The following is a 57671-nucleotide window of genomic DNA, read 5'->3' on the forward strand; positions in this document are numbered from 1 at the left end:
AATTCGTTATATCAGCGCCACCTTTGGCAATGCCATTTATAAATATTACCGTTATCAATCAAAAGACGGAAGCGTTGATTATTATGATTCAGAAGGAAAAAGCTCTAAACCTTTCTTGCTCCGCAAACCCACTCCAAATGGCGTTTTTGGTTCCCCCTTTGGACCACGCAAGCATCCTATTTTAGGATATGTTCGCATGCACACAGGTGTTGATTGGGTTGCCCCAAAAGGATCGCCCATTATTGCGGTAGGAGATGGTATTGTCACAAAAATGGGCGTAACCGGTGGCTATGGGAACCATACAGAAATTCAACATAGCAATGGATATATCAGCAGTTATTCTCACCAAAGCCGTTATGCACCAGGTATCAAACCGGGTGTGAGAGTCCGACAAGGACAAGTCATTGGCTATGTTGGAGCAACAGGGATGGCAACCGGTCCCCACTGTCATTTTGAAATCATTGTCAATGGCGTAAAAGTTGACCCCATGCGCATCCGTATCCCAGACAGTAAAGCTTTAAGCAGTCAAGACCTAGAAGCATTTTTGCACGAAAAAAACAATATTGATTCTCTGTTAAAAAGCCCGATAAAACCATCAGACAACACGTCTTAAACGATACAGAACACCCCTTCTATCGATGGCTAAAACGCTGTATCTTTCATGTTTTTATCAAAAATCATTCCTTTGAGAAAACTTAACGAAAGCAACAAGAATACAGCGTATCCTTCTGCCGTTCTCTTAAATACTTTCTACAAACTTCAATTATGAATCATGAAGTTGAGCGTTTGTTGCCCGATATTTTTACATGTATTATCTTGTTTCAAAAAACAGTCACAAAAAAGACAATTTTATCATAAAAAAAAAGCAACTTTAATACCCTTACGAAGTAACGGCTGTCAAATATTTGCTGAAATCAATAATTTTAATTATAAGAGCACTAATTTTAATTATAAGAGCACTTTTATGAAATACAAATGTAGAATAATCATTGGGATTTTTCTTACCATTTTTGCATGTGTAAAACCTTCTTTTTTGCATGCGCAAACGCTTTCCGTGACACAGGAAACAAGACGAAGCTTCATTGAAAAATTACCAAAACCAAAACAAAGCGCCTTTGATGATCGTTCAACAGATGTCTACATCGTTAATGAACTTACCGATCCACTGACTTCTATGGTATTAATTGATAAAGGTATCGAACGTGGAGAATGGAAAACGGGTGAATACTGGGGAAAGACAGGACCTTCGGGTATCATTGCATCTGGCTTTGTAGGAAAAGCAGCAACAACATCGAATGCTTGGCTTTTTGGATCCGGTGGTTGGGCGAAATATAGAATACAAGATGACGGAGCTGTTTTAACATTCCGCTGGTATAATTCCTATAGTGGGGGCCCTGAATACTCTGCGATTTCCAGCAAAAAAAATTATTATTTTGAACGAAGAGAGGAAGGAGGGAAGAACGCCAGAGTCATTTGGTACGTAAAAAGAACGACTCCCCGAAATTATTCGATCGTTATAGCAGCAGATCCGCAACCATGGCGTTTAAAATCTGGTGACCCTAACGCAAAGAGCAATAGAGAACCTTGGTTGAAAGTAAATAAGAAAGTTGCCAATGCAATAGAATCGCATGCCCCAGCTTTTTCTATCATCAATGGCGACTTAACGGAATTTGGCCGACCACAAACCTATCAAGACTATGCAGATGTGTACAAAAGCAGTGCTTATCCTGTCTATGAAGGACTAGGGAATCACGACTACTATAATAATGTTGGTGATTGTACAATACCGCTATCAAATCTCTCAAAGAATGCATGCGCGATAAGTGCTGTTAAAAGAATGCTCAAAGAAATAGACGAATACAACAGTTCTTTACCTGAATTCAATAAACACATAACTTCTCGTTGGTTCATTCGTTTTGAAACAGCTTATAACATAATGATGGGCAGTTTAAGTTACTCATGGGATTATGGAGATATCCACTATGTGCAACTGCAAAATTATCCAACTTATACAGCCGACTTATCTGACGGTTATATGCAAATAAAAATAACAAAAGCTCTCAATTGGTTGAAAAAAGATTTAGCAGCTGCCGATAAAAGGGGAAAAGTAACAATTCTCAACTTCCACGATGCACGCCCCTATTATAGAGATAAGAATTCGCATTTTCTTCAACCCCAAAATATGAGAGATCTCGCGGCCTTTAAAGCGATCATTACCTCTCATAATGTCAAAGCGATCTTTGTAGGACACAACCATCATCCAAGATATTGCCGTGCACGAAATGATAAAGTTTTCGGCAATATCCCTGTATACACAGCAGGAGCACTGTTTAGAGGAGACTATTATCTTGTTGATGTGCAAGGAAAGAATATTCACGTTAAAGCCTATAATGGAAAAACCGGAAAAGCCATTTTGATCAATGATTTAAGTGTTAGTATCGTCAAGAAATGGTTTCAAAGAAGTTGTAGCAATTTATAAAGCAATTTATTGCTCTTAACCTTGATAAAAAAGGAATATCCGCTGCTCCTTTTACGATGGAGCTTGTGCTTCTTTTGCACCATTCGTGCTAAGCTTTGGCAAAGGGATGATAATCTTTGTCCCCCCCAAATGAGAGGTTTCAAAGAGAGGTTTTTCACCAAATTGCATACACAGCTGTTCAACAACCAAACGTCCAAGCCCTGCTTTTTGCGCTGAAGTTTGGCTCTTCATCCCCACCCCATCATCTTCGACAATCAGCATCAATTGTCCATCTGGCTGTGGACCAAAGGAGATATAAATATGACCATCTCTTTGGTTGGGAAAAGCATGTTTGAAAGAATTCGTCAGCAATTCACCAAGGATAATTCCAAGCGTTGTTGCATCTCTAGAAGGCAATCGGCACTCTTTAAAATTCGTATGCACGGTAATATTTCCACGCAATTCAAAGGGCACGGCCAATTCAACATCATGGACCACCGAACTGAGAAATTCTGCCAATAAAGTTGTTTCCATATCATCACTCAAACGCAAACGACGATGCGCTGTCGAGATAGTCTGAATGCGATCACGTGCGGCACCAAGAACGGAACGCACTTCTTCATTTTTGCTGCGATTTAATTGTAATCCAAGCAAAGAAGACACTGTCCCAAGAGAATTGCCAATACGATGGCTTGCATCTTGCAACAACATTTCAACCCGTTGGCGTTCCTTTTCGGCATGGTTGCGTGCTCTTTCCAACTCCTGTGTTCGTTCTTTTACGCGTGCTTCAAGGGCTAAATTTTCACTATGGAGCAGCAATTGATACATTTTCAAGGCGCGAACATCTCGATGAAAACGATTAATAACAAAATAAGCGGAAATAAAAGTACTGACGACAGAAAGTATTGCCGCCAATGTTAAAGCGGCACGCATAAGCGCAATACCCTCACGCTGTTTTTGTCGTACCACATCATCGCCATTGATAAAGCTTGTCATGAGTTGCGCTAGACCGGCCATTTGCACCTTTGGGGCTTCTAAAGCAACAGCCGGCTGAGAATCTTGATCAGGCGCCGCATCAACAGCACGCATGTGAGCATTCATAAAAGCCTTACGTGTTTCGACCTCCTTTTTAAAAGCATTAAACCATGCATACCATTGAGGATGAGCATAAACAAGAAGCGCCGTATAATTGAGAATATCATCGATTTCTCGCGCAGCATTTTCAAAATGTGCTTTATCCTCAGGCTTTCGGTTTTTTGCGTAACTACGGTCAGCGATAGCCATATCGATCAAACCAATCAGCACCAAATCAGCCTGTTCACGCAATTCAGAACTTGTATTCAACTGTGCCACTTCCCGATCAACAGCGTTTGAAAGCAACATTATAAAAACGGATGCCAAAAGGGCCATAACAAGAGAAATCACAATTGCCACCCAACGCCAGCTTGATATACCTGAATCAGAAGCGAGATTTTGAGAAAACAAATTCGTCTTTGTTGTCATAGAATTTCCATCGGAGAACCTGAAAATTGTCCTTTTTCAGCACAGAGGAAAACGCCCTTATCGAATATAAGACAAAAGCCCGTGGAATGCTTTCATACAGGCTTTCTTCTTTTCCTTAAAAGGACACACCAAACACTCTGAAACTCCTCAGATGCTGACTTTTACTTTAATAGCTATAACGGGAATAAAAAAAACAAGGCTATTGATCATAATTATTATGCTTTTTTAGCCGTTAAATGAACACAATGTGCTTCCAGCCGAATAAGCATCGGGACCATAATCGGATTCTCCATTAACTTTAAGCAGTTCCTGTAAACGATGACGTGCTCTGCTTACCCGACTTTTAATTGTTCCAACAGCACACCCACAAATAGCAGCCGCATCTTCATAAGAAAACCCCGATGCGCCAATGAGAATAATGGCTTCTCTTTGATCAACAGAGAGCATATTTAAGGCTTTTCTGAAATCTTGCAAATCAAGTGATCCATATTGCGCAGGATGAACCGCTACATTTTGGGTAATCACACCATCGCTGTCTTGCACTTCTCTTCCTCTTTTTCGCATTTGACTATAAAATTCATTGCGTAAAATCGTAAAAAGCCAAGCTTTAAGATTGGTCCCCATTTCAAAACTCTCTTGCTTAGCCCACGCTTTCATAATGGTATCTTGGACCAAGTCCTCAGCCTTATCGTACCTGCTGCTTAAAGAAAGTGCAAAAGCCCGCAAGGCCGGTAAAACCAAAAGGAGTTCCTGTTTAAAGTTTTTTACGCCCTCTACCATGGTGGATTTACACCTTTTCCACATTATTGAGGCGAAATTGCTCAGTGCGCTCCAACCTGTCTAACAGTTCGAGCAAACGCACCGGCAGTGCTTCTTCTTGAATTTCCATGTAAAACTGGCGTAACTTTCGTGCTATTTCGCAATTGACCCCAAGAAGATCTTCTCCCAATGTATAATGATTGTTGAGATTTTTTTCACCGCGGTCGTTCATTTTTTATCCCCCTAATCCATATAATATCAGTAGCACCGATAAAAATATTCGCCTTAAGGTTGTAAATATAGTTATATGCAAAAAGTTCCATATGGCAGAGGAACTTTTTCATCTCTTAAGAATTTCAACCAACAAAGTACTTCAAAGGCTAAAGGAGTTATAAATTATGTCATTATCCACGCGCATTGCACCACATCTTCCTTATCTTCGGCGTTTTGCCCGCTCCCTCACCGGCAGCCAATCCTCTGGTGATGCTTATGTCTCAGCGATGTTGGAAGCGCTTATTGCGGATATTTCAATTTTTCCCAAAGCATCGAGTGATCGCATTGGTACCTATTGGCTTTTTTGTCATCTTTTTGACCAAACCACCCCGAACATCCCAGAACCTCTGCCGCAATTTGATCTTGAACAAAAAACCAGTGCCAAATTATCCTATTTAACACCGCGTGCACGGCAAGCCTTTTTGCTCATTGCTGTTGAAGGATTCAATGAACAAGAAGCACGTGAAATTATGGATCTTGATGTGAAAGCGTTCCGTAAGCTTCTCAATCAAGCATCGACGGATATATCGCAACAAATTGCCACCGAAGTGATGATTATTGAAGACGAGCCTCTTATAGCGATGGATATTGAACAGATGGTAGAAAATCTTGGCCATAAGGTTATCGGGATAGCGCGCACCCGTGATGAGGCTGTCATCATGTATCATAAAGAAAAGCCGCGTTTAATTTTGGCTGATATTCAATTAGCCGATAACAGTTCTGGTATTGATGCGGTTAACGACATTTTGCAAAATGACCGTATACCGGTGATTTTTATCACCGCTTTTCCTGAGAGACTGTTGACGGGAGAACGCCCAGAGCCTACTTTTTTAGTGACCAAACCTTTTAATCCTGATATGGTAAAAGCACTTATTTCGCAGGCTTTATTTTTCCAAGAGAATGCTTCTAAAGCGGCGTAGAACAGATTAACATCCTGATCATGATGGTTATGCCTCTTCAAAAGCCTCCCATAGATACGTCGCATCTGAGCGCTCTTATGCAAGCGATCCGTGGAGCGGATATTTGTGTTCTCTATCAAACAACAAATCTCGACTATTTATGGGCCGAAAACTTACCGCAACATTTGCAAAACAAATGGCGAATGGGATGTCGTGACAGTGATTTTTTTTCGCTTGAACTTGCAGATAATATGGAAACAATTAAATTGCAGGTTTTAGCTACGGGCCAAATGCACACCATTGAAGCGCGGTTTGAAGATATTTCCAAACAAGCGACGTGGTATAAATTTTCTATTGATTGCCATCGCAATGATAATGGAGACATTATCGGTATTATCACCACTGGAGTTGATATTTCGGGATTACGTCGCCGTGAGCAAGTGCTAAAAGTATTGCTTCGAGAAGTGAGTCACCGTTCTAAAAATCTTCTTGCCATCATTCAAAGTATTGCCAGCCAGACGGCACGCTATACTGAATCGCTTCAAATTTTTTTACGCAAATTTCAAGGACGCCTTCATTCTCTTTCTCACTCTCAAGATTTAATCACCGATTCCGATTGGCGTGGAGCCCAATTTCGCGAATTGGTTCAATCCCAGACATTAGGTTATTTGATAAAGGGAACAGAACGTTTTTCCCTTGAAGGCGTCGACCCTTATCTTTTTCCCAATGCAGCTTTGCATATTGGTTTGGCTTTTCATGAACTTATTGTCAATTCGCTTTCTTTTGGTGCCTTATCACAAGAAAAGGGCAGTGTTTGTATACGCTGTGAAATCGACACAAAAGCAAATGGCAGCACGCAACTTCTCATCACTTGGGATGAAAATTTTGAAGTACCAACACCTCTTTCAAGCAATAACCAAGCCTGTTTTGGCAGTGCTGTTTTAGAAAAGATTGTTCCAGTTTCTGTCAACGGTTATGCTTCTTTAAAATTAACCGAAACAGGAATTGTTTATCACTTATATGTACCTGATACTTATTTTGATATTTTTGTTTAAAAAAAAGCGGATAAAATACTACAATAAGAAAAAGCACATCACGCGCCCCGTTGTTATCTAACGTCTATTACTCAATACCATATTGCTCGCTCCAAAGAGCTTTTTTCCCTACAACGAACTTTTGAGACTTGCCGGAACCTCTTGCCGGAACCTCTTGCCGGAACCTCTTGCCGGAACCTCTTGCCGGAACCTCTTGCCGGAACCTCTTGCCGGAACCTCTTGCCGGAACCTCTTGCCGGAACCTCTTGCCGGAACCTCTTGCCGGAACCTCTTGCCGGAACCTCTTGCCGGAACATCTTGCCGGAACCTCTTGCCGGAACCTCTTGCCGGAACCTCTTGCCGGAACCTCTTGCCGGAACCTCTTGCCGGAACCTCTTGCCGGAACCTCTTGCCGGAACCTCTTGCCGGAACCTCTTGCCGGAACCTCTTGCCGGAACCTCTTGCCGGAACCTCTTGCCGGAACCTCTTGCCGGAACCTCTTGCCGGAACCTCTTGCCGGAACCTCTTGCCGGAACCTCTTGCCGGAACCTCTTGCCGGAACCTCTTGCCGGAACCTCTTGCCGGAACCTCTTGCCGGAACCTCTTGCCGGAACCTCTTGCCGGAACCTCTTGCCGGAACCTCTTGCCGGAACCTCTTGCCGGAACCTCTTGCCGGAACCTCTTGCCGGAACCTCTTGCCGGAACCTCTTGCCGGAACCTCTTGCCGGAACCTCTTGCCGGAACCTCTTGCCGGAACCTCTTGCCGGAACCTCTTGCCGGAACCTAAAATCTTTAAAAACGTTTCTTCATAGAAAACGCCATAAGGCTGACAAATCAGAGTTCATGTTGTCAACCTTTTATTTGGCTTTTATTTTAATTTGGAAAATATTTTATGAATAGCCTTGTCTTTATTCTTTTATTGGTTTCATGCACAGATGATTTTAACAGCTGCTATTCTAACAAAACAATGGTCGAAACCTACAAAACAGCGCAAGAATGTGAACAAGCCATGATACCCTCCACAAAGAAATTTGCTTCTTATGGACAACAAATCTTTGCCCAATGCACAAGCATACAGGCAAACTTACAGCAACAAGAAGTCAAGTTAATCTGGTCTGTAACAAATCGAGGCAATTTTTTGCTTAAAAGCAAAAATATCGATGATAAAACGCCTGAAGAGTATGAAACGAATATTTTACCTTCATCCTTTCCTCTTAATCTTTCTTCCACCAACCTCTTGCACAAAACACCTTAAAAGCATAAACCCATCGGGCTTTAAGAAAATAACGGAAAAGAGTATAGCATGATGGATAAGAAACAGATTCAGACCTCAAAAAACCATCGCACAGAGCAAGATATCCATCCTCAAGACCAAGCTTTAGACCCAGCGGTAGAACGGGTGAGAAAAAAGCTTATGCGTTTAATGATTATTTCTATTTCAATAACGCTCATTCTTATTCTTGCGGTACTCTTTGGCGTTATCTATAAAATTATAGCGACAGATTCAACTTCCCAAAAAACAAAGCCTCTTTTTGCTCAAAGTACCCCTCAAGAAACGGTTCACCACACACTCTCCTTACCGGAAAAGGCGCAGATTTTATCGCAAAGTCTCTCAGGACACAATATTGTGCTGAAAATCTTAACACCAGAGGGACAAACAAAATTTATGATTTATAATTATTATACCGGTGCATTGATCGCTGTTCTTTCTGTTGAAACAACAGAAGGGGCATCCGCTTCTTTCTCTCGTTAAACAGGCAACAGTTTTCATAAACGCTTGAATGTAGCTCTTTGGCTTCAATATTTTCCTCTGCCAAAGCTGTTACCACCTGACACCAACGTGGTTTTTTCTGTATTTCTTCCGTTAAGAGAGAAAAAGAGGCAACTTTTTCTGTCGACGTATCACCATTTTGAGAACTGTCCAGCACTTCTCAGCAAAATTTCAAAATCGGAAAATGCAAGAGAGATTCCGTCTTGAACAACAGAACACCTTAAGGCAATAAGACCTTTCACAAACGCTTAAATATCGCTCTTCGGCTTAAACATTTTCCTTTGTTGAAGTTATAACCACTCAATGTCAAAATATTAATTTATAATGATAATTTATCTTTTTGCATGTCAAATGAGTCCCCCGAATATTGTAAGCTTCTCTCATTGCAAACCTGCTTATCTTGAATCAATCAAAAATATCCCCTTGCACATCACAAGTGAGATGAGCCTATGGGTAAAAAAGAGAGAAGAAAGGTATAAAAATACCTGTTATGAATTGTCTCAATACTAAGGTTTCTTGTAATAGGGCTCTTGCAACATTGGGGGCTGGTAACATTGGGGGGCGGTAAAGAATATGATGGGGACAGCTTGTACCGTCATAAGCGTGAAGATATAGTGGTGGTTAGTGGATTTTACGCTATACTATTCACGGGCGGCATTGTGAAATGGGCTTAGGTGCACTGAGAGATATCTCTTTAAAGGCAGCGTATGATACTGCCTTTTCTTTTTATCGATGAGTAAAGATAATTTCCTTAATGTCTCTCTTCAACAGAAGTGCCAAAAAATTAGCTCTTCTGTTTATAGGAGAGGAGATAAAACAAAGGATAGAAGATGCTTGTTTTTACAGCCCCATATTCAATTTACAGCTCTGTTTTAAGATTTACAGTCGGAGCCTGAATCACCAGAGCCTGAATCACCGGAACTTGCCCCACCGGAACCTGAGCCACTTTGTTTTAAGGTTTATAGCCTCATCTTAAGACTGATCGCCTTGGTTTAAAACTGATAGCGGATACCTCCTGAAAAACTTGCTCCGGATAGTCCGGTTTTTTGCAGCTTTTGTTGGTAACTAACATCACCATGAAGGGACAAATTGTGCAAGAGTTGCGCATTGATGCCAACGCCGCCTTCAATCGCAGCACCCATAGGATCAAGGTCAAATTTATCGCCAATTTTGATGTTTCCATCGTCACCAAAGGTTTTGATAAAGTTTACTTTTCCATAGAAAGACAGAGGATGGTTGTTTTCAGTGGCAATGTTTTTTGTCAAACGTCCCCCAACACGGATTAACCATTGCGAAGGGGTGTTCATATCAATGATCAGATTATTGGCATCTTCAATGGGTTTAAACATCAAATGTTGATAGGCAAGCTGTGCCTGCGGTTCGAATGTTAAACCTTCCATTCCGGTGGCAAATTGTTTGCCAAGGGTGGTGGAGAGACTTAACAGCTTGGCATTTTTTACTTTTGCGGTTTTGCCAATGATGGCATTGCCAATATCGCCTTTGAGAACGCCATAAGAGAACAGTGTATCAAGATAGAAACCATTGTTATGCTGTAGGCTGCCATAGGCTGTTAGCGACCATTTATCCAATGTACTCTTGCTTACATCTGCCATGTCCTTTGGAGTGAAAGACAGTTGTCCGTAAGTTCCAACCACACCGAAATATGTGGTGATATTCTGTCTCTCGATTGCTGCTAATGTTGCACCCGCTTGGAGAGCAGCATAACGCATATCAGCACCATAACCATATTTGAGAGGACCGCGCGCAGAGGATAGTGTTCCAGTGCTTCCATAGGTGGAGAGGAAAAAACCGGTGTTTTTCTCCTCTTCCTTTCCTAGGACGGATGTTCTGATATTGGCTAACAGTGCATTTTGCTTGGCCATATCGGTTAATCCACTATAGAAGAGAGCATTGGGCATGACCAAGTAGTTTGCCGTTTGTGCTACAGGGGCACCTATACTTCCACCAGAACCTGTACCAGAGTCAAGAGTTTCCTTGTGCAAACGGAAATCCCAGAAATTTTCATTTTTTTCATCAAACAGGTTTTGTTCAATATCGGCTTTACCATGACTTGATTCAGGTCCGTAGGCTGTTAGCGTATATTTATAGGGCAGCCCTCCTAATGTTATATAGCCATTGGCTAATTTAAAGGAGTCTTCTTGTGCTTTTCCTGAAACTTGGATGAGTGAAAGGCCTCCTCTACTTGAAGGATCAGCAGCATTTATGACACTATTTCTGTCTCCTAAATCGCTTTGGATATAAACGGCTGTTGTTCCTGATACATCGCCATGAATGAGCAATCTGTCGGTTTTTTGATCAGCACTTGCTGCACCATCACTCCAAGCCGTATTGAAGTAAATCTTTGCGTTACCTGTGGCATTATAGACTGCGGTATTTTCTGGTTTACCAGAACCTATGTGCAAGGTATGATAATGCTCTTCTATTGGTTCTTGAAAAACAATGGAGCTATCATCGAGATTAAGGGTAGAAACATCAGAACGTGTTCTTTGAGCAATATCAAGCAGATTGCCATCCTTATCTTTTTCTTTTGTACTGGTTTTTACGATCCATGTGGTATCGTTTTTAAGATCAAGAAGTGTTTTTGCATCCTTTTCAATTCCTGCTCTTCCTTCCAGAAGAGAGTGATCAGCGGTTAATGTCAACATGCTCTGGTCTTTGATTTCTGCATTGTCCATTCGTTCTGTTAATAAAACATCTGCGTGGATTTCTGAGTTATTGAGGTTGACGTTACTATTTGCTGCAAGACTTGCAAAAATACCGATACCATCTTCAACAGAGAGCTTTGTCTTGGTTAAATTGAGAGTGTGGTTGCATATCTCTCTTTCGTTAGGGCATGAGAGTGCTATAGCTTGGCTTTCTGTTTTTGTAGTCACATCTGTTGCATCAATTTTTCCGTTGCCATTTGCCATGATAAAAGCAACATTACCAGTCACTTTTCCGCCTGTCATCACGATTGAAGAAGATCCTACTAAGAGTCCATTCTTGGCATCAATTTGCACATCCTTTAAAAAAGCAGTGCTTTGGTAGGCAACCGATACTCCCATTGTGCCGCCTTTAAATGAGCTGCCGGATATTGTTACCTGAGATTTATAGTCTACAGTCATAGCGGTGGAGGTGCTCTCAACTGTTACATCTTCTAGAGTCAACGTACTTCCGTAGCTTATTATTCCACGATTTTTTGCATGAATATGAACGTTTTTCAATTTGTTGTCATGACTGTTGTTTACAGTGACAGCTGTTTGTGTGCTGCTCTTAATGGAACCGCCGGTCATATCGATTGTACCATTGTCTTCTATGTGTATAGCACCATTGGGTATGCTTATACCATAGGGTATGTGTCTAGTACCATTGCCTGGTTTTTGTGTAGATGTGTCTGATAATGAACTTATAGCAACATTGTTCAAGTGAACGATACTGTTTTTGCCTGTTATATACACTGCTCTGTCAGATGCATCAATGGATCCCCCGGTCATGCTGATCGCGCCACCCTCTTGTGCCTTTAGGCCGATTTTAACCTCTTTAATTGTGGTATTTTGCAAATTAATTATACTATTTGTGCCGAGAGATTGTGCCCCGATTCCGTTGCCATCCGTTTTCAGAGCAACATCTGTGACATCAATATGACCTTTTTCTGCGAACAAGGCAGCTTGTTTTCCCTGTACAGTTCCAGATGTCATTGTGATTTGCGAACCTAAATCGTTTGCATGGAGTGCATTACCATCAGAGGATATTACCGTAGTATTATCATTTAAAGTAACGGTACTAGCACTTTGGGCCTGTATACCGTGTGTTTTTCCACTAAAAGATCCTCCGGATATTATTACTTGGGAAGAATTCCCCAAGGATATACCTCTTGTTGCATTGGTAACAGTGACATCTTTCAGAGTAATTTTGCTTTTCTCGTCGACACTTACGCCTTTCTCCATAAGGGTATTATCTAGACCATTTGATATTTTTACATTTTCCAGTTTGTTTTCATTACTTTTGGTATTATGCAAAGCTACGCCTATTGAAGCCTCAATGGATCCACCGATCATTTTGATTGTAGCATTATCGTTTTTTGCTTTAATACCGACCGAAGAATTTTGAATTATTGTATCGTAGAGTTCAATTGTGCTATTAGAACCCATAGACAAGGCTCCAAACTCACTTTTATTTGTTTTGAGAACCACATCTGTGACAGTGATATGTCCACCTTTTTCTGCAAACAAGGCTGCTTTTTTCCCAGCGACTTCTCCTCCTGTCATTGTGATTTGAGACTTTTCACCATCTGCATGGAGTCCATAATCATCAGATGTCACTGTAACGTTATTGCTTAAAGTGACGGTACCTCCGGTACTATCTATCCTTCCACCGAATGATCCCCCAGATACTTTTACCTGGGCATTAGATTGTGCATGAACGGCGTAGTTTGCTTTAGAAACAGTGACATTGTTCAAATTAACAGTGCCGCTTTGAACACTTACACCTTTTATCGCTGGATTGTCCTTATCACCGGATATTTTTACGTTTTCCAGTGTGCTTTCGCCACTACCGTCGGTGTCAATAACAGCACCAACTCTAGCTGTAATAGAGCCTCCGTTCATTTTGATTATGCTTTCGTGCGATATATTAAGACCAGTATTCATCTCAGTATCGTTGGCACTTTTAATAGTTGTGTCCCATAACTCAATCGAACTCTTAGTTCTCGCATCTACAGCATCCAGATCTTGAGCGTTTATTGGATGCCCCCCTGTAAGTGTTAGGTTTTTACCAATGATTTTACCACCATTTACTGCTTGAAGATATTGATAGGTTTCGCCTGTTGTTGCTGTTTTTACTTCCCCTTTATCAGCTTTAAGGATTTCAGCTTGTACATTGAGATGCGTGCCAAACAGCACAATTGCTGCAACAGCTGTGCAGGATAAAAGGGTTTTTCTAGACATCATGCTTTCCTAACTTATAGTCCCTCAATGTTTTCCTCGCTTAAATAAATGCGTTAGAAGAATAACAATGGATATTTGAAATAAAATTAACTACAGTTAATGAATTTACTTTACTTTGTCAAACTGAGTATTAAGATTATATTATAAGAGTGGTATTTAATACATAAGATACATTAAGTATAAAGTATATTAAATAACTATTATAATTTTATAAATATGTGTTTATAATTTGTTAGCTTTAAAAGGTTTTTGTTGTAAGAATGAGAATGCATCTTCAGATAACATGGCATGGAATAATACTTAAATTGTATTTAATTTTTTTTGCAATTTGATATTTTATCAAATTGAGGGATAGAGAGTAGCTTCAGCACTGTTGCCTGTGTTGTTGTGTTATTATCACAAGGTTCTTAAATCTGTCTGGTTTTGCTCTTTTCAGGTGTTGGGGAGCAATAGAGCGCGTCACGCTTGTTTTCCTATCGGTGATCTTTTCAATAGACCAACATTTCCTCCGTTTCCCATAAGTGCCTGTTTTCTGATAAGTGGTTGAGGTTTTGATGGCATTTGTTTGTTGCATCTAGAGAGAGGATAGGCTTCATAAAGAGGTAGGAGCGTTCATTTCCCTATGAAGAGGAGAAGAGCTCTTTGGAAGATAAGGGGCTTCTGAGGATAAATTGTCGCTTTTAGAGGAAGGCGCTGTTGTAAAAAACAATGATCAATAAGATAATCATTCAAATATTTGCAGCTGTTTTTCTCAGGAAGGTGTTTTTGGGAAGAAAGAAAAATAGGTTTTATGAATAAAAAGGCAGCGTATGATGGGGTCGGTTTGTACCTTGATAAACGTAAAGATGGTGGTGTTCGTGGATTTTACGCTATACTATTCACGAGCGGTGTTGTGAAATGTCAACACGATTTCTCTGTATCTCTTCCGTTAAGAGAGGAAAAGAAGCAACCTTTTCTGTCGACGCATCACCATTTTGAGACGTTTTTAGCATTTCCCGGCAAAGTTTCAAAATCGGCAAGTGCAAGAGATTGTTCATCTTGAACAACAAATCACCTTAAGGCAATAAGACCTTCCATAAACGCTTGTGATATCGTTCTTCGGCTTAAACATTTTCCTCTGCCGAAGCTGTTACCACCCGACGTCGACGTGTTTTTTTCTGTATTTCTTCCGTTAAGAGAGGAAAAGAGGCAACTTTTTCTATCGACGCATCGCCATTTTGAGAACTGTCCAGCACTTCCCAGCAAAGTTTCAAAATCGGCAAATGCAAGAGATTTTTGATCTTGGACAACAGAACACCTTAAAGCAATAAGACCTTTCACAAACGCTTAAATATTGCTCTATCGCTCTTTGGCTTAAACATTTTCCTCTGCTGAAGTTATGACAACTCAATGTCAAGACATTGATTTATAATGATAATGTACTGTTTTGCCTATTGAATGAGAAACCCGAATATTGTAAGCTTCTCTCATTGCAAATCTGCTTATGTTGAATCAAATAAAATTATTTATTTGTATGTTATAAGCAGGGTTGGTGTGTGGGTAAAAAAGAGAGAAGAAAGGCGTAAAAATAGCTGTTATGAAACGTCTCAATACCAAAGGCTGTTGCAACATTGGGAGTCGGTAAAGAATATGATGGGGCCGGTTTGTAGCTTGATAAACGTAAAGATGGTGGTGTTCGTGGATTTTACGCTATACTATTCACGAGCGGTGTTGTGAAATGGGCTTGGGTACTTTAAGAGATGTCTCTTTAAAACAAGCCCGTGAATGTGCAACACAATGGCGTTTTGTTCTTCTGTCGACGCATCGCCATTTTGAGAACTGTCCAGTACTTCCCAGCAAAGTTTCAAAATCGGCAAGTGCAAGAGATTTTTGATCTTGGACAACAGAACACCTTAAAGCAATAAGACCTTTCACAAACGCTTAAATAGCGTTCTATCGCTCTTCGGCTTAAACATTTTCCTCTGCCGAAGCTGTTACCACCCGACGTCGACGTGTTTTTTTCTGTATTTCTTCCGTTAAGAGAGGAAAAGAGGCAACTTTTTCTGTCGACGCATCGCCATTTTGAGAACTGTCCAGCACTTCCTTGGAAGTTTCAAAATCGGAAAGTGCAAGAGATTTTTGATCTCGGGCACGCACAGTACGCCGACGTGAGGAACGACGTGTTTTTTTAACAGGTTCAGCACTTTCTCCTATCGCGCCTTTCTCTTGATCAATTTCCCCATGAGACAAAGCATTTGCCTCTAATGTCTCACCACGCGCATGCCCATTTTGCATTTTAGCGTGTTGCCCATTCTCATTTTCTTGAGACAGTGTTTGTGAAACCTCTGTATCGCAATTGACCGTCTCTCTTTTTTCACCTTCAGTGCTTATTTCACCATATTCTGGTTCATTATTTTCATCACGGCTTTCATCACGTCGTGGCGATTGCGACATTTGCCCAACGGCTGCCAAAATAATACGCAGATAGTGCTCTGCATGTTGGAGATAATTCTCGGACATCACACGATCACCCGCCCCTTGAGCATCCCGCGCGAGGCTTATATACCTATCGGCAATTTGCTGAGCATTCCCACGAATCTTAACATCTGGACCGCTACTTTCATAATTTCGAGATAATGGGTTAGGTCCGCGACGATTATTGTTATTGTTATTACCATTATTGTTATTATTGCGACCGCGTACCCGTCTATTTTGTTGTGGCCTCATCTTTGTCCCTTTTGGAGTATGTGTGTCTTAATTGACTCTTCTTCATGGCATTATTTTCCGATAATGCTAATCATGTTTAAAATACGGTTATGAAACTATCCGTGTTTTATCTTAATTAAACGATACCTACTGATATTTTATAAAAGCATATATTTTTTGAAAATCATAACAACAGCAGGGAAACATACGTTTAAAATTCCCTCTTTCTCTGTTAACTGGCAAAAACCTAATGATGTTCACATGAAATGCCAAGCATTTTTTTTAAAACAGACCATATTTCATAAAAAAAATAACCATCTTGTGGAAAAACAAAAAACGAGAACATGCATACAACACCTCTGGCAAACAAACAACCCCGTCAGAGAATAGAGAAAAACTCACTTTTTTGTTCTAAAATTTTTTCTAAAATCACGCACTGATCCTAAAAAATTGACATTCCCTACCCCCTTGCGCACTTAATTCACAAACACTCACTTCCCCACAAGTCACTGCATGAATCTGTTCACTGCTAGAACATAGCCTTTCTTCGGCGCTAAAGCAACCCCTTTGTAAGCAATAATCCACACTCGCTTCAAAAACCCCTTTAATTTATAGATAATGAACATCATACATTCTTCAAGTCTTATGATGCTTAAAAATCTATTTTATTGTCAAAATGATCCCTCTATACTATAACTTTGTAATTGCGTTTTTTAAATTGATAATTGTATTGGGTATAGATAACACGGGCAATAATATAAAGCCAACTATAAAAACAGCAAAACATAAGTTTACGAGAAAAAAACACTCCAGATGCCGTACAAACAATTAAGCTTGTATTAAAAAACAAGCTTGACCGATAAGAATAGGGTCCACGAATGAGAGGAGTATAATGCAATCTCCAACTTTTGTCATACCTCCTGATAAGGAATTTTTATTTGCAAAACGGGCACAACGTTTTGCACAATTAGCAGGCTTTGCACATTTAGCAGACAACACCTCTGACAAAGAAACACTCCTTTTTTGGTCTCATTTTTGTCATGCTCAACAACAAACAACGGAACAATTTAAAGATTTTGCCATTCCTCTTAACCGTTTTGCTGCCCCTACAGCACCTCCTTTTAATCGACAAATTAATCGACAAAAGTTATTAACTTTAGGTTTATATGACAGTATCATTGGAGATTTCTTGAAACGTCTCTTGACCTTACCACCCTTAAGTCAAACCTTTTCAGCAACAAAGCAGGAAACTCTTGTTCGCACACAACAACAAAAAGATCAATGGCGCCTATGGGGACAAAACCTTTTAAACCACACTCTCCCCCCACAGCAATTAACAGAACATCTTTTTATCATGGGGGCATTGCAAATCATCTCTTCCCTTACCGCTTCACAGCTTGATCCGCAAAGCTTAATCCCACAACAAAACAACCTTTGCCCTGCTTGCGGTGGCACTCATTCTGCCAATCTCATTATGGATGTAAAACCGTGCGAAACTCTCAAATTTTGTTCTTGCCTTTATTGTGGTACCCTTTGGTCTATCCCCCACAACCAATGTACCTCTTGTAAAACAACGCAGAATATCTCCCTTCACCCCATGGAAAATATGCTCAACGGCATTTTCCCCAAAGGCATTTTCTTTGAAACATGTAAAGCATGTGGAACTTATTGCAAACAACTCAATCAGCATGAAAATCCTAGCTTAGACGTTTTTGCTGATGACATTGCCACTCCCACACTTCATGTTTTACACAAAGGCGCTTTTCATTTTACGTATAAAAATTTTAATCCCGCTTTAGCAGAAAACGCACAATAACCATTTTTTTACAATAAAACAGCTAAACGAAAAAACGCTCATTTCCAAACTTCCAAGGTAAACAACGAGAGAGCTTTAGAAAGAAACGAGCAATTAAAAACCACGACTCTTCACCATAGACGAGATACGGCAAAGGGAAGCAGCAAAAACAAAAAGCCTTTTCCCATACTCCCCCTCACCATAGCAAGTGCCAAAGCGATCTATCATAGTGATATCATAGGGTATCTTTATTATTTTTCTGCAAGATCTTTCAGGTGAAGAAGATGTGCAATGCATTGATTTATAACAACAATTCATCATTTTTTCAACTTGTATCATACCCCCGAATATTATAAGATTCTCTCATCTCAAATCATTTCATTTTGAATCAATCAAAACTATCCCCTTGCACACCACAAGGGGGACTATCGTGTGGATAAAAAAGAGAGAAGAAAGGGGTACAAATGCCTGTTATGAATCGTCTAAAGACCAAGGGCTGTCGCAACATTGGGGGCTAGTAAAGAGTATGATGGCGCCGGCTTGTACCTCCATAAGCGTAAAGATGGTTGTGCAATGGATAACGTCACCAGAAAACAAAAGGCCTTTATACTTTCCAAGAACCAAAGTCAAAATGATGGCTTTTCCCGCCCTTATCTACCGCTTTCATCGCGTGATGCATGAAGCATACAAAGACTCCGCAAAGATTATTTTTTCATTTTTGCAATCATTTTCAAATTACTGGAGAATAAGAAAGCTTTTGTCGTGTTTTCACGGTTATTTTTTACAGGGCAATTTTGAGTATACGTTTAAAATGGCACAATTCCTAATAAATATGCTGTTTTTTGCAAGCAAAACATCTCTCTTTTTCAGCAAATTTTATATTTTTCAATTTATTACTTAAATTTGCTTGTAAAAACTTAAAAATGATTGCGCATTTTTCTTTTTTCACCCTCTTTTTCACTGAGAAAACAATCACGTAAGAGAAAATAATTTCCATCTCCAGGGCGCACCATTTTTATACATTGTTTTTTTGTAGCATCCGAGAGTTCATCCCACATTTCACGAATAGCAAAATAAGCCTGACTTTCCGAATTAAGACAACGTTGATAGACTTCTCTTTTCATATCGGGCATCACTGAAGCAGAAATTTCCTTACAATAGACGCGCAGATCAAAGACTGGAATCGTTAATTCCACGGGAGCGTGTTGGGCACTTTGTTTTTGAGAAGAAAAATAACCAATAACTTTGAAAGCACCAACACAAAACACCAAAAGACAAAAAAGCAATACGCTAACCAACATGACCTTGTAATATAATTTTTTGAAATAAGCATTTTGCCGTGCACGGATTCTTTTTTCCATAAAGAGCGTATCCTTTAACATCCCAAGATAAACTTGACAGCAAAAAATGAAAGAAGCATCAATGCACAAAACGCATATCATAGTGAAAAACGATCACTCTTCTTATCAAAGAACACCTTTTTCTCTATGCTGTATTTTTCTGGATCATGTTTCTCTGCGCTGTCGATATTTTATTCCCTTTGTTGTTTAAAATTCCTGTTGAAAACTTTTCCCCACACTGTGATAAAAGGAAAGAGAGAGCCTACCATAGGCTTTCTTGAAGAAATTCATAAACTTGCAGAAAGTCCTATCAAAGGAATAGAGTTCATTTTCGATGAGGATAAAGACGCGCTTTGCCATAAACACACGTATTTTTTGCGACCAAAAGTATGTTCTGTGGTGCAGAAAAAACTTTCGTCATCATTGCCTTCTCATTATGAACCGCATCACAACCACATCATAAGTATAACCAACAAGCACCACGAAAACGTCCCTCCTCCTTTTTGCGATAAAGTATCTATATCCCATTTGCCTTAACATTTGCTTTAAATGCTGAAGATTCCACGTTTTCCAACTTTTTTATCAAACTTCTCGCTAACGATCCCTTCAACCCTTCACAGGCTCAACCCATAAGCTCTCCTATGAAGATTTCACTCAAATTGATATTTTTACACTGAAGTGATGCAAAAGAAAACAGCAACGAGATTGAACGTCTTTCTATCGGTATTTTATATGGAGAATGGTCCAGACAATATCATCCTTAACAAGGTTTTTTTAAAACCGACCGAATAAAAAGAGATACCCATTGACCAATACAAGGGCATAGTCTCCTCCTTACGAAAGGATTCTGTCCCCACATTGTGATCAATTCCCATATTTTCTCTCATCCTAGCAAAACGACACAAGCGTTCTTCTTATGGGTTAAAGAGCAATTTCTCATCTGTAGACTCATTTTTCAAATTGGACCAAACCTCTTGGATGCCTATTTTTCGCTTTTCCCACTTTTCTTTTTGTGCATCCCACGTTTTTTTATCTCATTGCAAAATAATAGGCACTCCTTTTCTGACAATGGAACGTTCCCTTAGCACGCACCCTCTCCCTACACACTCACACAATTTTATGACAAGAATCCATTGATGAAGAAGCCCCATAAAAACCTTCTGATTGTTTTCACAAATGCAGACTTTCTTATAAAACTTTCCGTATTCTTTAACGCTTGATAAAATTCTTTAATAGACCATCACCACGCGCGATAAGAGTGTACACAACGAAATCAGGACGAAGAAAGACTTGCCAATCAACAGAGAGATTAAAACCAGAAATTTTACCAGCAGATAAACGGGTACCATTATTAATATCAAGGTTTTTACCGCTTATTTTGCAAGATCACCCCCCTGTTTCACGCTCTATTACAGCTTTGATTGCTTTATGGAGCCTTTTGTTCCCCCTCCTTAAGATGTTTTATGCTCTCTTTCAATTGCTGTTCTAAAGCACCCAATTGATGTTTCAAAACATCTAATTGCTGTTCCAAAACATCCACCTGCTGTATCAATTGCGTGATATTTTTGTTGAGTTTTTTGTCAAGAGACTCGATATCTTGGTCGTTTTTTTTCAGCAATGCATTGAGAGGGGCATGTCCCATTCGTCCACTTGCATAAAGCACCACGCGAATCTGTTCCGGCGCATCAATATCAGCGATAGAAAAGGGAAAAAGTGCCATACTACGACCTCATTCATAGGAGTTACAGAAGAAAGAGCGCATAATATCAACGATTTGACCTTTTTACACCAGCGCGCTTTTTAGAGGCATACATTGCTTATATGTTGAAAAATATCAAAAACACCAGCCAACAGCATCCTTTACTTCAACGATACTTGTTCTTCAACGATGTTTGAAGCAATTTTTCAGCGATGCCAAAAGAGTCCGTTTTCACGTTTTAATAGTATAAACAACTTCAAAATCAGGAAACATTTCTAAATAATCGTCCTTTGATATGAGAGGCAAGACAGACGGGTCAGCATATGGATTTGGAACACATAAATTACGAAAACAAGGTACCTTGAATGTTTCTGAATTTTCTGTATTTCCCCAATATGTACCAATTGCTTTGAAGAGATCTGGATATTCCTCTTGTAAATATTCTTTACCATCACAGACAAGCCAACCTTCGGGAATATTTTTCATAGCAAAAAGGGTGATAAAACCAGGCTGTAAAATTTGAGGAATGGGTGGAGTTTCAGGAAGGTTTACGGTGGGATTTGTTAAAAACCAACCATCGGCATTTTTTCCAGCAATGTCACAGGTATAGACCAATTCATAAAGGCCGCCCCTTTGAATTTCCCCTCCCCTTAGTGGTGCTATCCCCTCTGTTGTTATTTTATAAACGGGTCTTGTGGGTAATTTGTTTAACGCGATATTTGTTATACCTTTATTCACCCCTTGTGCTTTAAAGCGCACAACGATACCATTGACATAAGATTCGAAAGGCGATTTGGTTACTAAACAAATAGCAGTTCTGTTTGTGTGTTCATCGACAGTAAACTCTGTTTCAATTCCGCCTCCATTATCGAATAAATATTCTTTGATGCGTTGCATCATAACGCGCGCACTATCATTGACGGAACTTGGTAGTTGTCCTTCTGCCCAGTTTATATTGTCATCGGCATAGGCATTTTCGAATGCTTTAAGCGACCAATCATAAATTGAACTCATAGCACATATCCTTTTTGCAAAAAGCGCAGACGGGCAAAAAGAGCGGAAAAGAAAGCGGCTATTTTCTTTTTAAATGGTGTTATTTTTTCCATTTGAAAGCCAAGTTTATCATAATCGACATGCAAGAGTTTTGTCTTGGCGTTGATAAAAACAGCAGCGGGGTTTAAACGCAAGACATCTTGGGCAAGAACACCGCGATAGCGTTGTAGATCTCCCTTATAATTAAAGAGATAAAGTGGATAGCCATTTTTTTCACCAACAGGGATGATATTTTCTTTCGCTCTCACATCACAAAGGCCTAAAATTCCCCCCACAAGTCCTAGTACTTGCTGTGCATCACGCAATGGATCTTTTGTAACAGAAGGCATTGTTGTGGATTTTCCTGATTTTGTTCCGTAATTTCCAGCGGCTTGGGTTCCCACGCGGAGCAATTGTTCTAATCGGTTCCATCCTTGATTATCTTGTTCGATCCATTTTTGACGTTCAGCATCCAAAGCATTTTGACGGTTGAGATCTTGAATCATCCCGCCCTTCAATACATTGGCTTGTGCATTGCTTTGCCCTTGATAATAGTTATTAGCGGCATTAACCTGATCGCGCAATGAATGATCAATCATCTGATTAGCATTCATCATATTATTGATATCTTGATTATATTGTTGCGCAGTAGCGCTTGTCGCCAATGCACCAAGTTCATCGGCGAGCACACCCGTATGCGCACCAGAGCCGTAGCGTCCGGCGCCCGACATAGACTGATTAATGGCATCAGAAGTTTTACGCAAAGCATTTTGCAATGCAGCATTAAATTTACTATTGCCTCCAATCCAGTCTCCCTTTGCCATATTGAGGAGGTTTGTAGCACTTTGTGTTGGTCCATTAAACCACTGTGTTAATGCTGGATTGTTATATTGACGCGCAGCATTTTCCAAACCGGTCAGGGCATTTTTTGTCATATCGCTAAGACCAGCAACACGTTCTCCCTGATAAACGTTCCCACCCTGTCCTTTATTATAAAGATCTAGGGCTTGCGCACTGGCTTTTTTAAAGATATCGGCTGCCCACGCGGGTGGTGCATTTGTTTGTGTTGTTGTTTGCACTTGAGGTGTTGTTTTTTTTCTCATGGGACGAGAACCTTTCTATAATGAATAAGATCACGAGAATATCCGTAACGAGCAAGCATTTTAGCCCACCCAGATCTTCCCAAAATATGCATTTCCTTCGCATGAATTGACTGTGCCCATTGTTCAACTTTTTCAATCAATGGGACCAATTTTGTTCCTCCCTCTCCAGCAAGATCTGAGAGGACAACGCGTTTTTCCCCCTTAAGGGTTATTTCAACTTTGGTAATTGCAAAAGCACTAAACTGCGTTTTATTTTTTAAGATCAGCCATAATTGTGCTTGCCCTTTCGCCAGTTCGTGCGCAATTGTTTGCAAACAAACATCATCGGGAAAGCGTTTGGCATATTTTTTCAAAGCCGTATTCAGAACCTCTTGGTAGGGTGCTATTTTTTCCCATGACCATTGATCTGTCAGATGGACAGAATAAAGATTTTGGCTTTCCTGTTGCCGTGTCATGATTTTGAATTTTCCCACCTTTTTTAAAACAGAGCCCCCTGCCCCTTAATGAAGCAGGTAAACCTGCTGTTTTTATAAAACCACCTTAACGTGTTCTCAAAAGAAGCACACCACCGCCCCCTTCCATTAAAAAAGCCCGTACCCGCATGCTCTTTTCAAGTCCCCGTGCCCTAACCAAACGCTCCTTCTCCAGGAGCCCCTACGCTCTACAACACGGCTCCCTATTCAAATGCCCACGCTCTATCGCATACTTTTCTGTTTAAGCGCCATACTCTATCGCATGCTCCTTTATTTAAGTGGCATGCTCTATCGCATGCTCTTTATTTAAGCGGCATGCTCTATCGCATGCCGGCAGCCTTCAATTCCACATCAAATCCCGTGACATGCGTCCAATTCACGCCTTCAGGAATACGCAATTTAAAGCGATAAAAACGCGCCCTTGCCCGAGAATGAATTTGCCCTGTATTATAAGAAGGCTTTTTTTCCGGCAACCAAACAGTTTCTTCCTCAAGGGATTGCCGCAAACGCATTCCCACCGATAAAGTGAACTCTCCACTATTGACTTGAGGCATAATATTTTTCACCCGTGTGATCATACCATTTGTTTGCCCCATCTCCTGTGATGTCACCACACAAGCCATAGGCTTACCAGAAAAGGAACCAAGTCTTCCCTGATGATCAAAGGCACCAAGAATAGGTGCTTCATTTCTCCAAGCTTTACTGTCGAGAGAAAAGGAGAGATCATCAATATTTTTTGAAATGCGATCAAGAGCCTCGAGCGTTGTCCCAGCCAAGAAAATGGGCAAAACCATTTTGAGATCTACAGTTGCTTTGGTCCATTTTTGCAACCCCCAATCATAAATGAGTAAGATATGTTTTTGCACAGTATCATCGGTATTGATCATCCAATAAACGCGATTATACACCCCATCGATAGCGGCAGAAAGCGTGTAGAGATTATTACTATTCGATTTTGCTGTCATCGTTCTATCTACTTTTTCAAAGCCGATAGGTATAATCTGTCCCTCATTGGTCATCTGATAAAATCCGCCCTCATCAGCAAAGAAGGCAAGATCCCCTCGACAAACGATAGATTCGGCATTTTTTGCACCCCGTTTATCGTGTATTTTTTGGAAACTGAAGATAATCTTAGAGCCTGGGATAAAAGATCCGGCATAGATAGCGGAGCGCATAAAGATGATTGGATTTGTTGTTTCGGTAGCTCCTTGCACAAAACCGCCATCAGGAAAGTCTTGATAATCGCAGCTTTTTTTTCCGACGGTCCAAAATTCAGCATCATTCAACCCCGACCAATGAACGCGTCTTGGATGCTCTGTTAATTTCATCAGACAGACGAAATCCCCCCACACCCGCACGATACCTGCTTGCGGAGGATTCCCGCCCAAATTTCTAAATTTTTTGTCACGATTAAGATCGATCACTTGTGGTTTATCATTGGCATTAACAGCAATAACATAATCACCAAACAAAGCGAACGACCATGGAGCATCAATATTGGCAAAATAGGGCCTTTCCTTTCGGCTAATATCTTTCCACCGCATTGTTGTATTATCGAGAAGGTAGATTTTTTGTGGTGTCCCAACAATAATAGACACCCCATTTTTTGTTTTAACAGCAAGAGCGCCTAAAATACGATCAGGACAAGGTTCTGAAAGAGGTGTAAAGCTTGGCATAGGGATATAGGACCCATCGGCCGGCAACACATTAATAAGTTCATCAGTAAAGATGCCATTGATGTCAGCGACATCAGGTCGATAATCCGCGATTGGGAAAAAAGCCATTGAGACCCCCATGAATAGAATATTTCCAGCCCCTTTGCGACGTGATGTTTCAAATCACAAAGGCTGTTTTTTTTATCACCAAAAGAGCCAATTCACGAGGCTCTATCATAAAAGCATAACTCTTGAGAGAACAGCATAGAACTTTCCGCAAAGGAAATGCCCTCAACATCCCGCCATCAATACCCACAACCCTTCACCACCTACCGCCTCCTCAACACAAAGCAATGAAAAGCCTTTTAAAATTGCATTGGGAGAATATTTCCACCCCCTTTGCGGCGTGATGTTTCAAATCACCAAGGCTGTTTTTTTTATCACCAAAAGAGCCAATTCACGAGGCTCTATCATAAAAGCATAACTCTTGAGAGAACAGCATAGAACTTTCCGCAAAGGAAATGCCCTCAACATCCCGCCATCAATACCCACAACCCTTCACCACCTACCGCCTCCTCAACACAAAGCAATGAAAAGCCTTTTAAAATTGCGTTGGCAGAATATTTCCAGCCCCTTTGCGACGTGATGTTTCAAAGCGCAAAGTTTGCAACTGTTCTTGATAGTCTCTAAAAGAGACAGCCGCATATTCAGGATCTTTAAGGATATTTTTATAGAGTTCATATTTTGCACGCGCTTTAATAAGATCAAAGGCATGGATAAACCAAGGATTTTCTTCACGCACCCCTTCATCGCCAAAACGGAAAGATGCGTAAACAAGCCGTATGGTTTCAATCTGTTTTGGTGTTGGAAAGAGTCCTATTTTTTGATTACGGCAGGTGTAAAAAAGAGGATTTCCCTGTGGAGGTTGTTCTCCATATTGTTGTTGCAATGCCTCAACGGATTTAAAAAGCAACGGCATTTGTGTTGCAGCATCTCTTCCCAAAAAGACAGCTTCTAAATCTGCTGTTTTTTCAATAAAAACGCCCTCTTCTTTCCCATACCACATTTTACTACTTTGTGTTTTAAAGGTTGCTTCTCTTTTTTCATTAAAAAAAAGCGGTTCACGTTCACACAAACGCAAAGCGTTCACAATAGAATCCTGAATTTGCGTAGAATATTCAGCCGTTGTATCATCAATTTCATCTTGAATAAGAGCCACCATGTGAGAAAAAGTTTTAGAATGGCTCAAATATGTGTGATTAAGATCATTGGCATCAGTGGATGGAATGGGCATAAGCAATTATAATCCTTTTATCATGTAGCCTTTTTAATATTATGCTTTTAATTTTCCCCCAACAAAAAGATGTTGGGGGAAAATTTTTACACACACGCAGCAACTTTAAGGCAACGTCTTTAAGCAGGTGTTCCATAGGTTGGGATAACGATAGTACCGAAATCCTGAATACCTTGCTTACTTCCTGGCAAATTGTAGCAGGTTTTTTTCATCCCTATAATGGTTTTAGCGGCCACCCCGAACTCACGTTCATAGTCAAACAGCTCTTCGACCAATTTATAGCGTGTCTCCCCCCGGTCTTTCCCGAAAGCGATGACAGCACTTTGCGCTCCCAAGAGGACAGCACGGCGCACATTTGGCACAGCCTTGTTTGTCGTACCAGATTCCACACCTTCGGTGACATGTTCGGCTTCACGCAAGACGACACCGTTATACATGCCAAGCGATCCATCATAGAGTGGATTTTTAAGACGGCTTCCACTATAGATTGCTTTGGTAATATCCAGCCATTGTCCGTCGTCTGTATTGGTCCGCAATTGGGTTACTTGCGTTGGGTGCAGATAAAGCACATAGACATTTTCCCCCTCAATACGTACGGGTCTAATTTTGGGATTTGCCAACTTAGCGCGTTCAACAGCTTTATCAATCAAACTGAGATCAAAAAAATCATCCTCTTTCAAATCTTCATCTTTTGTTTTTCCATTAGGGCGTATAATGCGTTTATCGGTTGGTGCAGTTGGCGCATTAAATCCATAATGCACAGGTTTGAGTGTAATAGAGCGTCCCTCAAAGTTAAGAGTTTTTGCTGTATAACCACAGACCTGAATAAAGAACATCATACTCAAACGATCAGCATACCAATCGACCAAGCCATTTTTGGCTTCGGTACGCAAATCATGGAGAATGCGTTGCTGATCGATTGTTCCTTCATTTTTGACACGCACAGCATGAACGAGTTCATTAATCGCCAAACGGTCATTGAGAAATTGGAGGGCTTCTTCATTGCCTTCAAGAGCCTGTCCTTCACTCACTCCATCTCCAAGTAACTGTACGCGCAAACCAAAGCTAATAGCATCTCCACTTGCTTTGGTTGTTTCATCTTTTAATTGAACGATACTATTGGAATCATTGCCAATCAATGGTGCAATAGGAATTGCTTTTGAAACTTCCTGGTTCAATAGTTTAGACCATGTACGCACTGCCATTGGGTCATTAATTCCGATATAAGTTACGGTCATTTTATCCTCTAAAAGTTTGTTGACATAAAAAAAGCCGGGCATTTACCGGCTATTGAAATTCCACATTTCTGATTTTCAGAGGGTGGATTTTTTGTTGCATATTTTGTGTGCTATTTGTTGAAAGTCTACTTCTCCCCCTTTGCGAGATCTTCTCCACGCGCTGTTGCATTCAGAAAAAATCTCCGCCTCATCCCGTTTGTGTTTTTTCACCGCTATCGGCATCAAGAGTTCCCATTCTTATCCAGGTTCTCTTCACAACGACCACTTTAGAGCTCCCCCTCCTCCGAGTAAAAAAAAGCAAAAAAGGTTTAAAAAGTAACACTTCTCTTTTTTCGTATAGAAGGATAGCCCCATTCGTTTTATGATTGATTTTACATGATGCTCTTTTTAAATACCGCGCCCTTACTTCATAACGAACGCTTGTCCCTTTGAGAGATTTTCTCCATGCCTTTGCGCATTCACGCTTCCCCTCATTGCATTTGACCTTTTTTACAAACATCTGCTTCAAGAGCCCTCATTTCATCTAAGCATCCTCTTCCCATTCTGTTTTAGCGCTCTCCTCCCCCCATTAAGCGGTTAAACGCGGCTTTATTTTTGGGATCACTCACCCAATGACTAAATTCTACCTCCGACATTTTGTCGAGCATATCCAAAGAAATGGGACCACTTGGGGTCAAACCATTATAAGCAGCAAGTGTGCGTGCAGAATTATGTCTTTCTTGCAAATTTTCACCAAGATTATTTGCAGCACTTGTATAGCCAATTTTTTGTGCAATAGAGTAGATCACTTCACCAGGATTTTGCTTTTTTTTCGCACAATCTTGTACGATTTGCTTCAATTCATTGCCAATCAAAACATCGACAACATTTGGATCGGCCATTTCAGGATAGAGCGAAGCATAAGCAGCCAACTGCTTAGCCCGCGTATCATAAATAAAATCGGCTGCTTCATCAAAATCATGATATTTCTGTTTAACACCGGCAACAGAGTGCTGATAGAAATTATGCAACTGCTCTGCTTCAGGAACATTGGCAGAAAATTGTTCAGGAGCAGGGGATTGTTCAGAGAGCAGCGCTCCTTGTTTATAGAGAGCTTTTCCTAACCATTGTATATAGCCCATAAAATCTTCTTTTGGATCTGGTGGTGTCTCACCGGCAAGTACCTTTTGAACATCTTTTGCCAATGTTTCTTCTTGTGTATCTTCTTGTGTCTTTTCTTGCAATGACCGTTGTTGTTGATATCCATTTTGATGCATTTGGAAATTTTCTTCCAGAGTTTTTGCCTTTTCTTCTGCTCCAACTTCAGTGTTTTCTTGCTGTCCAACTCCTGAAAACCCGCCCTGTTGCAATTGCTTTTGTTCTGCTGGTGTTAAATGTTCTTGATCCATATTTTTAGCCTTTTCTTTTTCAAACAATAAAATGCTCTCTTTTCGAAGAGCGCCATTTTTCTTCACACATGTACTCTTTACGAAACAAATCGCACCAACGGTTCCAGTCCCTCATACCCCCAGCAGCTCCAGCATGGGCCCGTCCTCGCACAAGAGCGCTTTGCTCCTCTAGGTTTTGCATGTGCAATTTGGAGGCTCTCTTTTCAAAGACAGCCCTTTACTCTTGCCCATGTGCTCTTTGCAAAAGAGTCCGCACCAACGCCTCCATTCCCTCATGCCCCCAGCAGCTCCAGCATGAACCCCTCGCTTGCACAAGAGCGCTTTGCTTCTCTAGGTTTTGCATGTGCAATTTGGAGGCTCTCTTTTCAAAGACAGCCCTTTACTCTTGCCCATGTGCTCTTTGCAAAAGAGTCCGCACCAACGGTTCCATTCCCTCATGCCCCCAGCAGCTCCAGCATGAACCCCTCGCTTGTACAAGAGCGCTTTGCTTCTCTAGGTTTTGTATGTGCAATTTGGAGGCTCTCTTTTCAAAGACAGCCCTTTACTCTTGCCCATGTGCTCTTTGCAAAAGAGTCCGCACCAACGGTTCCATTCCCTCATACCCCCAGCAGCTCCAGCATGGGCCCGTCCTCGCACAAGAGCGCTTTGCTCCTCTAGGTTTTGCATGTGCAATTTGGAGGCTCTCTTTTCAAAGACAGCCCTTTACTCTTGCCCATGTGCTCTTTGCAAAAGAGTCCGCACCAACGCCTCCATTCCCTCATGCCCCCAGCAGCTCCAGCATGAACCCCTCGCTTGCACAAGAGCGCTTTGCTCCTCTAGGTTTTGCATGTGCAATTTGGAGGCTCTCTTTTCAAAGACAGCCCTTTACTCTTGCCCATGCGCTCTTTGCAAAAGAGTCCGCACCAACGCCTCCATTCCCTCATGCCCCCAGCAGCTCCAGCATGAACCCCTCGTTTGCACAAGAGCGCTTTGCTTCTCTAGGTTTTGTATGTGCAATTTGGAGGCTCTCTTTTCAAAGACAGCCCTTTACTCTTGCCCATGCGCTCTTTGCAAAAGAGTCAGCACCAACGCCTCCATTCCCTCATGCCCCCAGCAGCTCCAGCATGAACCCCTCGTTTGCACAAGAGCGCTTTGCTTCTCTAGGTTTTGTATGTGCAATTTGGAGGCTCTCTTTTCAAAGACAGCCCTTTACTCTTGCCCATGTGCTCTTTGCAAAAGAGCCTGTACCATACTTTCGACATCAACATTTGCAGGCATTCCAGCTCCAGCATCGGCGCCCTCTAGTGAAGCCGCATTTTGTTCCTCTTGACTTTGCGTTTGCGTCTTGATGGCGATTTTATGGATCAACGATGCTGGCAAAGGTGAATAGCGTAACAGATCGAGCATAATCTCTGGTGTTGCGAAATTTTGCATCAAAGGAAGCAATTGCATAATAATTGCGAATGTCCGCTCTTTTTCATTAAGACTTGTCGGTGCATCATCAACGACAATATCATATTCCAAACTTGTGATCATTTCTCGTGTTAGCGGCACATATTGAGCGTTTTCCTCACCAGCAATACGCACCAACCGCCCATCAGAGAGATAATTTTGAATAAGATAGAGGATAATTTTTCCCTGTCGTTGGCGATAACGCCGTAAACCATCAAAGAAAGAAGCCAACAAATTGAGTGACGATTGCCTACGTTGTTCTTCAAGAATTCCTGGTTGGTTGACCGCCCTTGTTCCAATAAATTCAGAAGACAATCCAGTCACTTGTTCGAGTGCACTCTTTGCTTCATTAAACAGCTGGAAGAATCCTTGTGGGAATTGTGCCACCGGTTTAGGCTGGATTCTTCCCCCCGAGACCGCACCACTTTTCAACCACGTAATACTATCGGCACGCGCCCAGCTTTCCACGGCCTGACGATCATCATCGAAAGCATCGCGTTCAGCCATAATTCCGCCTTTTGACTGACTATTAAGCAAATGCATCACTTGACTAAAATATTTATTTGCCCAGCGTTGTGGATCTTTTGTAGGTTTTACAATCCCATAAAATTGCCGGCTTAACTTATCGAACGTTCCGGTAATACATTCCCACCCCAATTGATGAGGTGGCACCAAAGGCTTATCGGGTGCTTCGAGCAATTTTCGCCCCAAAAAGGCACGTTTTACAACTTTTCTCGTCAATCGTGTTGCTTGAATGCCAGGAAAATCTTTGCTTAGTTTTTGGAACTCTTGTTCTGTATAATCGGTAAATTTTCCACTTAATGGATCAAGGACTTTATAAACGACCTCGCGTTCAAACCAGCGGCATTCAGCCAATGTGACCATTTTAGGCTGTTGATAACTGCTCTCCTCCTCGCTCTCTCCACAATAGCTTTGCGTATTGCCATTGGCATTTTGATGGAAAAATGTATGATTTTTCACCCAATCGGCATTCAGATCACTCCAATGGACATGAGGGAACATTTCCCTCGCGACATCCAAAGGCTTTTCATCAATATACCACAAGTGCTGTGCATCAATGAGATTTGGCTTCACCGCACTTGCATCCCAGACCATTTTCATGGGATCTAATCTTGCAATGACGGGTTTTCCTTGCGGCTCTTCTTCATAATCAAGGCGCGTATCTGTCCAACCCATTCCGCAAATGATAGCATCTTGAAAGGCATCAGAATCCTCATACTCTCCCCCAGCCTCATCACGAAACCATTCGGCTGCCCCGGTGAGGATCTGGTTGGCAAAAGCAGCACCTTCTTGCCGTGGAATAAATTGCACTTGTCGTTTGTTATTGCGCTCTGTACCAATCACCGCATTAATCAAAGGTGCAATCCGGTTAAAGGTCATGACGGGTCTGTTTTGTTCACGCAACACGGCAAGATCTTGTTCATTCCATTGGCGACCATTATAAAAATCATAGTCTTCTTGGGCATTTTTTCGCCATTTTTCCACATGGGCAATATCATCATGATACCAGCCCACGAGTTTTTTAAAGAGCGCCTGATTTTCAAGGCTCTCCAAGGGATCAAAAGAATTGGTAGAAATATTCATTTAAAAAGCCATCCATGAAGTTTGAGAATGGTGAAACGAGCGATAAACACTTTTTTTTGGTCTGCTCTGTGGTTGTTCATAAGCCACACACATGAGTCCGAAGCTATCGGCCCCATGGCTTGCCCAATCATGTTCAGCACCCAATCCGATATTGCGTTGTTCATCACGCCTTTCGTGATACCAAGCGAGCGCTTTTCGCCCCGCGTGCGTTGTTTCGCGATTAAACCATATGGCGGGAAACAATCGCCTTACGGCTTCGATACGCATTTTGACAGCCCCTACCCCTTGATTAGGAATCACTTTGGTTTGAAACCCAGCCTGTTGGAGGGCACTTTCAAAACTCACATTATAAACCCGATCTTTGGTAGCGCCATCATGGGGCAAAACCATCAGAGCCTTATCATATCCCCTTTGAAACACCCATCCCACATGCTCTGAGAGGGGTTGTCCCTGCGCTTCATAATAATCAAGGACACGGATTTCCCGCCCAACAAATTGCGCCACCCATAGTGCGGTAGCATCTGCCTTTGCCCCTGTTCCGCCAATATCCCAAAAGATTTTGACCTGCATGAGTGGATCACGTGGAACAGTAGTAATCCGCCCCTCCTGTTCGGCTTCCAGCAGTGCTTTTTGATAATAAGCCCCTTGCACAGCTTGCATATATCCGCCTTCCCAAATATGATGATACTGCTCAGGTCGTTGTGCTAAATCGGCTTTTCGGTCTCGGTTTAATTTTTCAGGAAATTGAGGATTATCCCGCCAATTAATTTCAGCACCTTTGATATTGGGATCATCAACATTTCGGAAACGTTTTTCCACGGGGGCGTTTTCTCGGCACGGGTTCCATGTCACCCATAATTCGGCATTCCAATCTTTTCCTTCTTCGCGCAAAGTTGGAATGAGGGTTTGCCAAGCGGTTTCCGTCACTGGTTCCGCCTCATCCACCCAACAAAGGAACACCCGCCCCATTGATTTAATACTTGCAATATTACGATCAAGACCAGCAAAGACATAAACGATACGTCCATCTTTTGACTTAATATATTTATCGCCAATTTCATAATACTCTTGCAAAAAAGGATAGGTTTCTATAGCCCGTTTAATTTCTTCCAATGAGCTTTCATTGAGTGAATTTTGAAATTGCCGCGCACAAAGAATAATCCCGCGTTCTCCAGCCTTCCCATGCCGATATCCAACCACAGCAGACATGAGAGCAAAGGAACGTGTTTTTCCAGACCCGCGTCCTCCCCAAGCAGCCCGCACATCAGCTTTTCCAGTAAAAACAGGAAGCAACTTTGGAATAAGAGCAATTTGCGCCGTTGTCATGAAACCTCAAACACTACAAATCTCAGATACTAGCAATCTCAAACATACACCTCGCACGGGCATCCTCAAACATCACGCGCCATCACCCCACAGCGCTCTTCAAACACCCCAATTCCTCACCACGGCACGCCCTCACACCCAAGCAACTGCCTCATGAATCTTCGTCCAGCACCCCATCTTTTGTAATCATATCTTTTTTTACCGCATCTTTTGTAACCATTGGCACAATCTCAACACGCGAAATGGCTTATTACCCCCAGCCTCTCCAGCAGCGAGCATACAGCAATCATTGCCAACACCACCACGAAGCCTCTCATCAGCACAAACTTCCACATGGGCATCCTCAAACATCACGCGCCATCACCCTACAGGGCTCTTCAAACACCCCAATTCCTCATCACGGCACACCCTCACACACAAGCAACCGCCTCATGAATCTTCGTCCAGCACCCCATCTTTTGCACTCACCGGCACAATCTCAACACGCAAAACGGCTTATTACCCCCATCCTCTCTAGTAGCGAGCATACAGCCATCATTGCCAACACCACCACGAAGCCTCTCATCAGCACAAACTTTCACACGGGCGCTCTCAAACATCACGCGCCATCACCCCACAGCGCTCTTCAAACACCCCAATTCCTCACCACGGCACGCCCTCACACCCAAGCAACTGCCTCATGAATCTTCGTCCAGCACCCCATCTTTCGCAATCATATCTTTTGTAACCGCATCTTTTGTAACCATTGGCACAATCTCAACACGCAAAACGGCTTATTACCCCCATCCTCTCCAGCAGCGAGCAGCATACAGCCATCATTGCCAACACCACCACGAAGCCTCTCATCAGCACAAACTTCCACATGGGCATCCTCAAACATCACGCGCCATCACCCCACAGCGCTCTCCAAAAATCTCAATTCCTCACCACGGCCCCCTCACACCCAGGCAATCGCCTCATGAATCTTCGTCCAGCACCCCATCTTTCGCAATCATATCTTTTGTAACCGCATCTTTTGTAACCATTGGCACAATCTCAACACGCAAAACGGCTTATTACCCCCATCCTCTCCAGCAGCGAGCAGCATACAGCCATCATTGCCAACACCACCACGAAGCCTCTCATCAGCACAAACTTCCACATGAGCATCCTCAAACATCACGCGCCATCACCCCACAGCGCTCTTCAAACACCCCAATTCCTCACCACGGCCCCCTCACACCTAGGCAACCACCTCATGAATCTTCGTCCAGCACCCCATCTTTCGCAATCATATCTTTTGTAACCGCATCTTTTGCAACCACCGGCACAATTTCAACACGCGAAATGGCTTTAACCTCACCCCCAGCCTCTCCAGTAACTTGCAAAGGCAAAACCTTTGCAAGAAGCGAAAAAAAAGGCACAGGGTTATTGAGGGCATGATATTGGAGATAAGAGACCAGACCATCCTCACCATAGTGATATCCGGCTTGTTCAGCAGCTGTAAGAAGGGCTTCATTAAAGCGCTTTGTTGTTTTATTCAAAGCGGCTTTTTTCCGCCCCCTTCGGCGTAAAGGAAGAGAATGTTCATTTGCCATCATGATGTTCCTTCAAATAAAGAAAAGCGCATCCTACGACATAAAAAAGAGTGTAAAAATCAACCCCAGAATTTCAAAAATAATCAAAAACCTTTTGTGAAAAGAGCAAATGATTAAAAGGTCAAAACCATTGAAAGAGCGTAGGCACTTTGAGGATCCACTTTGCTCATCCTTTGGCCTGGTAATTGAGTGCAAGTCTTTATGCCTTATTTATTACAGGCTTCTCGCTCTTCTTACGATCATTCTCTTTATTCTTTAAAGAAAGAGCTCTATTTTCCTTTTCATCCTCAACAAAGGATGCATAAAAAGTAAAAAAAGCACGAGAAGAACGCTCTTTAAAAAGAAAAGACATCTGCGAGAAAACAAAAAGAGATTTCTCTCATAAAAAACGCAAAAAACTTACCCTCATCCCCCCTCTTTGCTTAAATATACAGCAAAGTCACCAAACCAAAGGATGAACAAAATAGATCATCAGACAAAGACTTTTTAAGGGGACTTTTTAAGGGACTTTTTAAGGGACTTTTTAAAAGATCTCCCCTTTTGAGAAAAAGACCTCCCTTACAAACCCTCGAGCAGCAAACCCTCAAGCAGCAAACCCTCAAGCAGCAAACCCTCAAGCAGCAAACCCTCAAGCAGCAAACCCTCAAGCAGCAAACCCTCAAGCAGCAAACCCTCAAGCAGCAAACCCTCAAGCAGCAAACCCTCAAGCAGCAAACCCTCAAGCAGCAAATTTTTGAACCTTACAAAAATGCATTGATGCTTCTATCGAGTTTACGCATACAATCGCTGCTCAAGCAATAAAATTCGCTAGATTATCAAATGAGGTTTTGAAACGAACCATTCCCTGCCGCTGTCATTTTTCTCTTAGAGAGCACATAATTTACCATTCTGAGCAAGTCATTATTATGGCAGGCACAAGATTTGCAAACACGAGATCTGAGAATTTATAGACACTAGAAAAAAGGCTCTCGGTAAAAGACAAAAAACGCTTCTCTTTACGAGGTTTTTTTTACATTTTACAAGTTTACGTTTTTTATATTTTACAAATTTACACTTCACACATATTTTTTTACAAGAGAGTTTTTAATCCTTACAAGAGCACTTTTAAAAGGTTTTCTCAAGTAAAAGGTTTTCTCAAGTGCATCCGTAAATTCCGTCCCTTAGGTTCTATCTCTCAGGGATTAGCATATTCTCTTTAAGTGTGGCACTTTCGAAAGAGCATTTTAAAGGGATTTTTTCTTATGTAATAAGGCGTCTTCTTTGGTTACCCACCGCCCTCTTACTTTTATTCTCCCCTCTTATATCTTTCCCTCTTATTTCATCCTCTTTGTTAAAAACGCACAATTCGGATTGTATCATTATGATACCTCTTGAGATTTACCTTGTCAAGTTTTTTATGTTTCCACCATCATTTTTTGTTTTTTATAGGCACTTTCGAAACACTCCTAATTCACCACGTCCTCAAGCACCACACGTCATCATCACGGTGCTCCCCCCTAATCATCCCAATTCTCTACCATGATGGGCTCTTACACAAGGAACCACCTCATCAGCATATCTTCAAACACCACATCTTTTGCAATCATATCTTTTACAACCACCAACATAATCCTAACATGCGAAAGAGCGCATTACCTCCAACCTCTCCAGCAGCGAGCAGCATACAGCCATCATTGCCAACACCACCACGAAGCCTCTCATCAGCACAAACTTCCACATGAGCATCCTCAAACATCACGCGCCATCACCCCACAGCGCTCTTCAAACACCCCAATTCCTCACCACGGCCCCCTCACACCTAGGCAACCGCCTCATGAATCTTCGTCCAGCACCCCATCTTTTGCACTCACCGGCACAATCTCAACACGCAAAACGGCTTATTACCCCCATCCTCTCCAGCAGCGAGCAGCATACAGCCATCATTGCCAACACCATCACGAAGCCTCTCATCAGCACAAACTTCCACACGGGCGCTCTCAAACATCACGCGCCATCACCCTACAGCGCTCTTCAAACACCCCAATTCCTCACCACGGCACACCCTCACACACAAGCAACCGCCTCATGAATCTTCGTCCAGCACCCCATCTTTTGTAATCATATCTTTTTTAACCGCATCTTTTGTAACCATTGGCACAATCTCAACACGCAAAACGGCTTATTACCCCCATCCTCTCCAGCAGCGAGCAGCATACAGCCATCATTGCCAACACCACCACGAAGCCTCTCATCAGCACGAACCTTCACTACCATATCCTCAAGCACCCACGTCACCATCACAGCGCTCTCCAAATACCTCACCACCACAGCACATCCTCATACAAACAGCCGTTTCATGAATCTTCGTCAAGCGCCGCATCTTTTGCAACCGCATTTTTTGTAACCATGGGCACAATTTCAACACGCGAAATGGCTTTAACCTCACCCCCAGCCTCTCCGGTCACTTGCAGAGGTAAAACCTTCGCAAGAAGCGAAAAAAAGGCACAAGATTATTGAGAGCATGATATTGCAGATAAGAAACCAGCCCATCCTCAGCATAGTGATATCCGGCTTGCTCAGCAGCTGTAAGAAGAGCCTCATTAAACCGCCTTGTTGTTTTATTCAAAGCCCCTTTTTTCCGCCCTCTTCGACGTAAGGGAAGACAATGTTCATCTACCATCATCATATTCCTTCTAATTAAAGAGAAACCCAAGCCTCAGGCACAAAAAATGCCATGAAAATCAGTAAGGAAATTTCGAGAGCAACCAGCCATTTAAAAAATGGGGGACATAGCCTAAAAGATAAAAAACACGCACAAAGCACAAATTCTCCGCATTATTTTACAGATCAACGTTTTTACGTTTTTACGCTTTTACATCATTACAGAATAAAGCCAAACGAAACCTCCATACCACCACCCCGTGCTGCTCTATCAACACTGGTCTGTCAATCATCTGATTGCTCGTCTATCAGATTTCCCTGCTGATTATTTCATACGGCTATCCCACACTTCAACGAATAGTGTTTCATCAAACACGCTAGGTAAGCTCTGATCTACAATTCGACTTCAAAAAGCAAACATTTCTCTGCGGAATAAAGCTTCCACCCCGCACCGATTTTAAACGATAATCCAACCTGTTAGCCAGTAAATTCCCCTACTAACATCAGATTACCGCCTCTCAAACAACCCTATTTTACGGCATAACAGAGTAAGAAATATTGTAATTTTTCTTGCCAATCTCCTGAAACTACTCTATTGATGGGCTTGTGTTTTTGATCGTCCACGCAACGGTCAAATAGGGATTTGAAAGCCCGAACGCTCAGTACATAAATTTATCCCGCTTTGCGGGTATCCCGGAATTCCGGGAGCTTTTGCTATGTCCAGGTGCCATGAGCACTAAAAGCAAAAGGCTGACTGAGCTCAGTGCTTTCAAACTCCCGGAATACCAATGCGAGGGCGCTCGCAACCGGAGGGGGCTTTAAGTGCAAACCAAAAATCCACATTTTATCGACATGTTGATAGGTAAAAGAATCCGCTATAGACGCATTTCAATGGGGCTTTCTCAAAAGGAATGAGGAAACCATTGTGGTGTCAGTTTCCAACAAATCCAAAAATACGAAAAAGGCTTCAATCGTGTAAGCGCAGGATGTTTACTAGAAATCGCTCAAAAATGAGAAGTTCCCATGAGCTTTTTTTATGCCGATATTGTGACAAAAGAAGATATTGCGACCAAAGAAAATACCTCGTACCATAATCAAGAAACCTACAGCGAAAAAGAACAGGCTTTTGTAAAAAACTTTAGAGAGCTCAAAGCGAAAAAACAAACGGTATAACAGAATAAGAAATATTGTAATTTTTCTTGCCAATCTCCTGAAACTACTTTACATTTTAAAAGTGATTTTGATCGTCTACGCAGCGATCAAGAGGGACAACAAGCCCTAAATCCGAGCGTACAATTGAACCCACTCTTGTGGGCGTCCCGGGATTCCGGGAGTTTTTGCTATGTCCAGGTGCCAAAAGCACTAAAAGCAAAAAGCTGACTCGGATTCAGTACTTGTTACTCCCGGAATACCAATGCGAGGGCGCTCGCAGCCGGAGGGGGCTTTAAGTGCAAACCAAAAATCCACATTTTATCGACATATTGATAGGTAAAAGAATCCGCCATAGACGCATTTCAATGGGGCTTTCTCAAAAGGAATTAGGAAGCCATTGTGGTGTCAGTTTCCAACAAATCCAAAAATACGAAAAAGGCTTCAATCGTGTAAGCGCAGGATGTTTACTAGAAATCGCTCAAAAATGAGAAGTTCCCATGAGCTTTTTTTATGCCGATATTGTGACAAAAGAAGATATTGCGACCAAAGAAAATACCCCATACCATAATCAAGAAACCTACAGCGAAACAGAACAGGCTCTTGTGAAAAACTTTAGAGAGCTCAAAGCGAAAAAACAAAAAGCAGTTCTGTGGTTGATTTCTGATTAGGCAAAAGAGCACTCATCAATCTTAACTCATCAATATTATTTGCCAATATCCCCCTCTGCCGAAAGCCTTGCCCGCCTGATACCACCACATCTCAAAAAACGGTTTACAGCACCAATTTATGACATCATAGGATAATAAATACCAAAACCTTTGGAAGAACCCCACCACTTTCACAAAATCTTATCAGAAGATCTCATCTGTTCTAAACGCACAATTCCTTGTGTCATTATGATACTCGTTTAGATTGACCTTGTTAACTTTTTATATGCCTCCTCCCCTTATCTCTTTATCATTGTCTCCCCCTTTATTTTATTATCCCCCTCTTTACCTTGTTATCCCCCTCTTTATCTTACCATCATTGCGCAGCCTTTCGTGACATTTACATTTTTAACGAGCGTCATTTTAAGAGGGCCCTTTTAAAAGGCCATCATTTTCAAACAGTCTTTTTCGAAGCCCTTCCTTTTCATTCCTTTCAAGACTCTTGTTCATTCTTTTCCAGATTCTTGGGGTTCTTTTTTCTCTGTGTCTTGTTTGCCAGGCAGGAATACCAACTTCTCTCCTTCTTTGGCAATTTTCACGGTTGATTCATCGTGAATTTTTCCAAATAAAATCTTTTCCGCAAGCGGATCTTGTATTTCTTTTTGGATAATGCGTTTGAGGGGACGTGCACCATAAAGGGGATCATAGCCTTTATCAGCAAGGAATTGTCGTACTTCTGGTTCGATTTGCAACGTTATTTTGCGTTCATCAAGCAAATTTTGCAAATGTTGTATCTGAATATCAACGATTGCCTCCATATCGTGACGTTGCAATCTTTGAAAGAGAATAATCTCATCAATACGATTGAGAAATTCAGGACGAAAAGCAGCTTTTACCACATTCATGACATCATTTTTTGCCTGATCTGTTGATTGCCCTTCAGGCAAAGCGGTTAAAAACTCAGCCCCAAGATTTGAGGTCATAATCAACAAGGTATTGCGAAAATCCACAGTCCGTCCTTGACTATCAGTCAAGCGCCCCTCATCCAAAACCTGGAGCAAGAGATTAAAAATATCAGGATGGGCTTTTTCAATCTCATCAAAGAGAATGACCTGATAAGGTCTTCTGCGAACCGCTTCGGTAAGCACGCCTCCTTCTTCATATCCGACATATCCAGGCGGTGCACCAATCAAGCGTGCTCCAGCGTGTTTTTCCATATATTCAGACATATCAATGCGCAACATGGCATTGGGATCTTGAAAAAGAAACGCTGCAAGCGCTTTGGTTAATTCGGTTTTTCCCACACCGGTAGGTCCCAAAAACATGAAAGAACCGAGAGGACGATTGGGATCTTGCAGCCCCGCGCGTGCACGCCGTACAGCACGAGCAATAGCTTGCACAGCTTCTCCCTGCCCAACCACACGGGTACTAATTTCATCTTCCATCCGCAACAGTGCTTCTCGTTCAGCTTCAAGCATCCGATCAACGGGAATTCCCGTCCAGCGTGAAACAATGCGCGCAATATGTTCAGCCGTAACGGTTTCTTCTACCAAATGATTTTGTTGATCATCATTTTCCGCTATACTCAATTGTTTTTCGAGCTGCGGAATGACACTATAGGCTAATTCTCCCGCCCGTTGGAATTGACCATCACGTTGTGCAATCGCCAAAGCATTGCGTGCTTCTTCCAACTGTTTTTTCAAATCGGCAGCATGCCCTAATTTTTGTTTTTCGGCCTGCCAAGCGGTTGTCATTTCAGCAGACTGCTGTTCCAATATTTTCAGTTCATCCTGCACGGATTGCAAACGTGTTTTCGCCGTTGGTTCCACATCTGTTTTCAAAGCTTCACGTTCAATTTTCAACTGTAAGATACGCCGATCAAGGGCATCGAGTTCTTCGGGTTTTGAATCGACCTGCATGCGCAAGCGTGCTGCTGCTTCATCAATAAGATCAATGGCTTTATCAGGCAAGAAACGATCTGTAATATAACGGTTAGAGAGCCTTGCCGCTGCAACCAAAGCACTATCCGCCAAGCGTACTTTATGATGTTGTTCGTATTTTTCTTTGATACCACGCAAAATAGAGATTGTATCCTCCAGCGTTGGCTCAGGCACAAAGACAGGCTGGAAGCGCCGTGCCAGAGCGGCATCTTTTTCCACATATTTGCGATATTCATCAAGTGTCGTTGCACCCACACAATGGAGTTCACCGCGTGCCAAAGCAGGTTTAAGCAAGTTAGAAGCATCCATAGGACCATCGGATTTTCCAGCTCCAACGAGATTATGCAATTCATCAATAAACAGAATGATCTGCCCATTTTCGGCTTGCACCTCAGCCAGCACCGCTTTGAGGCGTTCTTCAAATTCCCCGCGATATTTTGCCCCCGCAATAAGCGCCCCCATATCAAGGGCATAGAGCTGCTTATCGCGCAAAGTTTCCGGCACATCACCATTGACAATGCGCAAAGCCAAACCTTCAACGATAGCAGTTTTCCCCACCCCAGGCTCACCGATCAATACGGGATTATTTTTGGTGCGCCGTGAAAGCACCTGAATGGTACGGCGAATTTCTTCTTCTCGCCCAATGACGGGGTCTAATTTTCCTTCGCGGGCATCTTTTGTCAAATCGCGGGCATATTTTTTCAAAGCCTCATATTGGCTTTCCGCATGGGGGCTCGTTGCGGTTTTTCCTTTACGCAAATCATTAATGACTTGATTAAGCGCTTGAGGGGTTAGTCCCCCCTTTGTTAAAATATCAGCAGTTTTGGCAGATTTTTCCATAAGCAGCGCTTGCAGCATCCGCTCCACGGTTACAAACTGATCACCGGCTTTTTGTGCGATATCTTCGGCCATGGTGAAAACCTTTGCCAATGGCTGCGATAAATAAAGCTGTCCATTTCCGCCTTGTACTTTTGGCAAAGCCTCCAGAGACTCTTTGAGTGCCTTTTGCATGAGGGAGAGATCACCACCGGCTCTTTGAATGAGAGACGCTGCCAATCCTTGCGGATCTTCTAACAACACTTTGAGGAAATGTTCTGGCAAAAACTGTTGATGGTCAGAAGAGAGAGCATGATTTTGTGCTGTTTGCAGAAACCCCTGTAACCGTTCGCTGTATTTTTCCAAGTTCATTTTTTTTCCTTACCCTTAAAGACCACCACCACACCTTAACGCTCCAAACCACCCTCCTCACGGCCAATCAAACCGTACAAACACCACAAACGAAGCAGCCTGAAGAAGAGCGAACGTCTTTTATTCGTCTTTAAATGCATATGGGTTCTCACACACCCCATAGCAAGAGGGAAAAGGAACACTTTCACATTTTTCAATAAAACCGGTGCTTTTCTACTCTGTACCTCTGTGTCCCTCACTCACCCCACCGCAAGACACACCTTTTCAAGCATCCCCATGAAATCAAGCATACAACCTCACCGCGAGAAGAGAGTATAGAAACACCTCTTTCCCATTGTATCCTTTCCATTGCGCACCACCATCTTTACGCTTATGAAGATGCAAGCCCGCACCATCTACGCTTTACCGCCCGCCAATGTTGCAACAGCTCTTGGTCTTTAGAAGCATACAACCTCACCGCGAGAAGAGAGTATAGAAACACCTCTTTTCCATTGTATCCTTTCCATTGCGCACCACCATCTTTACACTTATGAAGATGCAAGCCCGCACTATCTACGCTTTACCGCCCGCCAATATTGCAACAGCTCTTGGTCTTTAGAAGCATACAACCTCACCGCGAGAAGAGAGTATAGAAACATCTCTTTCCCATTGTGTCCTTTCCATTGCGCACCACCATCTTTACGCTTATGAGAAATGCTACCTGATAAAGCCTTTAGAAAAGCGGGAGTTCCTATTTTATTTGTGGCTAATCAAGAGATTTGTTCTTATCGTAGTCCAGGGCGTATGAGTAGACTTCTTTCAGGTTTATATACTGCTGGGTTAATTGTAATATGGGATTGTGGATATTCCGGTCGACAACATACAGATGACAATGAACGATATACGGTCTCTACCAGGGGAATTGATTTGCGAATGTTTATCATTCGCTACCGTGAACTTAAGGAAAAAGTAGATAAAGAACTCAAACGGATTCAGTTTGCATCTTTAAAAGGAAAGAAGTCGAAATAAGATATTCTCTGCGGGGAGGGGTATTCATACTAACAACTTCTTCCTTTTAAAAGGTTATAGGATGATTTGTTTTTTAGCAAGAAATTATTTTAAGATTTTTATTTTATTCAGAAATCAACCACAAAATTGCTTTTTGTTTTTTCGTTTTGAGCATCCTGAAACTTTTCAAAAGTAAATATTCCTCTTTGCTCGATATGCCTTCATCAAGAGGGTATGAGATATTCTCTTTTGTCTTTGTCGAGATTTCAGTATAAAAAAAGGAAATAGGAACATCCAGTATGTTGGCAATTTCTTGCAAGCGTCCTGCCCCTACACGATTGAAGCCTTTTTCGTATTTTTGGATTTGTTGAAAGGTTATTGCTAATTGGTTGCCTAATTGTTTTTGAGAAATTCCCATCATTTCTCTTCTTAAGCGAATTTTTTTGCCGATAGAAATATCGTTAAAATGCGGATTTTTGGTTTGCACTTTAAAAGCTCCCCCGACCGGGTGCGAGCGCCCTCGCATTGGTATTCCGGGAGTTTGAAAGCACTGAGTTTGGATCAGCCTTTTGCTTTTAGTGCTTGTGGCACCTGGACATAGCAAAATCTCCCGGAATCCCGGGACGCCCACAAGAGTGGGTTCAATTGTACGCTCGGATTTAGGACCTTTAATCCCTCTTGGTCGCTGCGTGGACGATCAAAATTACCTTTAAGCTGTAAAGTAGTTTCAGGAGATTGGCAAGAAAAATTAAAATATTTCTTATTCTGTTATACTGTTTGTTTTTTCGCTTTGAGCTCTCTAAAGTTTTTCACAAGAGCCTGTTCTTTTTCGCTGTAGGTTTCTTGATTATGGTGTGAGGTATCTTCTTTGTCGCAATATCTTCTTTTGTTACAATATCGGCATAAAAAAGCTCATGGGAACTTCTCATTTTTGAGCAATTTCTAGTAAATATCCTGCTCTTACACGATTGAAGCCTGTTTCGTATTTTTGGATTTGTTGGAAACTAACACCTCAATGGCTTCCTCATTCCTTTTGAGAAAACCCCATTGAAATGCGTCTATGGCGGATTCTTTTACCTATCAACATGTCGATAAAATGTGGATTTTCGGTTTGCACTCTAAAGCCCCCTCCGGTTGCGAGCGCCCTCGCATTGGTATTCCGGGAGTTTGAAAGCACTGAGTTTGGATCAGCCTTTTGCTTTTAGTGCTCATCGCACCTGGACATAGCAAAAGCTCCCGGAAATCCGGGAATTCCCACATAATGGGATTGATATTTATGTACCAAACATTCGGGCTTTCAAACCCCTATTGATCGTTGCGTATACAATCAAAGTTACTCTTTTACTCATAAAGTAATTTCAGAGAATTGGCAAGAATAATAATTTTTTACTTATAAAACTTGTTTTTTAAAAACTCGTTTTTAATGAGAGGCTATCCGCCTTTTAAATCTTTTTGTTGATATATCAGCTATCAGTATAAAAAAGAGTTTTTAGCGTTTGAGAAGCGATAGCTTTTTTAAAGTCAGGTTGAGGTAGGAAATGCACGGCGAGCATGGACTACAGAGGTGATTTCTCTTTGTTTTTTCCGTGACTCTGTACAATATAAGATAATTTGGATGCGCTAAAATTTCTCGTAATCCCGGACTCTCTCACTTTGGCGGTATAAGTATGGATGTTCAGCTCATAGTCGTACAGAATCTTCTAAAAGCTTCTTCATTCGTCGCGCGGCAGATGGATTCTCATAAGCAATGTAAGTAAAATTTTATTTTATTCAGAAATCAACCACAAAATTGCTTTTTGTTTTTTCGTTTTGAGCATCCTGAAACTTTTCAAAAGCAAATATTCCTCTTTGCTCGATATGCCTTCATCAAGAGGGTATGAAATATTCTCTTTTGTCGAGATTTCGGTATAAAAAAAGGTAATAGGAACATCCAGTATGTTGGCAATTTCTTGCAAGCGTCCTGCCCCTACACGATTGAAGCCTGTTTCATATTTTTGGATTTGTTGAAAGGTTATTCCTAATTGGTTGCCTAGTTGTTTTTGAGAAATTCCCATCATTTCTCTTCTTAAGCGAATTTTCTTGCCTATAGAAATATCGTTAGAATGTGGATTTTTGTCTTGCACTCTAAAGCCCCCCGACCGGGTGCGAGCGCCCTCGCATTGGTATTCTGGGAGCCAAAAAGTACTGAGTTCGAGTCAGTTTTTTGCTTTTAGTGCTTATCGCACCTGGACATAACAAAAACTCCCAGAACACTGGGATTCCCAAAAGATGGGTTGTTTTATATTCTCGAACTAGGGCTTTTTGGACCCCCTTTGATCGTTGCGTCTACGATCAAAATATCCATTCACTCATAAAGTAATTTCAGGAAATTGCAATAAAATTTATTTTATAATGAGAGGCTATCCGCCTTTTAAATCTTTTTGTTGATATATTAACTATCGGTATAAAAAAGAGTTTTTAGCGTTTGAGAAGCGATAGCTTTTTTAAAGTCAGGTTGAGGTAGGAAATGCACGGCGAGCATGGACTACAGAGGTGATTTCTCTTTGTTTTTCAGTTGACTCTGTACAATATAAGATAATTTGGATGCGCTAAAACTTCTCGCAATCCCGGACTCTCTCACTTTGGCGGTATAAGTATGGATGTTCAGCTCATAGTCGTACAGAATCTTCTAAAAGCTTCTTCATTCGTCGCGCGGCAGATGGATTCTCATAAGCAATGTAAGTAAAATTTTATTTTACTCAGAAATCAACCACAAAATTGCTTTTTGTTTTTTCGTTTTGAGCATCCTGAAACTTTTCAAAAGTAAATATTCCTCTTTGCTCGATATGCCTTCATCAAGAGGGTATGAGATATTCTCTTTTGTCTTTGTCGAGATTTCGGTATAAAAAAAGGAAATAGGAACATCCAGTATGTTGGCAATTTCTTGCAAGCGTCCTGCTCCTACACGATTGAAGCCTGTTTCATATTTTTGGATTTGCTGAAAGGTTATTCCTAATTGGTTGCCTAATTGTTTTTGAGAAATCCCTATCATTTCTCTTCTTAAGCGAATTTTCTTGCCGATAGAAATATCGTTAAAATGCGGATTTTTGGTTTGCACTTAAAGCCCCCTCCGGTTGCGAGCGCCCTCGCATTGGTATTCCGGGAGGTTGAAAATACTGAACTCGAATCAGCTTTTTGCTTTTAGTGCTTTTGGCACCTGGACATAGCAAAAACTCCCGGAATTCCGGGATATCCGCAAAGCGGGATAAATTTATGTACGAGTTTTCGGGTCTTCAACTCCCTATTTGACCGTTGCGTGGACGATCAAAAACACAAGCCCATCAATAGAGTAGTTTCAGAGAATTGGCAAGAAAAATTAAAATATTTCTTATTCTGTTATACCGTTTGTTTTTTCGCTTTGAGCTCTCTAAAGTTTTTTACAAGAGCCTGTTCTTTTTCGCTGTAGGTTTCTTGATTATGGTATGGGGTATTTTCTTTTGTTACAATATTTTCTTTTGTTACAATATCGGCATAAAAAAGCTCATGGGAACTTCTCATTTTTGAGCGATTTCTAGTAAATATCCTGCGCTTACACGATTGAAGCCTGTTTCGTATTTTTGGATTTGTTGAAAGGTTATTCCCAATTGGTTGCCTAATTGTTTTTGAGAAATCCCTATCATTTCTCTTCTTAAGCGAATTTTCTTGCCGATAGAAATATCGTTAAAATGCGGATTTTTTTGCACTTTAAAAGCCCCCCTCCGGTTGCGAGCGCCCTCGCATTGGTATTCCGGGAGTTAAAGGTACTGAATCCGAGTCAGTTTTTGCTTTTAGTGCTTGTGGCACCTGGACATAGCAAAAGCTCCCGGAATCCCGAGACGCCCGCAAAAGTGAGTTCAATTGTACGCTAGGGTTTAGGGCTTATTGTCCCTGTTGATCGTTGCGTCTACGATCAAAATTACCTTTAAGCTGTAAAGTAGTTTCAGAGAATTGGCAAGAAAAATTAAAATATTTCTTACTCTGTTATACTGTTTGTTTTTTCGCTTTGAGCTCTCTAAAGTTTTTTACAAGAGCCTGTTCTGTTTCGCTGTAGGTTTCTTGATTATGGTATGAAGTATTTTCTTTTGTCGCAATATCTTCTTTTGTTACAATATCGGCATAAAAAAAACTCATGGAAACTTCTCATTTTTGAGCGATTTCTAGTAAACATCCTGCGCTTACACGATTGAAGCCTTTTTCGTATTTTTGGATTTGTTGGAAACTGACACCTAAATGGTTTCCTCATTCCTTTTGAGAAAGCCCCATTGAAATGCGTCTATGGCGGATTCTTTTACCTATCAACATGTCGATAAAATGCGGATTTTTTTTGCACTTTAAAAGCCCCCCTCCGGTTGCGAGCGCCCTCGCATTGGTATTCCGGGAGCTTGAAAGCACTGAGCTCAGTCAGCCTTTTGCTTTTAGTGCTTGTGGCACCTGGACATAACAAAAACTCCCAGAACACTGGGATATCCGTGAAGCGGATAAATACATGTCTCAAGTTTTGGGTCTTTCATTCCCTGTTGATCGTTGCGTCTACGATCAAAATATCCATTCACTCATAAAGTAATTTCAGAGAATTGACAAGAATAATAATTTTTTACTTATGAAGGTGAAAGCCGGCACTATCTACGCTTTACCTGTTCCCAATGTTGCAACAGCCCTTAGTCTTTAGACGATTTATTAAGAGGCATTTTTATCCCTTTCTTCTCTCTTTTATCCACACTTCAACCCCGCTTTTTATCCACACGCCAACCCCACTTGTGGTGTGCAAGGAATGGTTTTTCTTGATTCAACAGAAGCAGATTTGAAAGGAGAGAATCTGAGAATATTCGTATCTCTCCCTCAATAGGCAAAATGATAAATTATTGTTATAAATCAATGTATTGCTCCATTTAAAAACAACGTTTCACACCATATCCTTTAACATATAAATAAGGTATTTATCATTTTGTGTCTTAACAAATACCAAAGATATGTTTATACACTTTCATGACTTTACTAGCCTCCAAAGAGGCTAAATATGCTGCGTATACAAACCGTGCTTTTAATATTTCTATTTGCTCTCATCAGTCAACCAAGCTATGCGCTTTTTTCCAATAGAATAGCTACGATAGAACACATATGGCCTGACAAGATGCTTTTTGATCGTCTCTCTTTCTTTCAGCAAATAACCTATGCGGGAGATTCTCACTCCATCTATTTTTGGGGCAACCAATTTCAGTTTCAAAACGGAAAGAATGGCTATATTGGTTTATTCAACAGAGGCACCCGCACCGTTCACTTTTCTATTTGCAATGCAACGGGCTGGAAGAGTGATAAATGTAAACATTTCACCCATCAGGGCTCAGGAGTCCGCTGTGAAATTGAGTTTCCATGGAAAAAATGCGCTCTTTCTCATGTTAGGATTGTGCCCGTGGTTGTAAAAAATGCGGCGCTTGACGAAGGTTCATGAAACGGCTCTGGCTGGGTGTGAGATGGTGTGCCATGGTGGTGAGATATTTGGGGAGCGCCGTGATGGTGACGTGGGTGCTTGAGGACGGTGGCGGTGTTGGCAATGATGTCTGTCTGTCCGTTACTGAAGAGGTTGGAGGTTTGGACATCGCTATCAATGAGATGTTTCCAAGAAGGGAAATCTGATTACAGGAATAATCATTGATCTTATAACCAATAAAGCAACGACAGTTGGTGTTATTGAAGTTCCAGAATCATTTGGCAAACTCCATAAATCTTCAAGTTTTGTTGAAGACCATTCTCATTGGAAAAAACATTGATTTATAAAGATAATTTACTGTTTTGCCTGTTGAATGAGACCCCCGAATATTGTAAGATTCTCTCATCTCAAATCCTCTTATATTCAATCAATTAAAGTCACCTACTTGCACGTCATAAGCGGGGTTGGTATGTGGGGTGAAAACCGTTTAGAAAGGAACAAAAATGCCTCTTATGAATCGTCTCAACACCAAGAGCTGTTGCAACATTGGGGGTCGGTAAATAATATGATGGTGCCGGCTTGCTCCTTCATAAGTGTAAAGATGGGGGATGCTCAATGGCTTTACCGCTATACCATTCACGGGCGGCGTCGTGAAATGAGCTTGGGTGCTTTAAGAAATGTCTCTTTAAAACAAGCCCGTGAATTGGCAACTGGGTGGCGTCCTGTTTTGCATGAGGGGCGTGATCCCATTAAAGAACGTGACAAACAAAAACGTGAGGCAATGCGTAATCTGCATTACTTAAAAGATATTGGAAAAGGCATCTTACTTCTTGTTATGTATTAAGACCACAAAGTCCTACCTTTTTCAGTCCTATAGCTGATTATAAATACCAATCGCTCATAGATGCCTCGGCGAGAAGCACCTGTCAAGATTCTTACGTTGTCCAAATACTCTGTCAGTGCGATATGTGCATGAATAGTATAAGCGACCTTGGTGGATGAGCCTCACTAGGTGCACGAAGGCTCACCATACCAACGGAAAAGATCTTTCAGCATAAACTCTTTCGGATAGATTGAAAAAAGAGGAGCTTATCATCATTCGTTTTAAAAATGGTGCTTGGTCACCCAATATCTTTCCCCCCTGTCCTCTTTATGTGGAAATCAATCTTTGTGGATAATATAGCAAACTTGAGCTCCTCAATTCATACCCACCATAGCATCCGAAAAATAACCACAAACCAAAAGATCATGTCTATGTCTGATGGGAAAACTTGGAAGATTATGAAAAGAAATTAACCCCTTTCTTTTATCAAGAAAAAATCCCTCACCTTTATTAAAAAACGAGCATGAGGGATAGTTTAACGAGCGTGAGAGATCGTTTTTTGCCTCTTCACCATTATTTTCTCCGTTTTCTGATTATTTTTTAGTTCTGATTTTTATTCTGGAAAAAAGAACGCCTTCATTTTAAAAAAGCCTTTGTTTTTTCCAACGCCTCACTCTTCCCTCCAGCTTCAAACCTCTGCTTTTTTTCAAACAAAAAAGAGAATTGTCTTTAAGCATCAAAGAACAGACATGAAAGAGTTTTTCAAAAGTGAAAATCCCTCAATACCCATATTGGCGAATACTTTAAAATTTTCTCAGCCCGCACATCTCTTTAAGGAGAAGCGTGACGTTCTCCTTTCTGTTTAAGCCTCTGTCTACAGATAAATCATATTTTCAATATTTTGAAATACCTTGCTCTTTTTATTCTTCTTCATCGCTCATTTGCGGTGGAGGAGGCAGGATATAAGCCCCCGAAAGCCATCGATTAAGATCAATAGCTTGACATCGTGTTGAACAGAATGGATAGGCATTTTGTTGTGCCATTTGCCCACAAATTGGACAGGGATGCGCAGGACGATAAGGAGAACGTCACACTTCTCCTTTCTGTTTAAGCCTCTGTCTACAGATAAATCATATTTTCAATATTTTGAAATACCTTGCTCTTTTTATTCTTCTTCATCGCTCATTTGCGGTGGAGGAGGCAGGATATAAGCCCCCGAAAGCCATCGATTAAGATCAATAGCTTGACATCGTGTTGAACAGAATGGATAGGCATTTTGTTGTGCCATTTGCCCACAAATTGGACAGGGATGCGCAGGACGATAAGGAGAAGCGTGACGTTCTCCTTTCTGTTTAAGCCTCTACCTACAGATAAATCATATTTTCAATATTTTGAAATACCTTGCTCTTTTTATTCTTCTTCATCGCTCATTTGCGGTGGAGGAGGCAGGATATAAGCCCCCGAAAGCCATCGATTAAGATCAATAGCTCGACATCGTGTTGAACAGAATGGATAGGCATTTTGTTGTGCCATTTGCCCACAAATTGGACAGGGATGCGCAGGACGATAAGGAGAAGCGTGACGTTCTCCTTTCTGTTTAAGCCTCTGTCTACAGATAAATCATATTTTCAATATTTTGAAATACCTTGCTCTTTTTATTCTTCTTCATCGCTCATTTGCGGTGGAGGAGGCAGGATATAAGCCCCCGAAAGCCATCGATTAAGATCAATAGCTTGACATCGTGTTGAACAGAATGGATAGGCATTTTGTTGTGCCATTTGCCCACAAATTGGACAGGGATGCGCAGGACGATAAGGAGAAGCGTGACGTTCTCCTTTCTGTTTAAGCCTCTACCTACAGATAAATCATATTTTCAATATTTTGAAATACCTTGCTCTTTTTATTCTTCTTCATCGCTCATTTGCGGTGGAGGAGGCAGGATATAAGCCCCCGAAAGCCATCGATTAAGATCAATAGCTTGACATCGTGTTGAACAGAATGGATAGGCATTTTGTTGTGCCATTTGCCCACAAATTGGACAAGGATGCGCAGGACGAATTGCAGATGCTGTTTTTTTTAAGTTGTTTCTTTTCAATTTGTCTGTATCTTTATTGTTTGTTTGGACCTTTTGCTTCATTTTTTTACAGTTTTCTTTTTTTCATTTTTCCACTCTGCGTTTTGTTGGTTTTGAGAGGGTTCTCTTGGCTTTGACCTTGCATGCATGGCTCTAGTAATGTTCTCCAAGCCAATTTTCCAGAAGTGGAAAACGATAAGCCAACAACAGATCCATTGTTTCAGCCAATGGTAATCCGACCACATTCGAATAAGAGCCAATGATATTGACGACAAACGCACCGGCTTTTCCTTGAATAGCGTACCCTCCAGCCTTTCCTTGCCATTCACCAGAAGCCAGATAAGCTCTCATCACGGGGGCCGTTAACCGTTTAAAACGAACCCGACTTTCGACCAATTTCACAACGATTTTCCCGCTGTCATTGAGCGCACAAATGCCGCCATAAACCTTGTGGGATCGTCCAGAAAGGAAGCGCAAACATTCATAGGCCTCGTCCTCATTTTCTGGTTTAGGGAAAATAACGTTTCCCACAGCAACCACGGTATCAGCGGCTAAAATCACTGTTTTTTCCGCTAACAACTCTGCTTTTTTTTCTGCTGATAAATTGACTTTACTATTTTTGCTCCCCCAGAGCAGTGTTTTTTGGGCTTTAAGCGCTTTTTCCCTAGCCAAACGTTTGGCCAGATTTGCAGGATGTTCTCTTAATTTTGGTGTTTCATCGATATTTGTTGCGTGCACATAATGCGGATCAAGACCAATTTGTGCCAACAGCGCCAAGCGACGTGGTGAAGCAGAAGCGAGCACCAACTGCGTTTCTTGAGCATGCTTTTTTTTAAGACGGACTTTTCCTAAGAAGGTTTCCTTTAAATTTTGCATTTTGCCCCTCAAGGATCATTATCAGCCATCTCCCAATTTTTTGGCTTCATTCATATGCTTCAATGGTTTCACGCATTCTTTAAGAATACTTTAATTTATTGCCTTTTCTGATTTTCACTTTTTGAAGAAACACAAAGGAGTTTTAGAAACGAACAAGAACACTGCTTTTACAGCAAACAAGAGCCATCTCCAGCTTACTTATAGCGATATATAATACGCCCTTTTGTCAAATCATAAGGGGTCATTTCCACCATGATTTTATCACCTGCTAACACACGAATACGATTTTTTCGCATTCTTCCTGCGGTATGAGCAATAATTTCATGATTATTTTCCAGTTTCACACGAAACATCGCATTCGGTAAGAGTTCCGTTACGATACCAGAAAATTCTAAAACTTCTTCTTTTGACATAAACAATTATTTCCTTTACAATGTACATATTCTTTAATTATGCGATATTTTTCAGCGTTCATACCTTATTTTGTTGGGTTTGTGAACAAAAATTCAACACAAAAGGGAAGGTTTTTCCTTTGGGATTAGTGTATTGTCCGTTATTTTAGCAATTGGCAAAATGAAAGCCAGTTTCTCTCTCGAGTTGTGCAATCCTTTAAAAACAATGATCACAACAAAATAACAATAACCACAATAATCTTTTGTATAAGCTTTCCAATCAGCATTTTTATGAAAATTGATGGGGTTGATTTCATTTTCTTATTGAGCAAAAATGAAATTTGGAAGATCACGCTCATATTTTAAATTCACTAAAGAGCGTTTTAAACCTTGTGAAAAGCCCCCTTGTTGAGCAAAATTTAAAAAGCAAACAGCAATTTATATTTTTTCTCGTGTTTTTCAAACGTTTTACACCGCCATGTTGACATAACCTTTTGAGCACGCCCATAAAGGCAACTGAAGATATTCTTTCACATTTCTTTGACCGCATCTTTTACGCGATATACTCGGTCTCTTCTGCACCCCCGCCTCTCTAGCTTGTTTTCAATTCACCCTCGTTCAACTTTTTACAGTCCCCTTTTATTGATCCATTTGCACCTTTCTATCTTCTGACAACTTCTCTCCCATCATATCATCTGCATAATATCTCCATGTATGTTATACGTCCCCGCGTACGTCCTCCTATTCCATGCCATCGCCCAAAACACACTCTACAAAACCGCTCTCCTTTTCCTCTTGCGCTTTTGCATTTCCACGTTTTCACGTTTCTACACTTTTACATTTTTACTTCTTTACACCTTTACAGAAGTATTACAGCTTGTAAAAAATCCCTTTAAAAAAGGCACTTGAACATGTGTTATACGCCCCCGCGTACTCCCTCCTATTCCATACCATCGCCCAAAACACACTCTACAAAACCGCTCTCCTTTCCCTCTTGCGCTTTTGCATTTCCACGTTTTCACGTTTCTACACTTTTACTTTTTTACGCCTTTACAGAAGTATTGAATTTTAAAAACGCACCCTCAAATGACGATACTTTAAATAACTCTTTCACATTCTCATGCCTCTTTAAAGAAAAGCATCTCTCAATTTTTGTTTTTGAATCTTTCAAGTTTTCACTTTTTTGCTCCTTTTCACCAATCAACGCATCACAATGCATAACAAAGTCGACAGAGACAAACAGATAAAAAACATTGGTTTAACCCTCTTCTTCAAGGGAAAAAAGCGCTTTTATGAAAGACGATCAAATCCTCTTCTCCTAAATGAGCCATTCCATTTAATAAATATCAAACAGCTAAAGAAAGACTTTTCTTCTTCTAAAGAAGCACTTTTAAAATATTTGTCCTACTTGCAAAGACATACTTTCCCATGAAGTCACAACCGGAAAGTGAAACAACAAAGGGTTATATTACGCATTCTACGTTATATGACTTATCTTATAAGCACGTTTAAGCCATATGATGGCGTATAAACTAAACCACGCGTGAACGTATCAACGCCCTCCCTTGAAACAAATGAAAAAAAGCAAGAACAAGAAGAACAAAAAGAGGCCCGCTCATAAAAACGGACCCTTACAAAAAGATTCTGCAATTTTTTACAAAACCCTGTGCCTCTAGAACAATACGGCTGTTTTTAAGGTACTAAAACGAAGTTAAACTACAACCTCTAGTGGCACAAAATTAAAAAAAGAGCAAGAAAAAACCTTCCGTTCCACGCAAAGATTTTACGAAATGCACGCATTGCGCAAAGAAAAGAAAGGGCATCTCGGTAGCAAAACTGAAGAATCGCCATCCAATTTCCCCTTGATTGTTTTGCAAAAAAAAGAGACGGCACTCTCAACACGACCGTCTCTTTACTAAACGTTAAACATATATGAAAAAAAATGTACGACAAGCTTTAAGAGGAAGAGGACCAACTTGACAACAACTCGTATCTTACGGGATCATCAGCACATTGCCCACCACCACATTCAAGTATGGTAGAAATCAAGTTTGCAGCAATCAAAAATATAAATAAGAAGCTTGCTGTTTGGCTCAAAATTGGCAAAGGAGAGAACATTTTAATTTTGTGTGCCAATTCACCTAAAATCATGACGACAGATACAGCCAGAATACAAAGAAGTGAGATAATGAGGGCCCAGGTATAAAAGTGCAATCCAAAGAATGTTGAACCATATCCCAGATCATCTGGTGTGATATGCAATAGCACTTGCCGGACAGCCACGATACTCGTTACCATACATCCGAGAATCACCATTCCATAATGTGTATGTTTCACCTTATGATGGATGTTGAGTAGAAATCCACACCCTGCCAGCATCAAACCAACACGTTGAAGAAGACAAAGAGGACAAGGCAACTCGAACTTTACCAGTTGATAATAAAAAGCTACCACCAAAACAATGGATAAACCGATAAGGCCTAATGTATTCATAAATATAATGAAATGAGGATTTTTTTCTTCAACATTTTGCATGATTATTCTCTCAAAAAGACAAGTTTAAAGTAGAGGTTGCGTGGTGATTAAAAGTGAGAAGAATGACAACTAACAAAATAGCCCACAAGGCATAACTGATGTTTTTCTTTCCACAAACAGTTGTTACTGCGGCCCCTAAAGCGATTAAAAATGGAAAAAACATGGCTTCAAAATCTCCTTTCTATTGGTTGCTGGATAAGATATTGCCAAATTGGGCAAAAAAGAGACCATGCGTTTATTATACACAATTGATCATACTCTTTTCTTGTCTTTAATCAGAGTATAGAAAGCAATTGGATTATGTAGAGTACGAAAAACGAATATCAACAAGACTATTTGCTAAGAGAGCTCTGTTTAAGGCAGAAGAATAAAGTGCCTCTTTATTGCGCTTAAGTCTCTTAACAACAAAAAATCATTGGCAGGTTTTCATAAACATGTTGTTCTTAAAAGTGTTTATTTTAGATTTTTTTTACAGTCTTTTTTACCAGAGAATCCTTTCATTTATAAACACATTTTTACCATAAAATTTTCTTTTTTGAAGAAGGAATATTTGTCATTACTCTCTTACAAACGTTTTTTTCTTGGTCAGACAAGGCATTACAGACAAGGCATTACAGACAAGGCATTACAGACAAGGCATTACAGACAAGGCATTACAGACAAGGCATTACAGACAAGGCATTACAGACAAGGCATTACAGACAAGGCATTACAGACAAGGCATTACAGACAAGGCATTACAGACAAGGCATTACAGACAAGGCATTACAGACAAGGCATTACAGACAAGGCATTACAGACAAGGCATTACAGACAAGGCATTACAGACAAGGCATTACAGACAAGGCATTACAGACAAGGCATTACAGACAAGGCATTACAGACAAGGCATTACAGACAAGGCATTACAGACAAGGCATTACAGACAAGGCATTACAGACAAGGCATTACAGACAAGGCATTACAGACAAGGCATTACAGACAAGGCATTACAGACAAGGCATTACAGACAAGGCATTACAGACAAGGCATTACAGACAAGGCATTACAGACAAGGCATTACAGACAAGGCATTACAGACAAGGCATTACAGACAAGGCATTACAGACAAGGCATTACAGACAAGGCATTACAGACAAGGCATTACAGACAAGGCATTACAGACAAGGCATTACAGACAAGGCATTACAGACAAGGCATTTGAAAACGCCTTTATTTCCGTGATCATAAACCGCAAGCTAAAAAAGGAGAGCTTTTCTTTTATCCACATGATTATTGAACCAAAGCAAATGGAACACCGTTTAATTCTAAAACCATCTGTTTTTATAAGGAGGTAAGGGATATTTTCACTTTCACTGAAGATTTTTTAACATCGCGTGATACAGGAAATAGCACAAAGAGCGCAGCACAAAAACATTTGCCCTCTCAATGACGAGAGCCAATCACTGCCATTTTTGGCAGTAAACAAACGCGATTGATGTTTCCCTTTAGTTTTTTGCTTTGTTTTTTACAGCCAAGCTCTCTTTTCTTATAGCCAAGCCCTCTTTTTTGCAAAGGGTTGTTTTTGTAAAAATTATTCTGTGAATAACATTGTCCACAACACATAGCAGAGAAGATATACCACCATTTTATCAAACACCCTTTATGAAGTCTGTATCCGCTTCTAAGGCACATAAAAAAACTGTTG

General features: G+C 41.1%; 50 protein-coding genes and 12 pseudogenes (1 of these 62 running past the window's edge). 18 read left to right on the forward strand and 44 right to left on the reverse strand.

Annotation, left to right across the window (positions count from 1 at the left end; all coding sequences use genetic code 11):
- On the forward strand, positions 1-613 hold the 3' end of the coding sequence (locus tag NMK50_RS07860) for a M23 family metallopeptidase (RefSeq protein ID WP_254770006.1). It extends 1394 nt beyond the left edge of the window; the window shows 613 of its 2007 coding nt (coding positions 1395-2007); the start codon falls outside the window, past its left edge; its stop codon occupies positions 611-613.
- 351 nt (positions 614-964) lie between these two features.
- Complete coding sequence (locus NMK50_RS07865; RefSeq protein ID WP_254770007.1) at positions 965-2479, forward strand: metallophosphoesterase; 1515 nt, start codon at positions 965-967, stop codon at positions 2477-2479.
- A 51-nt stretch (positions 2480-2530) separates the two neighbouring features.
- On the opposite strand, the gene NMK50_RS07870 is transcribed toward NMK50_RS07865, so the two are convergent.
- The 3 genes from NMK50_RS07870 to NMK50_RS07880 all read right to left on the reverse strand — a co-directional run bounded on the left by NMK50_RS07870 (position 2531) and on the right by NMK50_RS07880 (position 4952).
- The gene (locus NMK50_RS07870) at positions 2531-3961 is read right to left on the reverse strand and encodes a sensor histidine kinase (protein WP_254770008.1); all 1431 of its coding nucleotides are present in this window, start codon (positions 3959-3961) and stop codon (positions 2531-2533) included.
- 225 nt (positions 3962-4186) lie between these two features.
- On the reverse strand, positions 4187-4741 hold the full coding sequence (locus NMK50_RS07875; RefSeq protein WP_254770009.1) for an RNA polymerase sigma factor: 555 nt from the start codon (positions 4739-4741) through the stop codon (positions 4187-4189).
- Positions 4742-4748: 7 nt separating this feature from the next.
- Positions 4749-4952 carry a NepR family anti-sigma factor gene (locus tag NMK50_RS07880; protein ID WP_254770010.1) on the reverse strand — a complete coding sequence of 68 codons (204 nt, stop codon included), beginning with the start codon at positions 4950-4952 and terminating at the stop codon, positions 4749-4751.
- Between the two features lie 166 nt (positions 4953-5118).
- Between NMK50_RS07880 and NMK50_RS07885 the strand changes: the two genes are divergently transcribed.
- From NMK50_RS07885 to NMK50_RS07900, 4 genes are all read left to right on the forward strand, one after another.
- On the forward strand, positions 5119-5913 hold the full coding sequence (locus NMK50_RS07885) for a response regulator (RefSeq protein WP_254770011.1): 795 nt from the start codon (positions 5119-5121) through the stop codon (positions 5911-5913).
- 20 nt (positions 5914-5933) lie between these two features.
- Positions 5934-6947, forward strand: coding sequence for a PAS domain-containing sensor histidine kinase (locus NMK50_RS07890; RefSeq protein WP_254770012.1), 1014 nt, complete (start codon positions 5934-5936; stop codon positions 6945-6947).
- Between the two features lie 871 nt (positions 6948-7818).
- On the forward strand, positions 7819-8181 hold the full coding sequence (locus NMK50_RS07895) for a hypothetical protein (protein WP_254770013.1): 363 nt from the start codon (positions 7819-7821) through the stop codon (positions 8179-8181).
- Between the two features lie 48 nt (positions 8182-8229).
- Positions 8230-8679 (forward strand): hypothetical protein, encoded by a 450-nt coding sequence (locus NMK50_RS07900; RefSeq protein ID WP_254770014.1) that lies wholly within the window; start codon positions 8230-8232, stop codon positions 8677-8679.
- A gap of 1010 nt (positions 8680-9689) precedes the next feature.
- On the opposite strand, the gene NMK50_RS07905 is transcribed toward NMK50_RS07900, so the two are convergent.
- Complete coding sequence (locus tag NMK50_RS07905; protein WP_254771219.1) at positions 9690-13643, reverse strand: autotransporter outer membrane beta-barrel domain-containing protein; 3954 nt, start codon at positions 13641-13643, stop codon at positions 9690-9692.
- A gap of 790 nt (positions 13644-14433) precedes the next feature.
- Between NMK50_RS07905 and NMK50_RS07910 the strand changes: the two genes are divergently transcribed.
- Entirely contained in the window at positions 14434-14685 is a 252-nt protein-coding gene (locus NMK50_RS07910) for a hypothetical protein (RefSeq protein WP_254770015.1), read from the forward strand.
- Positions 14686-14746: 61 nt separating this feature from the next.
- Here NMK50_RS07910 and NMK50_RS07915 read toward each other — a convergent pair.
- Positions 14747-14869 (reverse strand): annotated as a pseudogene (locus NMK50_RS07915) (DUF4167 domain-containing protein); the annotation flags it as partial.
- Between the two features lie 491 nt (positions 14870-15360).
- Between NMK50_RS07915 and NMK50_RS07920 the strand changes: the two are divergent.
- Positions 15361-15516: a hypothetical protein gene (locus NMK50_RS07920; RefSeq protein ID WP_254770016.1), complete on the forward strand. Its 156-nt coding sequence runs from the start codon at positions 15361-15363 to the stop codon at positions 15514-15516.
- A gap of 74 nt (positions 15517-15590) precedes the next feature.
- Here the strand turns inward: NMK50_RS07920 and NMK50_RS07925 are convergent, their stop codons facing one another.
- Complete coding sequence (locus NMK50_RS07925; RefSeq protein WP_254770017.1) at positions 15591-16349, reverse strand: DUF4167 domain-containing protein; 759 nt, start codon at positions 16347-16349, stop codon at positions 15591-15593.
- An 871-nt stretch (positions 16350-17220) separates the two neighbouring features.
- Between NMK50_RS07925 and NMK50_RS07930 the strand changes: the two genes are divergently transcribed.
- Positions 17221-18144 carry a formate dehydrogenase accessory protein FdhE gene (locus NMK50_RS07930; protein ID WP_254770018.1) on the forward strand — a complete coding sequence of 308 codons (924 nt, stop codon included), beginning with the start codon at positions 17221-17223 and terminating at the stop codon, positions 18142-18144.
- 486 nt (positions 18145-18630) lie between these two features.
- Positions 18631-18804: a hypothetical protein gene (locus NMK50_RS07935; RefSeq protein WP_254770019.1), complete on the forward strand. Its 174-nt coding sequence runs from the start codon at positions 18631-18633 to the stop codon at positions 18802-18804.
- A 236-nt stretch (positions 18805-19040) separates the two neighbouring features.
- Here the strand turns inward: NMK50_RS07935 and NMK50_RS07940 are convergent, their stop codons facing one another.
- From NMK50_RS07940 to NMK50_RS08020, 17 genes are all read right to left on the reverse strand, one after another.
- Positions 19041-19484 (reverse strand): hypothetical protein, encoded by a 444-nt coding sequence (locus tag NMK50_RS07940; RefSeq protein WP_254770020.1) that lies wholly within the window; start codon positions 19482-19484, stop codon positions 19041-19043.
- Between the two features lie 1405 nt (positions 19485-20889).
- Positions 20890-21183 (reverse strand): hypothetical protein, encoded by a 294-nt coding sequence (locus tag NMK50_RS07945; RefSeq protein ID WP_254770021.1) that lies wholly within the window; start codon positions 21181-21183, stop codon positions 20890-20892.
- Positions 21184-21393: 210 nt separating this feature from the next.
- The gene (gene bgtC, locus NMK50_RS07950) at positions 21394-22176 is read right to left on the reverse strand and encodes a gene transfer agent tail collar protein BgtC (protein ID WP_254770023.1); all 783 of its coding nucleotides are present in this window, start codon (positions 22174-22176) and stop codon (positions 21394-21396) included.
- Positions 22173-23297: a BaGTA-type gene transfer agent maturation protease BgtD gene (gene bgtD / locus NMK50_RS07955; RefSeq protein WP_254770024.1), complete on the reverse strand. Its 1125-nt coding sequence runs from the start codon at positions 23295-23297 to the stop codon at positions 22173-22175. Before bgtD ends, bgtC begins: the two co-directional genes overlap by 4 nt.
- Complete coding sequence (locus NMK50_RS07960; protein WP_254770025.1) at positions 23294-23752, reverse strand: hypothetical protein; 459 nt, start codon at positions 23750-23752, stop codon at positions 23294-23296. Before NMK50_RS07960 ends, bgtD begins: the two co-directional genes overlap by 4 nt.
- A gap of 338 nt (positions 23753-24090) precedes the next feature.
- Positions 24091-25554 (reverse strand): gene transfer agent protein BgtE, encoded by a 1464-nt coding sequence (gene bgtE / locus NMK50_RS07965; RefSeq protein ID WP_254770026.1) that lies wholly within the window; start codon positions 25552-25554, stop codon positions 24091-24093.
- Between the two features lie 472 nt (positions 25555-26026).
- The gene (locus NMK50_RS07970; protein ID WP_254770027.1) at positions 26027-26719 is read right to left on the reverse strand and encodes a hypothetical protein; all 693 of its coding nucleotides are present in this window, start codon (positions 26717-26719) and stop codon (positions 26027-26029) included.
- A gap of 119 nt (positions 26720-26838) precedes the next feature.
- Positions 26839-27957, reverse strand: a complete 1119-nt coding sequence (gene bgtG / locus NMK50_RS07975; RefSeq protein WP_254770028.1) for a BaGTA-type gene transfer agent major capsid protein — start codon at positions 27955-27957, stop codon at positions 26839-26841.
- Positions 27958-28505: 548 nt separating this feature from the next.
- Positions 28506-29345: a hypothetical protein gene (locus tag NMK50_RS07980; protein ID WP_254771220.1), complete on the reverse strand. Its 840-nt coding sequence runs from the start codon at positions 29343-29345 to the stop codon at positions 28506-28508.
- Positions 29346-29364: 19 nt separating this feature from the next.
- Entirely contained in the window at positions 29365-29532 is a 168-nt protein-coding gene (locus NMK50_RS07985) for a hypothetical protein (protein WP_254770029.1), read from the reverse strand.
- Between the two features lie 1001 nt (positions 29533-30533).
- Positions 30534-32381, reverse strand: coding sequence for a BaGTA-type gene transfer agent portal protein BgtI (bgtI, locus tag NMK50_RS07990; RefSeq protein ID WP_254770030.1), 1848 nt, complete (start codon positions 32379-32381; stop codon positions 30534-30536).
- Entirely contained in the window at positions 32382-33707 is a 1326-nt protein-coding gene (locus NMK50_RS07995; protein WP_254770031.1) for a PBSX family phage terminase large subunit, read from the reverse strand.
- A gap of 198 nt (positions 33708-33905) precedes the next feature.
- A complete protein-coding gene (locus tag NMK50_RS08000) occupies positions 33906-34061 on the reverse strand; it encodes a hypothetical protein (protein ID WP_254770032.1) in 156 nt (51 codons plus the stop codon).
- Between the two features lie 110 nt (positions 34062-34171).
- Entirely contained in the window at positions 34172-34309 is a 138-nt protein-coding gene (locus tag NMK50_RS08005; RefSeq protein WP_254770033.1) for a hypothetical protein, read from the reverse strand.
- 110 nt (positions 34310-34419) lie between these two features.
- Positions 34420-34590, reverse strand: a complete 171-nt coding sequence (locus NMK50_RS08010) for a hypothetical protein (RefSeq protein WP_254770034.1) — start codon at positions 34588-34590, stop codon at positions 34420-34422.
- Between the two features lie 108 nt (positions 34591-34698).
- Complete coding sequence (locus NMK50_RS08015) at positions 34699-34869, reverse strand: hypothetical protein (protein WP_254770034.1); 171 nt, start codon at positions 34867-34869, stop codon at positions 34699-34701.
- A 73-nt stretch (positions 34870-34942) separates the two neighbouring features.
- Positions 34943-35284: a hypothetical protein gene (locus NMK50_RS08020; RefSeq protein WP_254771221.1), complete on the reverse strand. Its 342-nt coding sequence runs from the start codon at positions 35282-35284 to the stop codon at positions 34943-34945.
- Positions 35285-35824: 540 nt separating this feature from the next.
- On the opposite strand from NMK50_RS08020, the gene NMK50_RS08025 reads away from it, so the two are divergent.
- Complete coding sequence (locus NMK50_RS08025; protein WP_254770035.1) at positions 35825-36085, forward strand: hypothetical protein; 261 nt, start codon at positions 35825-35827, stop codon at positions 36083-36085.
- 790 nt (positions 36086-36875) lie between these two features.
- On the opposite strand, the gene NMK50_RS08030 is transcribed toward NMK50_RS08025, so the two are convergent.
- The 4 genes and pseudogenes from NMK50_RS08030 to NMK50_RS08045 all read right to left on the reverse strand — a co-directional run bounded on the left by NMK50_RS08030 (position 36876) and on the right by NMK50_RS08045 (position 37946).
- A complete protein-coding gene (locus NMK50_RS08030; protein ID WP_254770036.1) occupies positions 36876-37022 on the reverse strand; it encodes a hypothetical protein in 147 nt (48 codons plus the stop codon).
- Between the two features lie 108 nt (positions 37023-37130).
- The gene (locus tag NMK50_RS08035; protein WP_254770037.1) at positions 37131-37271 is read right to left on the reverse strand and encodes a hypothetical protein; all 141 of its coding nucleotides are present in this window, start codon (positions 37269-37271) and stop codon (positions 37131-37133) included.
- A 110-nt stretch (positions 37272-37381) separates the two neighbouring features.
- Positions 37382-37561, reverse strand: coding sequence for a hypothetical protein (locus tag NMK50_RS08040; protein ID WP_254770038.1), 180 nt, complete (start codon positions 37559-37561; stop codon positions 37382-37384).
- A 56-nt stretch (positions 37562-37617) separates the two neighbouring features.
- Positions 37618-37946, reverse strand: a pseudogene (locus tag NMK50_RS08045) (hypothetical protein).
- A gap of 800 nt (positions 37947-38746) precedes the next feature.
- Between NMK50_RS08045 and NMK50_RS08050 the strand changes: the two are divergent.
- Together NMK50_RS08050 and NMK50_RS08055 are read left to right on the forward strand one after the other, a co-directional pair.
- Positions 38747-39097, forward strand: a pseudogene (locus tag NMK50_RS08050) (helix-turn-helix domain-containing protein).
- 275 nt (positions 39098-39372) lie between these two features.
- Positions 39373-39744, forward strand: a pseudogene (locus tag NMK50_RS08055) (helix-turn-helix domain-containing protein).
- Positions 39745-40229: 485 nt separating this feature from the next.
- Here the strand turns inward: NMK50_RS08055 and clpB are convergent.
- Positions 40230-42851, reverse strand: coding sequence for an ATP-dependent chaperone ClpB (clpB, locus tag NMK50_RS08060; RefSeq protein WP_254770039.1), 2622 nt, complete (start codon positions 42849-42851; stop codon positions 40230-40232).
- Positions 42852-43196: 345 nt separating this feature from the next.
- A pseudogene (locus NMK50_RS10645) lies at positions 43197-43267 on the reverse strand (DUF4102 domain-containing protein); the annotation flags it as partial.
- 277 nt (positions 43268-43544) lie between these two features.
- Between NMK50_RS10645 and NMK50_RS08065 the strand changes: the two are divergent.
- Positions 43545-43859, forward strand: a complete 315-nt coding sequence (locus tag NMK50_RS08065) for a helix-turn-helix domain-containing protein (RefSeq protein ID WP_254770040.1) — start codon at positions 43545-43547, stop codon at positions 43857-43859.
- Between the two features lie 103 nt (positions 43860-43962).
- Here NMK50_RS08065 and NMK50_RS08070 read toward each other — a convergent pair whose 3' ends face one another.
- The 6 genes and pseudogenes from NMK50_RS08070 to NMK50_RS08095 form a co-directional block, all read right to left on the reverse strand.
- Positions 43963-44325 carry a helix-turn-helix domain-containing protein gene (locus NMK50_RS08070; RefSeq protein WP_254770041.1) on the reverse strand — a complete coding sequence of 121 codons (363 nt, stop codon included), beginning with the start codon at positions 44323-44325 and terminating at the stop codon, positions 43963-43965.
- A 281-nt stretch (positions 44326-44606) separates the two neighbouring features.
- Positions 44607-44955 (reverse strand): annotated as a pseudogene (locus NMK50_RS08075) (helix-turn-helix domain-containing protein).
- Between the two features lie 649 nt (positions 44956-45604).
- Entirely contained in the window at positions 45605-45961 is a 357-nt protein-coding gene (locus NMK50_RS08080; protein WP_254770042.1) for a helix-turn-helix domain-containing protein, read from the reverse strand.
- A gap of 611 nt (positions 45962-46572) precedes the next feature.
- Positions 46573-46935 carry a helix-turn-helix domain-containing protein gene (locus NMK50_RS08085; protein ID WP_254770043.1) on the reverse strand — a complete coding sequence of 121 codons (363 nt, stop codon included), beginning with the start codon at positions 46933-46935 and terminating at the stop codon, positions 46573-46575.
- A gap of 278 nt (positions 46936-47213) precedes the next feature.
- A pseudogene (locus tag NMK50_RS08090) lies at positions 47214-47560 on the reverse strand (helix-turn-helix domain-containing protein).
- 277 nt (positions 47561-47837) lie between these two features.
- Positions 47838-48158 (reverse strand): annotated as a pseudogene (locus tag NMK50_RS08095) (helix-turn-helix domain-containing protein).
- 715 nt (positions 48159-48873) lie between these two features.
- On the opposite strand from NMK50_RS08095, the gene NMK50_RS08100 reads away from it, so the two are divergent.
- The 3 genes and pseudogenes from NMK50_RS08100 to NMK50_RS08105 form a co-directional block, all read left to right on the forward strand.
- A complete protein-coding gene (locus tag NMK50_RS08100) occupies positions 48874-49305 on the forward strand; it encodes a hypothetical protein (RefSeq protein WP_254770044.1) in 432 nt (143 codons plus the stop codon).
- 62 nt (positions 49306-49367) lie between these two features.
- Positions 49368-49490 (forward strand): hypothetical protein, encoded by a 123-nt coding sequence (locus NMK50_RS10445; protein WP_256481373.1) that lies wholly within the window; start codon positions 49368-49370, stop codon positions 49488-49490.
- 297 nt (positions 49491-49787) lie between these two features.
- A pseudogene (locus tag NMK50_RS08105) lies at positions 49788-50095 on the forward strand (Arm DNA-binding domain-containing protein); the annotation flags it as partial.
- Positions 50096-51027: 932 nt separating this feature from the next.
- Here the strand turns inward: NMK50_RS08105 and yacG (NMK50_RS08110) are convergent.
- The 9 genes and pseudogenes from yacG (NMK50_RS08110) to NMK50_RS08150 all read right to left on the reverse strand — a co-directional run.
- Positions 51028-51192: pseudogene (gene yacG / locus NMK50_RS08110) on the reverse strand (DNA gyrase inhibitor YacG); the annotation flags it as partial.
- 80 nt (positions 51193-51272) lie between these two features.
- Positions 51273-51449 (reverse strand): annotated as a pseudogene (yacG, locus tag NMK50_RS08115) (DNA gyrase inhibitor YacG); the annotation flags it as partial.
- Positions 51450-51517: 68 nt separating this feature from the next.
- Positions 51518-51724 (reverse strand): DNA gyrase inhibitor YacG, encoded by a 207-nt coding sequence (yacG, locus tag NMK50_RS08120; RefSeq protein WP_256481564.1) that lies wholly within the window; start codon positions 51722-51724, stop codon positions 51518-51520.
- Between the two features lie 38 nt (positions 51725-51762).
- Positions 51763-51939: pseudogene (gene yacG, locus NMK50_RS08125) on the reverse strand (DNA gyrase inhibitor YacG); the annotation flags it as partial.
- Positions 51940-52007: 68 nt separating this feature from the next.
- Entirely contained in the window at positions 52008-52244 is a 237-nt protein-coding gene (yacG, locus tag NMK50_RS08130; RefSeq protein WP_254770045.1) for a DNA gyrase inhibitor YacG, read from the reverse strand.
- Between the two features lie 90 nt (positions 52245-52334).
- Positions 52335-53057 carry a Maf family nucleotide pyrophosphatase gene (locus NMK50_RS08135; RefSeq protein ID WP_254770046.1) on the reverse strand — a complete coding sequence of 241 codons (723 nt, stop codon included), beginning with the start codon at positions 53055-53057 and terminating at the stop codon, positions 52335-52337.
- A gap of 194 nt (positions 53058-53251) precedes the next feature.
- On the reverse strand, positions 53252-53470 hold the full coding sequence (gene infA / locus NMK50_RS08140) for a translation initiation factor IF-1 (RefSeq protein WP_254770047.1): 219 nt from the start codon (positions 53468-53470) through the stop codon (positions 53252-53254).
- 1935 nt (positions 53471-55405) lie between these two features.
- Positions 55406-55984: a disulfide bond formation protein B gene (locus NMK50_RS08145; protein ID WP_254770048.1), complete on the reverse strand. Its 579-nt coding sequence runs from the start codon at positions 55982-55984 to the stop codon at positions 55406-55408.
- A gap of 10 nt (positions 55985-55994) precedes the next feature.
- A complete protein-coding gene (locus tag NMK50_RS08150) occupies positions 55995-56147 on the reverse strand; it encodes a DUF5993 family protein (RefSeq protein WP_254770049.1) in 153 nt (50 codons plus the stop codon).
- 387 nt (positions 56148-56534) lie between these two features.
- Here NMK50_RS08150 and NMK50_RS08155 point away from each other — a divergent pair, with 387 nt between their 5' ends.
- Entirely contained in the window at positions 56535-57188 is a 654-nt protein-coding gene (locus tag NMK50_RS08155) for a hypothetical protein (RefSeq protein ID WP_254770050.1), read from the forward strand.
- The last annotated feature ends 483 nt before the right edge of the window (positions 57189-57671 follow it).

This window comes from Bartonella harrusi (genome assembly GCF_024297065.1).
Lineage (GTDB): Bacteria > Pseudomonadota > Alphaproteobacteria > Rhizobiales > Rhizobiaceae > Bartonella > Bartonella harrusi.

Coding starts and splice junctions, on each gene's coding strand:
- NMK50_RS07865 (WP_254770007.1), top strand. CDS start 965: ATGAAATACAAATGTAGAATAATCATTGGGATTTTTCTTACCATTTTT.
- NMK50_RS07870 (WP_254770008.1), bottom strand. CDS start 3,961: ATGACAACAAAGACGAATTTGTTTTCTCAAAATCTCGCTTCTGATTCA.
- NMK50_RS07875 (WP_254770009.1), bottom strand. CDS start 4,741: ATGGTAGAGGGCGTAAAAAACTTTAAACAGGAACTCCTTTTGGTTTTA.
- NMK50_RS07880 (WP_254770010.1), bottom strand. CDS start 4,952: ATGAACGACCGCGGTGAAAAAAATCTCAACAATCATTATACATTGGGA.
- NMK50_RS07885 (WP_254770011.1), top strand. CDS start 5,119: ATGTCATTATCCACGCGCATTGCACCACATCTTCCTTATCTTCGGCGT.
- NMK50_RS07890 (WP_254770012.1), top strand. CDS start 5,934: ATGATGGTTATGCCTCTTCAAAAGCCTCCCATAGATACGTCGCATCTG.
- NMK50_RS07895 (WP_254770013.1), top strand. CDS start 7,819: ATGAATAGCCTTGTCTTTATTCTTTTATTGGTTTCATGCACAGATGAT.
- NMK50_RS07900 (WP_254770014.1), top strand. CDS start 8,230: ATGATGGATAAGAAACAGATTCAGACCTCAAAAAACCATCGCACAGAG.
- NMK50_RS07905 (WP_254771219.1), bottom strand. CDS start 13,643: ATGTCTAGAAAAACCCTTTTATCCTGCACAGCTGTTGCAGCAATTGTG.
- NMK50_RS07910 (WP_254770015.1), top strand. CDS start 14,434: ATGAATAAAAAGGCAGCGTATGATGGGGTCGGTTTGTACCTTGATAAA.
- NMK50_RS07920 (WP_254770016.1), top strand. CDS start 15,361: ATGGGCTTGGGTACTTTAAGAGATGTCTCTTTAAAACAAGCCCGTGAA.
- NMK50_RS07925 (WP_254770017.1), bottom strand. CDS start 16,349: ATGAGGCCACAACAAAATAGACGGGTACGCGGTCGCAATAATAACAAT.
- NMK50_RS07930 (WP_254770018.1), top strand. CDS start 17,221: ATGCAATCTCCAACTTTTGTCATACCTCCTGATAAGGAATTTTTATTT.
- NMK50_RS07940 (WP_254770020.1), bottom strand. CDS start 19,484: ATGGAAAAAAGAATCCGTGCACGGCAAAATGCTTATTTCAAAAAATTA.
- NMK50_RS07945 (WP_254770021.1), bottom strand. CDS start 21,183: ATGGCACTTTTTCCCTTTTCTATCGCTGATATTGATGCGCCGGAACAG.
- bgtC (WP_254770023.1), bottom strand. CDS start 22,176: ATGAGTTCAATTTATGATTGGTCGCTTAAAGCATTCGAAAATGCCTAT.
- bgtD (WP_254770024.1), bottom strand. CDS start 23,297: ATGAGAAAAAAAACAACACCTCAAGTGCAAACAACAACACAAACAAAT.
- NMK50_RS07960 (WP_254770025.1), bottom strand. CDS start 23,752: ATGACACGGCAACAGGAAAGCCAAAATCTTTATTCTGTCCATCTGACA.
- bgtE (WP_254770026.1), bottom strand. CDS start 25,554: ATGGCTTTTTTCCCAATCGCGGATTATCGACCTGATGTCGCTGACATC.
- NMK50_RS07970 (WP_254770027.1), bottom strand. CDS start 26,719: ATGCCCATTCCATCCACTGATGCCAATGATCTTAATCACACATATTTG.
- bgtG (WP_254770028.1), bottom strand. CDS start 27,957: ATGACCGTAACTTATATCGGAATTAATGACCCAATGGCAGTGCGTACA.
- NMK50_RS07980 (WP_254771220.1), bottom strand. CDS start 29,345: ATGGATCAAGAACATTTAACACCAGCAGAACAAAAGCAATTGCAACAG.
- bgtI (WP_254770030.1), bottom strand. CDS start 32,381: ATGAATATTTCTACCAATTCTTTTGATCCCTTGGAGAGCCTTGAAAAT.
- NMK50_RS07995 (WP_254770031.1), bottom strand. CDS start 33,707: ATGACAACGGCGCAAATTGCTCTTATTCCAAAGTTGCTTCCTGTTTTT.
- NMK50_RS08020 (WP_254771221.1), bottom strand. CDS start 35,284: ATGGCAAATGAACATTCTCTTCCTTTACGCCGAAGGGGGCGGAAAAAA.
- NMK50_RS08040 (WP_254770038.1), bottom strand. CDS start 37,561: ATGGTGACGTGGGTGCTTGAGGATATGGTAGTGAAGGTTCGTGCTGAT.
- clpB (WP_254770039.1), bottom strand. CDS start 42,851: ATGAACTTGGAAAAATACAGCGAACGGTTACAGGGGTTTCTGCAAACA.
- NMK50_RS08065 (WP_254770040.1), top strand. CDS start 43,545: ATGCTACCTGATAAAGCCTTTAGAAAAGCGGGAGTTCCTATTTTATTT.
- NMK50_RS08100 (WP_254770044.1), top strand. CDS start 48,874: ATGCTGCGTATACAAACCGTGCTTTTAATATTTCTATTTGCTCTCATC.
- NMK50_RS10445 (WP_256481373.1), top strand. CDS start 49,368: ATGGTGACGTGGGTGCTTGAGGACGGTGGCGGTGTTGGCAATGATGTC.
- yacG (WP_254770045.1), bottom strand. CDS start 52,244: ATGAAGCAAAAGGTCCAAACAAACAATAAAGATACAGACAAATTGAAA.
- NMK50_RS08135 (WP_254770046.1), bottom strand. CDS start 53,057: ATGCAAAATTTAAAGGAAACCTTCTTAGGAAAAGTCCGTCTTAAAAAA.
- infA (WP_254770047.1), bottom strand. CDS start 53,470: ATGTCAAAAGAAGAAGTTTTAGAATTTTCTGGTATCGTAACGGAACTC.
- NMK50_RS08145 (WP_254770048.1), bottom strand. CDS start 55,984: ATGCAAAATGTTGAAGAAAAAAATCCTCATTTCATTATATTTATGAAT.
- NMK50_RS08150 (WP_254770049.1), bottom strand. CDS start 56,147: ATGTTTTTTCCATTTTTAATCGCTTTAGGGGCCGCAGTAACAACTGTT.